Raw genomic sequence first — 57,339 nt, 5'->3', positions numbered from 1 at the left:
TCGCGAAGAGGGCGACCAGGGAGATCAGCGCCATCATCGCGTTCTGCCCCTGCTCGGCCCAGTCGTGGATCATCAGCACGAGGTAGAGGAGGTTGAGGAGCAGCCCGCCGACCAGGGCGATCGGGGTCAGGAAGCCCACGACCAGGCCGAGCCCGAGGGCGAGTTCCGCGTACACGACGACGTACGCCATCGTGCGCGGCCGCGGCGCGACCACGACCTCGAAGCCGCTGCGCACGGTGTTCCACCGGTGCTTGGCCGCGACGTCCGACGCCCACGCGATCCCGGTCCCACGCTCGAACCAGCCCTTCTTGTCCTTGTGCCGCCAGCTCTCCAGCCACCACAGCCCGAGGCCGATACGGAGCACGGCGACCCATTCCGCCCCGGTGAGCCAGATCGTGTCCATGAACTCCCCTGCCGCCGAACGGGATCTGACGGTACGTCAGTTCAGCGTACGGACGACGTACGCGCAAGAGCCGTACGCCACTGATCCGCCGGCAGGATCTAGAACAGCACTCCGGTGGGCATCGCCCGCCCGTACAGCTCGTCGAGGCCGACAAGCAGTACGCCACCTCGCGCGGCTTCGACGCGCAGCGCGTCGGTGAAGCCTGCGGCGCTGAAGCACGCCAGCCCGCAGCGCGTGGTGTCCATCCCCCGACCGGCGAGCAGTTCCCTGGCCCGGCCGAGCCGCTCAAGATGACCGACCCCCATGACGGTCCCCCATTTCACCTCGCCGAGCAGAGCAACCGACGGCCTGCTCCCCCCCGACCCCGGTTCGACCACCGCCACGTCGATCTGAATCTGCCGACGCTCCTTGGGGTCGGTCACTACACCGCCGCCCACTTCGCCGAGAGACGTACTCAGCAGGGACCGCCCAGGTCCGAGCACATACTCACGGCACATCGCCTCGAAGTGAGGCCCGGCCACCTGCGCGGCAAAACGCTCCGCCGCCTGCCCCCACACCTCCGTGGCCTGACCGCTTTCCAGTCGCGCCCAGGAGGGACGCATGACTGCCTCATAGAAGTTGATCAGCGGTTCGGTGATGCGGTACTGCGACTTCCCGGCACGAAAGACATCCAGCTCCCGCATCAGTAGGTGGCTGTCCTCCAAGACGTTGAGCGGATGCGAGATGTCGACCGATTTGCGGCCGATGTAACCCGCGATGCCGCCGCGCGTCGTATTGCCCTGCGCCACGGCGGCCAGGACCGAGTGGTACAGCGCCGTGTCGCGGATGTCTGCTTCCTCGGCAAGCAAGTACCGCGCTTCACGGAAAAGAGGGCTGAACGGAGAGAGAACCGTGCGACAGATCCAGTCGTCGAAGTCGCGGAGGCTCTCGGGAACATCGTCCGCCAGGAACTGGCGACGGTATGCGGGGGTACCTCCGACAACAGCATGCAGCCGGGCGGCGAGCGCCGGGTCGGTAACGCTCCAGAAGTCCATGGCCGCCCGATACCCGAAGGGCCGCACGACGAGTTCCAGCTGCGCCCGGCCTCGCAGGGGCGCGGTACTGGCCAAGAGACCACCCATGACGGACATCGCCGAACCACACAGGAGCAGCCTCATGCGGCTCTCCTCCACCTGGAAGCGGTCGATCTCGCGCTGGATGAGCGACGGGAGCTCCGGAGCGACCTTGGCCAGGTACGGGAACTCGTCGATGACCACGAGGAACGGGGCGTCCGGCGCCGACCCCGCCGAGGCGCCGCTCTTTCCGCGGGCGGCCTGCCCGAAGAGATAGGAGACCGCGTCGTCCCAGGTGGCGAAGGAGAAAGCCACCGGGGAACCCACGTGTTCGGCCAGGGCGGCACTGAACTGACGAAGGGACTCCGCCTCGGTTCCCGCCGTGGCGCCGAAGTAGAAGCCTCCACACTGCTCGACGAGAGCCCGCAGGAGATAGGTCTTACCCATGCGCCGCCTACCGCTGACGATGCCGAGCATGGCGTGCGGCAGGGGGCGGCCCACAAACGCGGTGAGCCCGTCCCATTCGGCGCCGCGATCGTAGACGCGCGACGGCTTGCCGGGCATTGCCTGATGCTGCACTTCAACTCCTTAGGAATGAACCCCTAAGGAGTGTACCCCTAGGGAGGAGGTGAGCCATCAGGACAAGACAGTCACGATCGCAAGCCCAAGAGTCGCCGCTCCCAGGAAAGCCGTTCCTCCCGCCGCGAGCGCGCGCGCCGCCCCCTGACCCAGCACCCAGAACACGCCGGCGGCCGCACCGCCGACGACAACGGCACCAAGCATGATGATCGCCACCCACACCCCCCTGAGCCCACCACCATCGCCCCCCATGAGTCACTCCCTCCCTCGAAGACCAACCGTCCATCATCGAGAAGGAGCGTAGGGGAGAGCTTCAACACTCTCAAGCTTTTACGACACTCTCGCGGTGATAACCTCGGGTCGAATCACCATTGGTGAATCGACCGTGCTGGTTTGCCGACCGGGAGGGGCGCATGTCCGCCAACAATGTCCTGGCCGAGGACCTGCGACGACTGGCCGACGGCATCGAGCAGGATCTGCACGCGCGGGTCCCCGCCTTCTCGGCCGCCGAGGAACTGCGCGCCGAGTACGAGACGGCGAGGGACCACGGCCTCACGTCCGAGACCTGGCAGGGATGGCTGGACGCCCAGGTTTGCCGGACCGCGACCGCATGGGTGCTCGCGACCGCGATGATCCGGTTCTGCGAGGACAACAGGCTGCTCGACCTGTCCTTCGCCACTGTTTCGGCGGACAGCGCGGACGAAGCCTTCTACGCAGCCCGTCCCCACGCGTCGGCCGGCGACCTGATCGCCCACGCCGTCGACCGGCTCCGCGCACACCCCACCATGGCATTGGTGTTCGACAGGACCAGTCATCCCCTGTGGCGGATGCGGCCCAGCCACGATGCGTGCGAGGCGCTGCTCTCCTTCTGGCGCCGCCGGACTCCGGACGGCACCCTCGTACACGACTTCACCGACACCGCACGTTCCACCGAGTTCCTGGCGGATCTGCACTCGGCGATCGACGAGCGTGCGCGCAAGGCGTACGCCCAAGTCCCCACCCCCTCCTTCGTCGTCAGCCTGATCCACGACCTCACGCTCGATCCGGCCATGGCCGAACACGCCTCCGACGCGGCAGGGCTGGCCGGCTTCCGGATCATCGACCCGGCCTGCGGGTCGGGCGCGTTCCTGCTCGACGCGTACGAGCGGCTGTTCCGGCGGTGGTCCGAGACCAGACCGGAGATGAGCCCGTGGCAGCGGGCGGCGAGAGCTCTGCGGTCCCTGCACGGCTGCGACATCGACCCGTGCGCCGTGAGCGTGACACGCTTCCGCCTGCTGCTGGCCGCGATGGACAGCACCGGAGAGCGGCGACTCGACAACGTTCCGGACCTGCCGCTGATAGTCGCGACGGGTGACTCTCTCCTGCACGGCCGTCCCGGCATACACACCGGGCCGGCGCCGAGGAAACCCGGTGGGACGACCGACGTCGACGAATACGCCGATCGTCATGGGCTCCTCCGCCCTGCCTCCTACCACGCGGTGACGACCAACCCGCCGTACATCACCGTCAAGGACAAGGCGACGTTCACGGCCTACCGGGACCTGTACGAGAGCTGCAGCGGGCCCTACACCCTCTCCGTCCCGTTCACCGAACTCGCCTTCGGCCTCGCACTGCCGGGCGAGACGGCGGGCCATGTCGGCCTTCTGGCGTCCAACTCCTTCATGAAGCGCGAATTCGGCCGGAACCTCATCGAACGCGTCCTGCCGAGGGTGCAGATCTCACACGTCATCGACACGTCCGGGGCGTACATCCCGGGACACGGCACGCCGACCGCCGTCCTTGTGGGGCGGAACCGTGTACCTGATTCCAGCGTGCCCGTTCACGTGGTCGTGGGCCGTCGGGGCGAACCCTCGGTACCGATGGTGCCTGGCGAGGGGCATGTCTGGCGGTCGCTGCGGGACCTGGCGTTCCAGGCCGGGGCCATGAGTGAGTGGGCGGAGTCCTATCTTCAGGACCGCGAGCAGCTGCACGTCTTCCCCTGGAGTCTTACGCCGTCGGCAGCCCGAGCCGTGCTGCGCCGCATGGAGTCGGGAGAACTGCTCGGTGAACGCGTCGTCCGCATCGGATACGCCGCCAACACCGGATCCGATGACCTTTTCTGCGCCACCGCCCACTCCCTCCGACGCCTCGGAACCGAGGAATCCGCCACTGTCCCGGTGCTGACCGGTTCCGAGGTGCGGGACTGGTCGGCACACCCGGAGCTCAAGGCGTTCTTCCCCCGTGCCGAGGACATCCGGGAACCGGTCGATCTGCGGCAGCTGCCCGGACACCACCGGCGCCTGTGGCCGTACCGGACGGTACTGCGGGAGATGCGTCGGAAACGGGGCGCGAAGAAGGAGTCACCGTGGTACGACTGGCACCAGATCACGTCCGGTTGGGACATGCATCCGTGGTCCATCGTCTTTCCCTGGGTGGCCACACACCCTCACTTCAGCCTTCTCCGGGATCCCGTCGTCCCGCTCAACTCGGCGCCGGTGATCAAGCTGCCGCCGAGCGACACGCAGGACTCCCACCTCGAACTCCTCGGTGCCCTCAACAGTTCGGCCGTGTGTTTCTGGCTCAAGCAGATGAGCCAGAGCAAGGGACAGCCCCGTATCGATCAGCTCCGAGGCGGTGAGGCCTGGGAGAAAATCTACGAGTTCACCTCCACCCGGCTCCTCGACCTGCCGCTTCCCACCGCGTTCCCTGTCGTTGAGGCGAGGGAACTGGATCGCCTGGCGGCCGAGTCCAGCCACGTCCTGTGGGAGCTCGCAGACACGAACACCCGGATCACCGATCAGCTCCTCGCCTCGGCCAAGCGCCGGTGGCTCTCACTCAGGTCACGAATGATCGCGATCCAGGAGGAACTCGACTGGAAGACGTACACCCTCTACGGCCTGATCTCCGACAGCGAACACCTGACCGCTGCCCCGTCGGAGGACGTGCCCGAGGCCGCTCTCGGCGAGCGGGCCTTCGAAATCGTGCTGGCCAGGAGAGTCGAGGCAGGCGAGGCCCGGACGGCGTGGTTCGACCGCCACGCGACGGCACCTGTGACCGACATCCCCGAGCACTGGCCCCGGGCATACCGAGACCTGGTGGAACGCCGCGTGAACGCCATCCAGGAGAACACCTCCCTGGCGTTGCTGGAGCAGCCCGAGTACAAGCGCCGCTGGTCCACTCCACCCTGGGACGCCGTGGTCCTCGACATCCTGCACGAACGCCTGCTCGACCACTGCGAGTCGTCCCGGCTGTGGTGTGAGACCTCCCCTCGGGGACGACACCCCGTCGCCCGGACGGTTCGGGAACTGGCCGAACTCCTGGAAAAGGACAAGGGCTTCACCGAACTGGCGGCGCTCTACGCCCCCGGGGCAGGCACAGCCGAGGTCCTTCTGGAACTCCTCGCCGACGAGCACGTGCCTCAAGCAGCACCCCTCCGGTACAAGACATCGGGCCTGCGCAAACGACAGCAGTGGGAGGAACTGTGGGAGGCCCAGCGCCAGGACGACAGAAAAGGGCTCACCGACTCCGACGTACGCCACCCGATCCCGCCGCGCTTCACGCCCGGTGACTTCTTCAGGCCGTCGTACTGGAAGCGGCGCGGCAAGTTCGACGTCCCCAACGAGCGTTTCATCTCGTTCGGGGCGTCCGTCTCGCCCTTGTCACCCACAACGCCGATCGGCTGGGCGGGCTGGAATGCCCACGAGCGAGCACTCGTGATCTGCGACCTGCTCGAAGCCGACTCCCACGCGCACGCGCATCGCCCGGAGTCCGCCCTGCCGTTGCTCACGGCGTTCGCCGAGGTCCTCCCGTGGGCCGCCGCCCCCGCCCGCGAATTCGCGCCCACCACGCCATCGGACGACGAAGCTCTTCGGCGTACCTACGAGAAGCACCTCACCCGGTTGGGCCTGTCGGCCAAGGAAGTGAGCTCCTGGCGCCCTCCCGCACCAAGACGAGGCAGGCCACGCAAGGGCGCATAGCGTCGCGCGCCCCCCTGAGCGCGCCTCCCCAACCTCGCACGTTCCGTGGCGCCTACGCCACGAGTCCCACACACCCCTCCTACAGCCGTGATCAATCCGCAACCAATTCCGGGCTTGACCGAGACCCATCAAGTGACTAGATGAATACGCTCTGGCACATGGCCGACTCCACAGCGTCCGCGGACCCCGCGGCACAACCCCTCGCCGACCGCCCCGTGTACGTCATCGGTGGCGGCCCGGGCGGTCTCGCGGTGGCGCACGCGCTGCGCGCGCAGGGCGTACGCGCCGTCGTGCTCGAGAAGTCCGAGCGCGTCGGGGCGTCCTGGCGACGGCACTACGACCGGCTCCATCTGCACACCACGCGACGGCTGTCCGGGCTGCCGGGGCTGCCGATGCCGCGCTCGTTCGGGCGGTGGGTGTCGCGCGACAACGTGGTGCGGTACCTGGAGAAGTACGCCGAGTACCACCAGCTGGAGATCGTCACGGGCGTCGAGGTCTCCCGCGTGGAGCGCTCCGCCGACGGCACCGGCTGGCTGCTGCACGCCACCGGCGGGCGCGAGCTGACCGGCAGCGCGGTCGTCGTCGCCACCGGCTACAACCACACACCGCATGTGCCGGACTGGCCGGGGCGGGACGCGTACAAGGGCGAACTCCTGCACGCGGGCGAGTACCGCAACCCCGCCCCCTACGCCGGACGTGACGTCCTCGTCGTCGGGGTCGGCAACACCGGTGCCGAGATCGCCGTCGACCTCGTCGAGGGCGGCGCCTCGCGCGTACGGCTCTCGGTGCGGACCGCGCCGCACATCGTGCGCCGGTCGACGGCCGGCTGGGCGGCCCAGTTCACCGGGATCCTCTGCCGGCGGCTGCCGGTCGGCCTGGTGGACCGGATGGCCGGACCGCTGGCCAAGGTCAGCGTGCCCGACCTGTCGGCGCAGGGGCTGCCGCGGCCCGACACCGGGCTGTACTCCCGTGTGAACGAGGGGGCCATCCCCGTGCAGGACGTCGGCCTCATCGATGCCGTCCGCAAGGGGCGCGTCGAGGTCGTCTCCGCGGTCGACGGCTTCGAGGACGGCAAGGTCGTCCTCGCGAACGGCGACCGGATCGCCCCGGACGCCGTAATCGCCGCGACCGGCTACCGACGCTCCCTGGAGGGCGTGGTCGGCCACCTCGACGTCCTGGACACCCGGGGCCGCCCGGTCGTCCACGGCCCCCGCACCCCGAAGAACGCCCCCGGCCTCTACTTCACCGGCTTCACCAACCCCATCAGCGGCATGCTCCGAGAACTCTCCATAGACGCCGAAAAAATCGCCAAGACGATCACCCGGGATAGGGACCAAAGGCTCCCATCCCGCATCACACACTGACCCGCGCCCCTTTTAGGGGCGCGGGGAACCGCGCAGTCTTTTGGTTTTTTCGGGGGCGCGGGGAACGGCGCAACCCTTTCGCTTTTAGGGGCGCGGGGAACTGCGCAATCCCTTCGCTTTTAGGGGCGCGGGGAACTGCGCGCTCAGCCACGATGCACCCGCGCTTACAAACCGGCCTCAGGCCCCCCTTCAAGGGGCGCGGGGAACTGCGCAATCCCTTCGCTTTTAGGGGCGCGGGGAACTGCGCGACCGGCCCCCACCGGCCCGCAGCCAAAGAACAACCCCTCCCCGCCCCCGCGGAGCGCCTAGTTCACAACCAGGCTTGCCGAGTTGTTAGCACCATCCGGATCGAACGGAAAACCATCACCCCGCTCCGGGCGAACCGTCACCGCCCCACTCGCCCCGGCCACCACAGAGTCCACCCGCAGCCTGAACGAATACGTACGCTCCGCACTCTCCGAAACCCAGTACGGCAGGTTGCACACATAACGCGGGGCCCCCGTGGACCCCGGGTAGTAACCACCGTCCAGCGTCCGCGGGAAGCAACCGGACGGCACTCCGGTCACCGTCGTGCCCTGCGGAACGCGCAGGTCGACACTGGCCACCGGGTCACCGGAACCGAGGTTGCCGACCCAGGCCGGCCCGTTGTTCCGGAAGGCGATCGAGGCCGTCACCGTTTCGCCGACGGCGCCGGAGACCGCGGCACCGCGCACCGCGAAGTCCGCCGTGTTGGCGGCCCCGATCTGCAGCGCCACGTAGTTGTCGTCGTTCCAGAGGTCGGTGGCACCGCCACCGGGCTCGACGCTCAGGTCCAGCCGCTCGTTGAACGCGTGCTCCGCGATCGCCACCTTCAGCGGCTCGGGCAGCTCGAACGACTCACCGGGCGCGAGGACTTCGTCGAACGTGCAGGTTGCGTGCGCGACCGGAACGACGTCGGTGTACTCGCACTCGGGGTACGTCGACACGAAGTCGAGCCCGTAGGACGCGTACATCGTCAGCGTGAAGCCGTTCGACGCCTCGTTGCCCTTGTTGGACAGCGCGAACGGGATCGTCTCGGTCGTCCCCGGCTCGGTCTCGCCGATAGGCGGCTCGTCACGGATCGAGAGGTCGGGGCCCGACGCCACCGTGAGCGTCGTGTCGAAGCTGTCCTGCGGCGCCACGAGGGTGCCGTCAGGACCGCCGGTCGCGGTCGCCTCGTACGTGATCCGCCCCTGCGCACCGCCCGCGGCGCCGTCGGCCGCCCGGACCTGCAGATGGATCTGGTGGTTGTCGCCCTCCCCGACGACGGGCACGTCCGGTACGACGCACACGGCGGTCGTACCGCTCGGCGTGCAGTTGTCCGGCCAGGTCACTTCAGCGACCCCGGCGAGCCCCGAGATGTCCACGGTGAGCCTGCCGTCGGTCACGGTGAAGTTGCTGTTGTCGTGGTACAGGCCCAGGTCGAGCGTCCGGTTCGGTGGCTCACCGCCGTCCGTGCCGAGCGGCAGGCTCTGCTCGTACGGTGAGTTGATCCACAGCTGGTCGGTCTCCGGTTCGTCGGCGGCTGCGGGCAGGGCCAGGCCCACTGTCAGCAGGCCGGCCATCGCACCGGCACAGGCTCCGAGGCGCAGGGTGCGCCGGACGGAGTCGGGTCTCATGTCTCCCCCAAGGGACTCGGTCAAGGACTCGGTCAAGGGACTTGGTCGGTGTCTCCTTCGACATGTGCAACATCTAGACCAGCGTGGGTGGTTGAAGGTTGCGCCCGGACTGTGCGGAACCTGTGCGCCCCGTCCAGGACCGGATACACCGGACCGGATGTGCCGGACCGGGCGCGTTCCCGGGCAGGCCCCGCCGGGTACAAACCCTGTGCTCGCCACAAGTTCTTTGCGTGCAGACCAGTTCCTGACATGGCGTCAGTTAAGTAATCTGACACTGCGTCAGTTAATGGCAGCCACACAGGAGCGGGCGGACCGATGCTTGGATCAACCCACGGCACCCTCACCACCGACTCCCGCCGGGCCCGCGTCATCGCCTGCGGCGAGCAACCGGCCCCTGCCGTGCACGGCAGGCCCGCCGCCACCGACGACCTCGACGTCAGCGGCCGGCCGCTGTACGCCGGCGTACCCGATCTGGACCGCTTCTTCCGCCCCGAGTGCGTGGCCGTCGTGGGCGCCTCGGACGCCGAGGGGCGGCCCAACACCGGCATCACGCGTCAACTGCTCACCTGGGCCGAGCGGGTCGGCGCGCGGCTGTATCCGGTGCATCCGACGCGTGAGTCGGTCTTCGGCATTCCGTGCGTCGCCGCCGTCGGGGATCTGCCCGAACAGGTCGATCTGGCCGTGCTGTTGGTGTCCGACCCGCTGCCCGTGATCGAGGAACTCGCCGAGACCAAGGTGAAGTTCGCGGTCGCGTTCGCCTCCGGGTTCGCCGAGACGGGTGCGGACGGAGCCGCCGCGCAGGCCCGGCTGGCCGCCGCCGTGGAACGCTCCGGGCTGCGGCTGCTCGGGCCGAACACCAACCTCAATGCCTTTGAGAGGTTCCGCGATGATCTGGACGGCCCCGCGATCGCGCTGATCACCCAGTCAGGACACCAGGGGCGTCCCGTCTTCACCATGCAGGAGCTGGGCGTACGGCTCTCGCACTGGGCCCCCACCGGCAACGAGGCCGATCTGGAGAGCGCCGACTTCATCTCCTACTTCGCCGAGCAGCCCGAGGTCGGGGCCATCGCCTGCTACGTCGAGGGGCTGAAGGACGGGCGGTCCTTCCTGCTCGCCGCGGACCGGGCGGCGCGGCGTGGAGTGCCGGTGGTTGCGGTGAAGGTCGGCCGCACCGAGACCGGCGCCCGTACGGCCGCCTCGCACACCGGCAAACTGACCGGCGCCGACGCGGTGGTGGACGCGGCGATGCGGCAGTACGGGGTGATCCGGGTCGACGGGCTCGACGAACTCCAGGACACGGCCGCGTTGTTGGCGCGTGCCCGTCCCCCGTCCGCCGACGGTGTGGTCGTCTACTCCATCTCGGGCGGCACCGGTGCGCACTTCTCGGACCTGGCGTCGGAGGCGGGGCTGTCGCTCCCCAGGTTGTCGCCCGGCAAGCAGGCCGAGCTGCACGAGTGGATCCCCGAGTACCTGGACGTGTCCAACCCCGTCGACAACGGCGGGCATCCGGTGGGCGACTGGCGCGGCCGGAAGATCATCGACGCGATTCTGGCGGACCCGGCGGTGGGGGTGCTGATCTGTCCGATCACGGGCCCGTTCCCGCCGATGAGCGACAAGCTGGCGCGGGATCTGGTGGAGGCGGCGGAGGAGACGGACAAGCTGGTGTGTGTGGTGTGGGGTTCGCCGGTCGGCACGGAGGCCGCGTACCGGGAGACGCTGCTCGGGTCGTCCCGCGTGGCCACCTTCCGTACGTTCGCGAACTGCATCACTGCGGTACGGGCCCATCTGGAGCACGCGCGGTTCTCCTCGTTCTACCGCTCGCCGTTCGACGAGGCGCCGCGTACGTCGTCGCCCTCGTTCCGCAAGGCGCAGGCGCTGATGCGGCCGGGGCAGCAGTTGAGCGAGCACGCGGCGAAGCAGTTGCTTCGGGCGTACGGGATACGCGTGCCGCGGGAGCAGTTGGTGACGAGTGCCGCGGCGTCCGTGCGGGCGGCCGGGCTCGTCGGCTATCCCGTGGTGATGAAGGCGTCCGGTGCGCAGCTCGCCCACAAGACCGAACTCGGGCTGGTGAAGATCGGGTTGACCTCGGCGAGTCAGGTCCGGGACGCGTATCGCGACCTGACGGACATCGCGCGGTACGAGGATGTGCCGCTCGACGGGGTGCTCGTGTGCCAGATGGTCGAGCCCGGTGTCGAGATGGTCGTGGGGGTCACGCAGGACGCGCTGTTCGGGCCTACGGTGACGGTGGGGTTGGGCGGGGTGCTCGTGGAGGTGCTGCGGGATACGGCTGTGGGGGTGCCGCCGTTCGGGGAGGATCAGGCGCGGTCGATGCTTTCTGAGCTCCGCGGGCGGGCGCTTCTGGACGGTGTCCGCGGGCGCCCTCCGGCGGACCTCGACGCGCTCGTCGAGGTCGTCCTCCGCGTCCAGCGCATGGCGCTCGAACTGGACGGGGAGCTGTCCGAGCTGGACATCAACCCGCTGATGGTGCTGCCTCGGGGGCAGGGGGCGGTGGCGTTGGACGCGCTGGCGGTATGCCGCTGAGGGGTGGCTTGCGGTGGTGTGTCGTCTGCGGGTGGGTGGGGGCTGATCGCGCAGTTCCCCGCGCCCCTAAAAGCCGCGCCAGCCGCCCGCCGCCGAGTCGGGCCCGCGCCGGGGCATCCGATCGCAGCTGTGTCATCCCGAACCATCAACTCACCCACAGGAGGTCGTGCTGCGATCGGAAACCCCAACACGCCCCCTGCGGCCGGAGGGCGACCGCCGCTGAGTGGGGCCACTGGAGAGAGGGGCCTACGCCCCTGCTTTTTTAGGGGCGCGGGGAACTGCGCGCTAAGCCACGACGCACCCGCACGTACGCACCCGGCCTCAGGCACGCTGATCAGGGGCGCGGGGAACGGCGCAATCTTTTCGCCTTTCAGGGGCGCGGGGAACTGCGCAGTCTTTTGGCTTTTAGGGGCGCGGGGAACGGCGCAATCTTTTGGCTTTTAGGGGCGCGGGGAACTGCGCGACCAGCCACACGCAACCCGCACTCACCCACAACCGGATCGGACACCCCTTGATACTCCACACCACCACCAACCACGTCTCATGGATCACCCTCAACCGCCCAGAAGCCATGAACGCCCTCACCCCCGACCAACGCGACCACCTGATCCGGCTGTTCGAGGAAGCCTCCGCGGACCCGGACGTACGGGCGATCGTCCTCACGGCCACAGGCCGTGGATTCTGCGCGGGCGCAGACCTCCGCGGCGGCGGCCCACGAACGGACCGAGTGGCCGGAGACGTGGCCCGAGTCATCAGGCAGGGAGCCCAACGCCTGATCACCGCGATCCTGGACTGCGAGAAACCGGTGATCGCGGCGGTGAACGGCACCGCGGCCGGCATAGGCGCCCACCTCGCCTACGCCTGCGACCTGGTCATAGCCGCAGAATCGGCAAGGTTCATAGAGGTGTTCGTACGCCGCGGCCTAGTCCCGGACGGCGCCGGCGCCTACCTCCTCCCCCGCCTGATAGGCCCCCAGCGGGCAAAGGAGCTGATGTTCTTCGGCGACGCCCTGACCGCCGCGGACGCGGAACGTCTGGGGCTGGTCAACCGAGTCGTACCGGATGAGGAGTTGGAGAAGGCGGCCCGCACCTGGGCCGAACGCCTCGCCGCCGGACCCACCCGCTCGATCGCCCTGACCAAGCAGTTGGTGAACGCGTCCCTGGACACCGACCGCTCGACCGCCCTCACCGCCGAGGCCACCGCACAGGAGATCAACATGACGACGGCGGACGCGGGGGAAGGGGTGGCGTCGTTCATGGAGCGCAGGGGACCGGAGTTCCACGGCCGCTGAGCCCCGCCGGGGCCGAGCGCGCTCGTGAGAAGCCCTTCCAATCTGACACCCCGTCAGCTTCAATGGACAATGTGATGGGACACGCAGGAATGGCGGCCGCGGCCGTCCGCTATCTCAGGTCGGCCGGAGCCCCGAACACCACGGGCCGGGTCGAACCGCTCCCACGCCCGGACCTGCGCGCGGTCGGCGACGACGAACGCGCACCGATCGACCCGGCCGAATTCCGCCGCGTACTGGGCAACTTCGCCACGGGCGTGACCGTCGTGACCGCACCTGCGGGCGGCGCCGAAGACGACCCCGCGGGGCCGGCCGGCTTCGCCTGTCAGTCGTTCTCCGCCCTGTCCCTCGACCCGCCGCTGATCGCGTTCATGGTCGCGCGTACGTCGACGACCTGGCCGCGTATCGCCCGCGCGGGCGTCTTCTGCGTCAACATCCTGGGCGCCCACCAGGGCGACCTGTGCCGCGGCTTCGCGGTGAGCGGCGCCGACAAGTTCGCCGGAGTTGCACATGACCCGGCTCCGGTCTCCGGCTCGCCGCGCCTCGTCGGCGCCCCCGCCTGGATCGACTGCACGATCCACGCCGTTCACACGGGCGGCGACCACCTGATCGTGGTCGGCAGGGTGGACGCCCTGGGCACGGCGGACGGCGACGGCTCGCCCCTGCTGTTCCACCGCGGCCGGTTCGGCCGCCTCACGGATTGAGGGCTCTCGCCCGCCTCGTACGCGTACGTAGTCAGGCGAGAGCCGGGCTCGCCGCCGGCGGGCGCCTCCGGATCACCAACGCCATCAGCGCCGCCGCGGCGCACAGCGCGCCCGAGGCGTACCACATGACGTCGTACGAGCCGAAGGTGTCGCGGGCCACGCCGCCGAGGAAGGCTACGAGGGCGGCGCCGACCTGGTGGGAGGCGAGGACCCAGCCGAAGACAATGGCGCTGTCGTCGCCGTAGTGCTCGCGGCACAGGGCGATGGTGGGCGGGACCGTGGCGACCCAGTCGAGGCCGTAGAAGATGATGAAAAAGATCATCGGCGGGTGGACCGAGGGGGCCAGCAGAAGGGGGAGGAAGAGGAGGGAGATGCCTCGCAGGGCGTAGTAGACGGCGAGTAGGCGGCGCGGGTCGAAGCGGTCCGTGAACCAGCCCGAGGCGATCGTGCCGACGACGTCGAAGACGCCGATGACCGCGAGGAGCGACGCGGCCGCCGTGATCGGCATACCGTGGTCGTGGGCGGCGGGCACGAAGTGTGTCTGGATCAGGCCGTTGGTCGAGGCCCCGCAGATCGCGAAGGTGCCGGCGAGCAGCCAGAACGGGCCGGTGCGCGCGGCCGAGAAGAGGACCTTCACGGTGCGTCGTGCCGCGCCGGGCACGGGCGGCGGCTTCTCGACGAACTCCGTTGCCCCGTACGGCTTCAGGCCCACGTCCGCCGGGTGGTCGCGCAGCAGCAGCCATACGAAGGGGACGACCGCGAGGGCCGCCAGGGCGACGGTGACGGCCGCCGGACGCCAGTCGTGCTCCGAGACGATCCAGGACAGCACCGGCAGGAAGATCAGCTGGCCGGAGGCGGAGGCGGCGGTGAGGATGCCCGTGACCAGGCCGCGCTTCTCGGTGAACCAGCGGTTCGTGACGGTGGCGGCGAAGGCAAGGGCCATCGAGCCGGAGCCGAGCCCGACCAGCAGGCCCCAGCACAGCAGCAGCTGCCACGCGGTCGTCATCCACACCGTCGCGCCGGAGCCGACCGCGATCACGATCAGGGCGGCGGCGACCACCCGGCGGATGCCGAACCGGTCCATCAGCGCCGCGGCGAAGGGTGCTGTCAGCCCGTACAGCGCGAGGTTGACGGAGACCGCGAGCCCGATCGTGCCGCGCGACCAGTGGAACTCCTGGTGCAGCGGGTCGATCAGCAGCCCCGGCAGCGAACGGAATGCCGCGGCCCCGATGATCGTCACGAACGTCACGGCGGCGACGAACCAGGCCCGGTGTATTCGACGCCGGTGGCGCTGACCGACCACGGACTCCTGTTCGGCTGCGGATCCGTCCGCGACTGCGTCTGCGTCTGCGTCTGCGGCATCGGTTGTCTGTGTCACGTCATAGAGCTTCCGGCCTGCGAACTCTTCTAACGAGTGGCCGGAAGGACAGCATTAGATAGAATCGGGCCATGGCTCCGTTCCAGCCCCATCGTGTTGTCGTCCTCGCCCTGGACGGGCTCCTCCCCTTCGAGCTGGGGATCCCGCAGCGGATCTTCGGCCGTGCCAAGGACTCCGAGGGCCGCCACCTGTACGAGGTGGTGACCTGCTCGATCCGGCCGCCGGGCCGGGTCGAGGCGGAGGCGGACTTCTCGATCCTCGTGGAGAACGGCCCGGAGGCCCTCGCCACCGCCGACACCGTCGTCGTTCCGGCCTCGTACGAACTCGGCCCGGTGCACGACGAGGGCGTCCTCACGGACGAACTGGCGGCGGCCCTGGCGCTGATCCGGCCGGGCACGCGGCTCGTCTCCATCTGCACGGGCGGGTACGTGCTCGCCGCCGCCGGATATCTCGACGGCCGCCCGGCGACCACGCACTGGGCGTCCGCCGAGCACTTCCAGCGGATCTTCCCGAAGGTGCGGGTGGACGCGGACGTGCTGTTCATCGACGACGGTGACGTGCTGACGTCCGCCGGCGTCGCGGCCGGGATCGACCTGTGCATCCACATCGTGCGCCGCGATCACGGGACGGCGGTCGCCAACGAGGTGGCCCGCCGTACGGTCGTGCCGCCGCACCGGGACGGCGGGCAGGCGCAGTACATCCAACGCCCTGTTCCCGAGCCCCAGTTGGCATCCACGACCGCTGCCCGTGCCTGGGCGCTGGCGCGTCTGCACGAGCCGATCCAGTTGCGTGACATGGCCGAGCAGGAGTCCATGTCGGTGCGCACCTTCACCCGCCGCTTCCGCGAGGAGGCAGGCATCAGCGCCGGCCAGTGGCTCACCCAGCAACGCGTCGAACGAGCCCGCCACCTCCTGGAATCCACCGACCTCTCCATCGACCAAATCGCCCACGCCGCAGGCTTCGGCACCCCCCAATCAATGCGCCAACACCTCCAATCAACCCTGGGCGTAACCCCCACGACTTATCGCCGAACATTCCGCTGACCGACCGACTTCCTTCGCCCCCGCCGCCCCTACCCATTCCCGTCCCTACTCGGGGGCGCTGCCCCCGAACCCCCGCTCCTCAAACGCCGGAGAGGCTGAACTACCCAAGGGCCGAGATACCCAAGGGGCGCGGGGAACTGCGCGACCAGCCACAGCCGGACCCGCACGTTCGTCTCAGCCCGTCCGGCGTTTGAGGACGAGCGCGTTCAGCGCGATACGGGGGTTCGGGGGCGGAGCCCCTGAGGAAGTGACGGGAATGGGTAGGGGCGGCGGGGGCGAAATTCCTCCGGGGATCCCCGCGCGTGGCTCAGAACGTAAGAACGGCGCGGGCCACCCGCCCGGCCCCCGCATCGGCCGCAGCCTTCTCGAAGTCCTCCACCGGATACGTCTCCGTCACCAACTCGTCCAGCAACAACCGCCCCTCCAGATACAGCTGCGCATACAGCGCAATATCCCGCTGAGGCCGAGAAGACCCATACCGACACCCAAGAATCGACTTGTCCAAATACATCGACGAGACAAGAAAGGACGCCTCGGCCGTAGCCGCCGGAACCCCGAGCAGAACCGCCTGCCCATGCCGATCGAGAAGGTCAACGGCCTGCCGGACCAGCTCCACCCGCCCCACACACTCGAAGGCATGATCGGCGCCCGTGGGAAGAATCTCCCGCACCCCCTCCGTCGAAGACAGGAAGTGCGTCGCCCCGAACCGCCGGGCCACCCCCTCCTTCGCCGGATTCGAGTCCACCGCCACCACGGTCAGCGCCCCGGCGATCCGCGCCCCCTGAATCACATTGAGCCCGATCCCACCGGTACCGATGACGACGACGCTGTCCCCGCGATCCACCCGCGCCCGGTTGAGCACGGCCCCGACCCCCGTCAGCACCCCGCACCCGATGAGGGCGGCGGAGGTCATCGGAATGTCCTCGGGGATCCGTACGGCCTGCACGGCCTTCACCAACGTCCGTTCCGCGAAGGCGGAGTTGGACGCGAACTGGTACAACGGCTGCCCGGCCCGGGTGAACGGCCGCTGCGGCATCCCGATGGCCTTGCGGCACATGGTGGGCCGCCCCCGGTCGCACTCCGCGCACGTACCGCAGTTCGCGAGTGTGGACAGGGAGACATGGTCTCCGGGCCGGACATGGGTGACGCCCGCACCCACCGCCTCCACGACCCCCGCACCCTCATGGCCGAGGACCACGGGTACGGGGAAGGGTATGGTCCCGTCCACCACGGAGAGATCGCTGTGGCACAGCCCCGCCGCGGAGATCGCCACCAGCACCTCACCGGGCCCCGGCTCCCGTATCTCCAGGTCGTCGACCACCTGGGTCTGCTTCCCATCGAAGATCACACCCCGCATGGCGCCCACCTCAACCCTTCGGTTCCCTGGGAAGGCCGAGCACCCGCTCGGCGATGATCGTGCGCTGAACCTCGTCCGAACCGCCGTAGATCGTGTCGGCCCGGCTGAACAGGAACAGGTGCTGCAGCGCGTCCAGTTCATAAGGCGCCGAGGCCGACCAGTCCGCGGGCCCCACCGCCGCCCCCGCGCCCCGCACCCGCACCGCCAGCTCCCCGAGCCGCTGATGCCACCGCCCCCACAGCAGCTTGGCCACACTGGGCGCGCCCTGGACCTGGACCTGGTCCGCCGAACTCCCCAGCGTCCGCAGCGCGTTCCACCGCATGACACGCAACTCGGCCCACTGGCGCACGAGACAGTCCCGTACGACGGGATCGTCCACCGCGCCCGTCGAGACGGCCGCCTCCACGACCCGCCCCAACTCCTGGGCGAAGCCGATCTGCTGGGCGAGCGTGGAGACGCCCCGCTCGAAGCCGAGCAGACTCATCGCGACCTGCCACCCGTTGCCCTCGCCCCCGACGACGTGCTCCACGCGCGCGTGCGCCCCGTCGAAGAAGACCTCGTTGAACTCGCTCGTCCCCGTCATCTGACGAATCGGCCGCACCTCAATCCGCCCCGGCTGGTCCATCGGTACGAGCAGAAAACTCAGCCCGCGATGCCGCCGCGACCCCGCCTCCGTACGCGCCAGCACGAAACACCAGTCCGCCTCGTGGGCGAGCGAGGTCCAGATCTTCTGCCCGGTGACCCGGTACACGCCCGCGTCACCGTTCCGCACGGCCTCTGTACGAATGCCCGCGAGGTCCGACCCGGCCCCCGGCTCGCTGTACCCCTGACACCAGAGCTCGTCACCGGACGCGATCGCGGGCAGAAACCGGGACTTCTGCTCCTCGCTGCCATGAGCGATGAGGGTGGGGGCAAGAAGGTTCTCCCCGATGTGCCCAGAGCGCGGAGGGGCCGCCGACCGCGCGTACTCCTCGGCCCACACAACCTGCCGACCGAGCCCGGCCGGCCGATTCCCATACCCACCCTCCCCCCACCCGAGCCCAATCCACCCGGCTTCACCGAGCGTCCGTTCCCACGCTCCGCGTTCCCCGGCTCCGGTTCCGGTTCCGGCTACGTGCTCGGCCAGCCAGGCACGCGCTTCGGCCCGAAACGCCGCGTCCTCCAACGTGAACCCGAATTCCAAGGTGCCCTCCCACCGCCCCTCAAGGGGCGCGGGGAACTGCGCGACCAGCCACAGCCAACCCGCACCCGCCGACCACCCCAGCCCCTACGGCGCCTTCTTCGCGGAGCGAGCCGCGCGAGCCATCTCCTCCACCTGCTCAAGCAACGGCATCGGATCCACCCCCACCGTCCCCGGCAGAAAGTCCGCGATCCGCTCCGGCGTCCACGCCGCCCCCTCCGCATACCCCGAACGGAGTTCCCTCGGCTGCGCCCACACCGCGATCTTCGGCCCGGCGATCGTGTAGACCTGCCCGGTGATCCGCTCCTCCCGAGCCCGCTCGGACAGCAGGTACACCACGAGCGCGGCAACGTCCTCGGGCTCGCCGATCTCCTTCAACTCCATCGGCACGTTCGCGGACATGCGCGTACGCGCGACGGGCGCGACCGCGTTCGCGGTGACCCCGTACTTGTGGAGCCCCAGCGCGGCGCTCCGCACGAGCGAGATGATCCCGCCCTTCGCGGCGCTGTAGTTGGCCTGGGAGACGGACCCCTGGTGGTTGCCGCTGGTGAACCCGATGAGCGTCCCGGAACCCTGCCGCCGCATGATGGCGGAGGCGGCCCGGAAGACGGTGAACGTGCCCTTCAGATGCGTGGCGATGACCGGATCCCACTCCTCCTCGGACATGTTGAAGAGCATCCGCTCGCGGAGGATCCCGGCCACGCACACGACTCCGTCGATCCGCCCGTACGTCTCCAGTGCCGTGTCGACGACACGTTGTCCGCCCGTCATCGTCGAGATGTCGTCGGCGACGGCGATCGCGTCCCCGCCGGCCGCCTCGATCTCCTTGACGACGGCCTCGGCTATCTCGCTGGTCGGCTCGGCGCCCTCGATGGACACCCCGTAGTCGTTGACGACGACCCGTGCGCCCTCGGCCGCGGCGGCCAGCGCCACCGCGCGCCCGATGCCCCGTCCCGCCCCGGTCACGGCGACGACCTTGCCTGCCAAGAAGTTCCCCACGCCCCGGCCCCTTCCCGCAGTTTCTGACGGTCCGTTAGATTCGACTCAGATTCTACGACCCGTCAGATACCTGGAGACAAGCCCCGGGGAGCACTCATGTCGATGCCGGCCGAGTTCCACGAGATCGCCAAGCGCGTGAACAACTGGGGGCGTTGGGGCGCCGACGACGAGATCGGCACGCTGAACCTGATCACCGACGAGGTCGTGCGCGAGGCCGCCACGACCGTGCGCACGGGCCGCCGCGTCCCGCTCGCGCTCCCGCTCCGGGAGGACGGCGTGCAGACCGGCATGATCCCGGGCCGGGTCAACCCGCTGCACGCGATGGTGCAGATCAACCAGGAGCTGTTCGGACCCGGCACGGTCGCGTGCAGCGACGACGCCGTGACCATGGGCCTCCAGGCGGCCACCCACTGGGACGCCCTGACCCATGTCTCACACTCGGGGAAGATCTACAACGGCCGCCCCGCGACCACCGTCACGGCCCACGGCGGCGCCGAGTTCAGCGGCATCGACAAGCCCCGCCACATCGTCTCGCGCGGCATCCTCCTGGACGTGGCCCGCGCACTCGGCAAGGACCGCCTCGACGGCGGCCACGCGGTGACCCCGGAAGACCTGGAAGCGGCCGAGGAACTGGCCGGGACGAAGGTCCGCGCGGGCGACATCGTTCTCGTACGCACCGGTCAGATCCAGCTCTATCTGGCCGGCGACAAGCACGCGTACGCGTTCCCGTCGCCCGGCCTGTCCGTCCGCACCCCGGAGTGGTTCCACGCACGCGATGTGGCCGCCGTCGCGAACGACACCCTCACCTTTGAGATATTTCCGCCCGAAATAGAGGACTTGTGGCTTCCCGTGCACGCCCTCGACCTGGTCGAAATGGGCATGCTCCAAGGTCAGAACTGGAATCTCGAAGAGTTGTCCACAGCCTGTGGAGAACTTCGCCGGCATACGTTCCTGCTGTCGGCGATGCCCGAACCGTTCGTCGGCGCCACTGGAACACCCGTGGCACCCGTCGCGATCCTGTGAGGCACCCCGCCGGCCCTGCCTGTTGAGGGTCGGCTGGCGGCGCGCCTCCCCCACAGTCGGCCGCGCCCGGGCGAGGGACCCCACCTCACCCCTGGCACGACACCGCGCGCCGCCATCCGGCTCCGGCGTACCCGCCCTGCTCCCGACCCTGGAGGAGCCGACGCCGATCGCGACCCACGCTCGCCAAGGGCTCCCGTCACCGGAACCCTCGCCGTCCCCTCACGGCGAATCGCTGACCACAAGCGTGATCAAACGGACACGAATCGTCAACACCTGTTCGGGGATTCACGGCTTACGCCCCTCTTTGTACCGCGACGGGCGGAAGCACGGTACGGCGCATCGGGCAGCACGGGACGGATGGGGCGCGGGCCCCGTGCTTCTGTGCTCCGCCTGGGGGTCCGGGTGCCATGTGCGGGTCACGGGTGGCTGATCGCGCAGTTCCCCGCGCCCCTAAGGGGCGCGGCTGATCGAGCACAGAAGCCGACCACGCGGGTAAATGACCCGCTCGCCCCCGAAGGGACAACGCCCCGCTCAGACCACCTCGAACGCCAGGTCCCCGTACACGGCCGGAGCCGAGTCGCACGTCACCGTGGACGCCGCTGTCGCCGAACAGCGGTCCACCTCGCACCAGATGCGCTTGCCCGCGCCCTCGCTGCTCCAGCCCCAGCGGTCGGCGAGGCCGTCGACGAGTGCCAGGCCGCGGCCGTTGGTCTCGTCGCCGTCCGCGCACCGGGGGCGGGGCGGCCGGGCGCTGGCGTCGAGCACCTCCAGGCGGACGGTCGCCACAGCTTCCGCCACGGCACGCTCTCCGGCCGTGGGGCCCGTCGCGAGACTCGGCAGCGACAGGCGCAGCACGGCCGGACGGCCGGTGTGCACCACCGCGTTGGTGACCAGCTCGGAGACGAGCAGGATCAGGGTCTCGGCAAGCGGCTCATCGGCCTCTATCCCGGACCCCGCGAGCCGCGAACGGGCCCACCTCCGGGCCCGCCCCACCTCTGCGGGGTCGGGCCGGATCTCCAGCTGCACTTGAAGCACCTGCACCGCTCACACCATCCGAACCGGCGGACACATCGCCTCGCGCCTCGCAAGGGCCACGATCGTGGTCAGAAAAGGGTTCACGGAACGTGATTCCCTTAGGAGACAGCATGGTTGACGTACAGTCACCCCAACAAGCGCTTCGGGCATATTCCAGCGCGAAGGAGTACGCGTGCGGCATACTGTGCGACGCTCGTCACGGGGAGTCGAACAGGCAGGAACGGTCCTGCTTCCTGCCTCGCGAGCGGTACGCATCGCCGGATCCGGAGCTGCCTCAGGGGCAACACCGTGATGGCCCGGCCTCAGAACCACTCGCATCCCACACAAGGTACCGGAGCACGGCTCCGACTCCAGGCCGTGACGAGTCACGCATAGGACACAACCCGATATCAACGCTCGGTAATTCCGGTATGCCACGTTCAGTGACATCCGTCCGTTCGGGCCCGTTCCGTCATGCCACGATCGACGGCAATGATCGTGCACAGTTCATGTCCGGGGCCCTGGTGCGGCCGCCGCCAGATCCTCCGCGAGCGCTTCCTCGGCCTCGGCCGCACTCTGCCCGCGACGGGCCCGCAGCCAGGCACGTTTGAGGTGAAGGTGCACGTCGGACTCCCATGTGAAGCCCATGCCGCCGTGCACCTGGAGACAGTCGCGGGCGCCGCGCTCGGCGGCCTCGTCGGCCAGCAGTCCGGCCGCCGCGATATCGAGCGGATCGGCCGTGACAGCGGCCGCGTAGACCGCACCACGCGCCACCTCCACGCGCACCAGCATCTCGGAGCACAGGTGTTTCACCGCCTGGAAGGCCCCGATCGGCTGCCCGAACTGCTCACGGGTCCGGGCGTGTTGCACGGCCAGTTCGCAGGTGCGGGCAGCGGAGCCCAACTGCTCGGCGGCGGTCAGCAGCGCGGCCACCTGGTCGGGCGGCGCGGGGCGGGGCACCCGGTGCAGCGGAGTGAGCGGGTCCGCCGAGCGCATCGCGACGGCTCCGGTCACGTCTCCGCGTACGACGTCGGCCTCGTCCAGCCATTCGACGAGCGTGCCGTCGACGGCCGCGACCACGCTTTCGCCGGTGGCCGCTCCGGGCACCTCGCCGGCCGCGAGGTGCGTGGCCACGAGCGGTCCGGGCAGCAGCGCCCGGCCGGCCTCCTCGAAGGCGAGGACCGCCTCGGGGAGTCCCAGTCCGACCCCGCCCTCCGCCTCCGGCAGCCGCAGCGCGAAGAAGCCCGCCTCGCCCAACTCCCGCCAGAGCGCACGGTCGAGCCCCGGGGCGTCCACGGCGGCCCGCAACTGCTCCCGCCCGAAGCGCCGGGCGAGCAGTTCGCGTACCCCCGCCCGCAACGCCCGTTGATCATCAGTGAGTTGGAAATCCATACGGTCATCGCCCCTTCGGGAGGCCCAGGATCCGTTCGGCCACGATGTTCCGCTGGATCTGCGAAGTGCCGGCCGCGATGGTGTACGAGAGGGAGGACAGCCGGTCCAGCGTCCACCGGCTGTCGAGATCGAGCGCCTCGGGACCGAGCACGTCCGCGGCCGCGTCGTACAGATCCTGCCGCGCGCGCGAGTACCTCAGTTTGAAAACCGAACCCCCGACGCCCGGCACTCCGCCCGACCTCTCCGACTCGCTCACGTTCCACTGCGTGAGCCGCCACAGCGCACGGAACTCCGCGTTCAGACGACCGAGCCTTCGACGCAGCACCACGTCGTCCCAGCGGCCGTTCCTCCGCGCCTCGCGCGCGAGTTCGCCCAGGACGCGCCGGCAGGCCACCACCTCGCCCACGAAGGCCGTCCCGCGCTCGAAGGACAGCGTCACCATGGTCACGCGCCAGCCGTCGTTCTCCTCGCCGACCCGGTTGGCGACGGGCACCCGCACATCGTCGAGGAACACCTCGGCGAACTCGGTCGAACCCGCGAGCGTACGCAGTGGACGTACCGTGATTCCCGGCGCGTCCATCGGCATCGCGAGCCACGAAATCCCTCGATGCTTGGGCGCCTTCGCGTCCGTGCGCACCAACAGCTCGCACCAGTCGGCGACTTCCGCGTGGGAGGTCCAGATCTTGGAGCCGCTCACCACGTAGTCGTCGCCGTCGCGCCGCGCGCGCGTGCGCAGTGCCGCGAGGTCCGAGCCGGCGTCCGGCTCGCTGAACCCCTGGCACCACACCTCCTCGCCGCGCAGCACGGGCGGCAGCCAGCGCGCCCGCTGCTCGGCACTCCCCTCGGCCGCGATGGTGGGCCCGGCGTGCAGCAGCCCGACGAAATTGGCCCCTACGTAGGGCGCGCCCGCCTTCTCCGTCTCCTCCAGGAAGATCAGGTGCTGCGTGGGCGTGGCCCCGCGGCCCCCGGCGTCGACGGGCCAGTGGAGCCCCGCGTACCCGGCGTCGTACAGCATGCGCTGCCAGCCGAGGTCGTACGCGCGCCTGCCGGGCCAGTCGTCCGGCGAGGGCTTCGGGGGCAGCCCGGGGAGGACCTTCGCGAGCCACTCCCCCAGCCGCGCCCGGAACTCCTCCTCCTCGGGCGTGTAGGAGAGGTCCATTACTTGTCGAGGTCCAGGCCGAGCATGCGGATGGCGTTGCCGCGCATCAGCTTGTAGATCGTCTCGTCGTCGAGGCCCTTCACATGGTCGAGGGCGACCTCCTTGGTGTGCGGGAAGGTCGAGTCGACGTGCGGATAGTCGGTCTCGAAGGTCGCGTTGTCCCGCCCCACCACGTCCAGCGACGCGATGCCGTGCTTGTCGCGGAAGAAGCAGCAGAAGATCTGCCGGTAGTAGTAGGTGGAGGGCGGCTCGGGGATCAGGTCCCTGACCCCGCCCCAGGCCCGGTGCTCCTCCCACACGTCGTCGGCCCGCTCCAGGGCGTACGGGATCCAGCCCATCTGCCCTTCGGAGTAGGCGAGTTTGAGCTGCGGGAACTTCACCAGCACCCCGCTGAACAGGAAGTCCATCATCGAGGCCATGGCGTTGTTGAAGCTGAGCGAGGCCTGGACGGCGGGCGGGGCGTCCGGGGACGCGGCGGGCATCTGGGAGCTGCTGCCGATATGCATGTTGACGACCGTGCCGGTCTCCTGGCAAACCGCGAAGAACGGGTCCCAGTAGCCGGAGTGGATGGACGGCAGCCCGAGGTGGGTCGGGATCTCGGAGAAGGTCACGGCCCGCACGCCCCGGGCGGCGTTGTGCCGGATCTCGGCAACGGCAAGGTCGATGTCCCAGAGCGGAATGATGCACAACGGAATCAGCCGCCCCCCACTGTCCCCGCACCACTCCTCGACCATGAAGTCGTTGTACGCGCGCACGCAGGCCAGCGCGACCTCCTTGTCGTGCGCCTCGGCGAAGGTCTGCCCGCAGAACCGCGGGAAGGTCGGGAAGCACAGCGAGCCCTCGACATGGTTGGCGTCCATGTCCTTGAGCCGCTCGGCGGGATCCCAGCACCCCGGCCGCATCTCCGCACGCGTGATGCCCTCAAGGGTCATCTCGTCGCGGTCGAAGCCGACGGCGGCGATGTTGCGCTTGTACGGGAACTTGAGGTCCTCGTAGATCCACCAGTCGGTCGGCGGCCCGTCCGGGTCCATCGTGATCCGGTACTTGCCCGCCACATAGGCGAGTTCGCCGATCCCGGCCGTGAGCGGCTTGGGGCCGCGGTCCTGGTACTTCTTCGGCAGCCAGGTCTCGAAGAGGTTCGCGGGCTCGATCACATGGTCGTCGACGCTGATGATGCGGGGCAGTTCGGTCATGAGTCCCCTCCGCCTAGGCCAATCTCAATTATCTGACGGACCGTCAGTTGTTGCTCCCCTAGAAGGCTAGCCCCGCACCCCTGGACCGACAAGGCACCGAGCCCTACGCTCTCCAGCCAATCTGACTACCCGTCAGCTGTGAGGAGTACGGGCCATGACGACGGACACCGCACACGCACTGGGCTCCTCCCGCACCTTCTGGGAACTCGTCGAGCGTCGCGCCGCGCTCACCCCCGACCGCCCCGTCCTCCTCCAGGACGACCGCACGCTCACCTTCGAGGAGCTGCGCTCGGGCGCGGAGCGGACCGCGGCAGGCCTCCATGACCTGGGCGTACGCCCCGGCACGGTGGTCGCCTGGCAGCTGCCGACCCGCATCGAGACGGTCGTACTGGCGATGGCCCTGGCCAGGCTGGGGGCGGTCCAGTCCCCGGTGATCCCCTTCTACCGGGACCGCGAAGTCGCCTTCGCCGTAAGGGAGTCGGGGGCCGCCCATTTCGCCGTACCGGGCGAGTGGCGAGGCTTCGACCACACGGCGATGGCCGAACGCATCGGCGCACGCGGCATCTTCGAGGCGTACGACTCCCTCCCCGAGGGGAACCCGTCGGTCCTACCCCCGCCCCCCACCACGGGCACGGACGTGCGCTGGATCTACTGGACCTCGGGAACGACGTCCGACCCCAAGGGCGTACTGCACACGGACCGTTCACTGATCGCAGGCGGCTCCTGCCTCGCCCACGCGCTGCACCTGTCGGCCGACGACATCGGCTCGATCGCGTTCCCCTTCGCGCACATAGGGGGCCCCGACTACCTGGTCATGCTGCTGCTGTACGGCTTCCCGGCGGTCCTCTTCGAGAAGTTCGCGCTGCCGGACGCCCTGGAGGGCTACCGCAAGCACGGCGTGACGGTGGCGGGCGGCTCGACGGCGTTCTACTCGATGTTCCTGACCGAGCAGCGCAAACAGCCGGACACCAAACTCATCCCCACCCTGCGCCTCCTGGCGGGCGGCGGGGCACCGAAGCCACCGGAGGTGCACCACGCCGTCGTACGGGAGATGGGCGTCCGACTGACCCATGGATACGGCATGACCGAGGTCCCGATGATCACGATGGGCTCGCCGGACGACTCGGAGGAAAACCTCGCGACAACGGAGGGAAGGCCCCCGGAGGGCATGGAGATCCGGATCGTGGACGGGGAGGTGAGACTGCGAGGAGAGGCAGTCTGCACGGGCTACCTGAACCCCGCACAGACCACAGAGACCTTCGACGAGGACGGCTTCCTGATCACAGGAGACCTCGGACACCTCACACCCTCCGGCCACCTCGTCCTGACGGGCCGCCTGAAGGACGTCATCATCCGCAAGGGAGAGAACATCTCGGCGAAGGAGATAGAGGACCTGCTGCACCGCCACCCGGCGGTAGGAGACGTGGCGGTGATCGGCCTGCCGGACCCGGAACGCGGCGAACGCGTATGCGCGGTGATCGAACAACCGGAGAAGACCCCGCAGTTGACGCTCTCCGCCATCGCCGACTACCTACGCGCGGAAGGACTGTCCGTGCACAAACTGCCGGAGCAGCTGGAGCTGGTGGACGCCCTTCCGCGCAACGAGACCCTGCGGAAGGTGCTCAAGTACAAGCTCAGGGAGCGCTATTCGGGCACCGTGAAGTAGCGGGCGAAGGCGCTCACGATCTCCGGCTCGGTGACCCGGCCGTCGGAGTCCGCGTCGAGCGCGCCGGCCGCGGCGGTGGCGACGGCCTCGGGCGCGCCGAGGGCCTTGAGGGCCCGCGCGATCTCGTCGACGGTCGCCGCCGAGTCCCCGTCGCCGTCCGCGATGGCGAGCGCCGCGTCCAGGAAGGGGCGGGCGATCTCGGCGAACCGGTCGGGGTTGTCCCGCAGCCGCTTCACGGCGCCGCCCACGAACTCCTCGCGGGTGATCCGCTGGTCGCCGTCCCGGTCCGCGATTCCGGCCATGCCCTGCCAGAAGGCCTCCGCGCCGATGTAGAGGGCCTGGCCCTTGTCGGACCGGGCCGCCGTGCCGAACTCGGCGAGCAGCGCCTTGGTCGCCGCGTTGAAGTCCTCGCGGTCGATATAGCCGTTGCCGTCCTGATCGAAGGTGGCGAACCGGGCGGCGATCTTTCGCTCGTACTCGGTGCTGACCATGTCTTTTCGGGCCGCCTTACATCACGTGGGTACGTCTGGCAGGGAGCGTACGACGACGGGGGCCCTCGGGGAGCGGGAAAACGACGCTTGTGCCAAGACCGGGGGAATTCCGCGACAACCGTGTCGCGTAATCACGGGACGATCTTCCCCTCTGCGCGACCGGAACGTGACGCGAATCACGCCGAGAGGGAATCCGGCTCATCATCGATCGCAGCGCCGACATCGGGATACACGTCGAAGAGCCGGCGCACACCCAGGGCGCCCAGCACCCGGTTGACGTGGGATCCGTCCACGGCGCCCTGCGCGGGAAGGATCAAGCGGAGGCGCCCCTGGCAGGAGCGGAGCAGCCGCCGGGTCGCGATCAGCACCCCCACACCACTGGAGTCGCAGAACAGGACCCCGGAGAGATCGAGGACAAGACTGTGCCGCCCCTCGGCCACGGCGTCGTGCACGCGCTGCCGCAGCACCGGTGACGTCACCAGATCCATCTCGCCCGACACCCGGAGCACGGCCCAGCCGTGCTGCTCGCCGTCGGTCACCCTGAGCGTCACGCGACTGCCCCTCGCTCGACGTTGTTGGACCCTGACGGCCCGACGACGTCGGACCCGGAACCGGAAGTGGTCCTGTCATTTCCCTGGTGCGCGGCTGCCCCACCCTCACTCCATGAAACACCGGATGCGGAATCGAAGCGTGCCCCAGTTGGGCTGTTTCGGTCGAGAACGGTCTAGTACGGTCGATCCTGATCGGGCCAAGCCACGGCAGACACACGCACACCGTGAGGTGCCGCGCGCACAGCGTGATCGGAGCACTACCATCCGCAGCTCCGCGAGGGGCGCGCATTGCCACAAAGGGGCGTGCATTGTCAGGGGTGCCGACTACATTCGGGAGGAAGCCGGAGAGGAGAATCCGGTGGACACAGGGACAGGCGCACCGCACGACCGGGGGTGAGGGGCCGCATGACCAAGAAGGACACGCCGCCCCGCTGGGACCGCAAGATGCAACAGCGGCTCGCACGCGGGGAGGCGGCCGCACTCGGTGAGCTCTATGACCGATTCGCTTCGCTCGTGCACGGCCTCGCCCATCGCGTGCTCGGAGACGACCGGGCGGCCGACGGCGTCACCCGCGAGGTCTTCGCCCACGTCTGGGAGAACCCCGAGGCGTACGACCCCAAGCAGGGCCCCCTGCGCTCCTGGGTCGCCACACTGACCCACCGCCTCGCAGTCCAGCGCCTGCGCGCGACGGAGACCGCCGCACTCGCCCAGGACGGCTCGGGCAGCACCGAGGAACTGGAGCGCAAGGTCCGCCGCGCCTCGGTGGCGGCCCGCGCCGACTACATCGTCACGTCGATGCCGGCCCCGCTGCGCGCGGCCCTGGAGCTCGCCTACTTCCAGCGCCGCGACTACCGCCAGACCGCCGCCGACCTGGGAGTCACCGAGGACGAGGCCCGCCGCCGCCTGCGCCTGGGCCTACAGCTCCTGTCCACGGCCCACGACACGGGCCGGTCCGGAGGCGCCCGATGAGAGGCATCGAGGCACACGACGGCTACGGCGACCAGCCGGACCCGAAAGACCACAACAGCCAAGCGAACCCCCAAAACAACACCCCACCCCCGTCCAACAACCCGGGCGGACCATCAAACCCCAACCCCCCTCCCCCCAACCCCCCTGCCCCCAACACGGCCCGCACCCCCGACGAACCCCAACCCCCACGCATACCCATGCCACGCGCATCGGTAGAGGACACGGGCCTCCCTCTCCCCGAGCCGACACCGACCCCCCTCTTCCTCGAACACCGGGTTCTCAAGGCCCTGCTGGGCGCGTGGGCGCTGGCGGCCTGCTCCCCCGAGGAGACGACAGCGGTGGAGGACCATCTGGGCACGTGCGGCGCATGCGCGGACGAGGCACTGCGCCTGCGCGACGCGGTGGGCCTCCTGCACCCACCGGAGAGCCTCGACCTGGACCCCACCCTCCGCACCCGCGTCCTGGAAAGCTGCCTGGACCGCCGCCCGCCCCGCATCCCGGTCCCCGAATGGGCAACACCGTACGACGCGGAGACGGCCCGCCTGGACGCCCTCCTCCAGGACATCGGCGACGCCGAGTGGCACGCCCCCGTACGCCTGCGCTGGTTCGAGGGCGACGAACAGACCAGCCGCCGCACCACCGTCGCAGGCGTGATCGCCCATCTGCTCACCGTCGACGGCCTGGTAGCCCTGACCCTGGGCCTGGACGACCCCCTGGAAGCCCCTGCGGAGACCCCCACCCCCGCGGCCCGCACAGAGGCTTTCTGGACCACTTCACACTTCCCGCCCACCCGTTCCGTACGAACGCCCTGGCGCGAGCAGGCCCACAACCTGGTCCGCACGGTCGCCTTCGCGGGCGGCGGCTCCGGCCGCCTCCCGGTCTCGTACGGCGCCTTCGAACTCCCCCTGCGGGACTCGATGCTGGACCGCGCCTTCGAGACCTGGGTCCACGCGGGAGACATCGCCGAGGCGGTCGACTACCCCTACGAACCGCCGTCGCCCCGCCACCTGCACGCCATGATCGACCTGGGCGCCCGCATGCTCCCCACGGCCCTGGCCGCCCGCCGCCAGGCCGGCCTCGCCGCCCCCGGCCAGACCCGCCACCTGGTCCCGGCCGGCGCCCCCGGCCGCAGCCTCCGCCTGGAGATCGAGGGCCTGGGCGGCGGCGAATGGCTCATCCCCCTGGACTCCCCGGGCGCCCTGCCCTCCCCCGACCACGAGGTGGCGCACATAGCCCTGGACGGCGTCGAGTTCTGCCAACTGGCAGCAGGCCACGTACCACCGGAGGAAGCGGCAGCAGGCCAGCTCGGAGACCGAGAGGCAATCAGAGACGTCCTGTTCGCAGCAGCATCCCTGAGCCGCATGTAGCGCGCAGACCCCCGGCCCGCACCCGCCCCACACACGGGAGCGGGCCGTGCCGGTACGTCGAAAGTCCGCCGCATACGGCTCCTCCAGGCACGGTCTCCCTCGAAAGCCAACGGCCGTACACCCCGCCGCGGCGGACTCGACGTACCGGCACGGCCCGCGCCCCCACAACAACGCAGGGTGCGACACACCTCAGTCGAAAACGACGGTCCGCCGCCCGTTCAACAGAATCCGCCGCTCCGCATGCCACTTCACGGCACGGGCGAGCGCCTGGCACTCCACATCCCGCCCCACAGCGACAAGCTGCTCAGGCGTGACCTGGTGCCCCACCCGCTCGACCTCCTGCTCGATGATCGGCCCCTCATCAAGGTCGGCAGTCACATAGTGCGCGGTGGCACCAATCAGCTTCACACCACGAACGTGCGCCTGGTGATACGGCTTCGCACCCTTGAAGCTAGGCAGGAACGAGTGATGGATATTAATAATCCGCCCACTCAACTGCTTACACAGATCATCGGAGAGCACCTGCATATACCGCGCCAGCACAACCAGCTCGACACCCTGCTCCCGCACCAACTCCAACAACTGCGCCTCAGCCTGCGCCTTATTGTCCTTGGTGACCGGAATGTGATGGAAAGGCACGTCATACGAAGCCACAAGCTCAGCAAACTCGGTGTGATTCGACACCACAGCCGCGATCTCAACAGGAAGCGCCCCGGTCCGAGCCCGGAACAGCAGATCGTTCAGGCAATGCCCGAACTTGCTGACCATCAGCACGACCCGCATCTTGTCCTCGGCCCGGTGGATCTGCCACTCCATATGGAAGGAGTCACCGATCGCCGCGAAGCTGGCCCGCAGCTTCTCCACCGTCACCGGCGACTCCGCCGAGAAGTGGACCCGCATGAAGAACAGCCCCGTGTCATGGTCACCGAACTGCTGACTGTCCTCGATGTTGCACCCGGTCATGAAGAGATAACTCGACACGGCGTGCACGATGCCCTGCTTGTCAGGACAGGAAAGCGTAAGGACGTACTGCTCGGTCACGGGCTCATTCATGCCCGCCAGGGTCCCATAAGTCGAGCCGAGCCAGACCACACGTCCCGCTACCCGGACTGGGGCTGGGCCCCATCAGGGGCGCGGGGAACTGCGCGACAAGCCCCCACCGCGCGGCACGCACAACCGGACCTCAGCCAGGCCAGACCTCAGCCATCCCAGCCCTCAGGCGGACCGAGTCATGATCCGCAGAACCTCAAGCGTCCGAGGCGGCACATCGGGATCCTCCCCGTCACTCACCGCCATCCGAACGTGCGCATCCCGAGCAGCCCGCACAGCCTCAGGCCACCCCTGATGTTCGAGATACACGGAGACAGCGGCATCAGGCCCCACCTGATGCATGATCCGCAGCACCCGAAGCACCGCGGAATCGACGAGCGCCGCCTCCTGCGAGTCCCGGAAGATCGTCCCCACGTATTTCTCGGCGGACCAGTTGTCCAGCCAGGTGTCCTCGACGAGGCGATAGACGGCGTCGGTCACATCCCCGTACCCGTCGACCCCCGCGAGCCAGACCCCTCGCTGGAACTCGGTGTCGGAAAGCATGTGCAGCGCGGAGCGCACATTGCTGCGCCAGCGCCACCACGGCATGTCGTTCAGTGGCATGCCGCCCATGGTGGATGAGCGACGCCCGCGACGGGAAGAGTTCTCCGAACCTTGCACGGTCACCGATCGTACGTTCTCGCCGATTCGTCCCACACCGCACCCCGGAGTTCACCTTCTCGTCACCAAGCGTTGACCATGGGTCACACCGGCCGTAGCGGTGTGACGGAATCGTGCGTGTCCATGACCGGCAGGCGACGCACCCGCACCCTCCTCCCCGCCCACCTTCGTCCCGCCAAGGCCAGAGTGCTTTCCGCGGGCGCGTTGGCGGCGTGTGCGTCCATAGCCGTCGGATGCGGTGTCGTCCCCGGTACCACGGGGGGTTCCGGGGACGAACCGATCAAGGTCATGACGTGGGCGCCCGAGGAAACGAAGGCGACCAACAAGCCGGGTATGCCCGCCATGGCCCTGGCGTACGCGCGCTGGGTCAACTCCAAGGGTGGCATCAACGGCCGCAAGCTCAAGGTCCTCACCTGCAACGACCACAACGACACGGTGGGCGCCGCCAACTGCGCCCGCCGCGCGGTGGCCGAGAACGTCGTCGCGGTCGTCGGCTCGTACAGCCAGCACGCCCGCTCCTTCTTCTCCCCGCTGGAGGGGACCGGCATCCCGTATCTCGGCGGGTACGGCGTCACCGACGACGAGTTCACCAGCCCGCTCTCCTACCCGGTCAACGGCGGCCAGCCCGCCCTCCTGGCCGGCCTCGGACAGCAGCTCGCCAAGAACTGCGGCCCCGTCACCCTCGTACGCCCCGACACGATCGCCGGCGACGAACTGCCCGTGCTGCTCGACTCCGGTCTGAGCGCCGGGGGACATTCGGCCGCCGTCGACCAGCGGGCCGCCGAGGACGCCACGGAGTACTCGAACCACGCGGACCAGGCGCTGCGGCGGGTCACGGCGGATCCGACGGAGGAGGGATGTGTGGTGCCCGCGCTCGGGGACCGCACGGACACCTTCATGGACTCGTTCCGGCGTGCCCGCGAGGACTACCCGAAGGTACGGACGGCGTCCGTGCTGGGCAGCGTCGACCAGTCGGTGATCGACGCGACGGGCAACGCGTACGAGGGCTCGTACGTCACCGGCTGGTACCCGGCGTCGCGCGACAAGCGGTGGAAGCCGATGCGCGCGGTCATCCGCGAGGAGGCCTTCGGCGACAACCGGATCGACGAGTCGGACCCCGGGGTGCAGACGACCTGGGTCGCCTACACCGTGCTGAAGAAGGCCGTCGAGTCGCTGGGCGACGGCGAGGTGTCCTCGCGGACGCTGCGGCGGACGCTCGACGACGGCCTGAAGATCAACACGGGCGGGCTGACGCCGACGCTCAGCTGGAGCTTCGACGATCTGACCGCGGCGACGGGCTTCCCCCGGCTGGTCAACTCGGACGTGTCGTTCCAGGTGGTCCGCAAGGGTCAACTGGTATCGGCGCGCAAGGGGTTCGTGAACGTGTCGAAGGTGCTGGAGAACACGGAAGCGTCGTAAAGCAGGCCGGTACCGACCAGGTACCGGCCCCCGCCAAGGCCGTAGTCCGACCCCGCCGGTCCGCCGTAGTCCGACCCCGCCGGTCACAGCTGGCCGGGCTGGCGCTCCGTCAGTCCGTAGGTCTGGGCGATGGAGTTCCAGAGCTTCGCGGCCTTGGCCTTCTGCGTGGTCGCGGTGCCGCTCTCCCGGTTGCCCGCCGCGGTCTGGCCCGTGTTGCGGGCCTGGCCCTTGCGGCAGCCCTTCTTGTCCGCGGTCTGGTCGGCCCAGGCCGCGTAGTGGGTGTCCGCCGCGGAGGAGGCCTTCCAGGCGCTGTTGAGCGCGGCGGTCAGCTGCGCGTGGTTCGGCAGCTTGTCGACGGAGAGGTCCGCGAGGCTGGTGACCAGTCCGTCGCGCTGCTTGGCCGCGTTGCGCAGATCGGTGGCCGCCTGGCCGAGGGCGGCGCACTTGCGTACGTTGCCGACGGCCTTGACCACCGAGTCGCGGCTGTCGCCGCTGTCCGCCAGGAGCTTGTCCAGGGCCACGGCCTGCTCCTTGGCCGGGTCGGCGGAGGCGGAGGCCGAGTCGTCCGTGGCGGGCGCGGTCGCCGCCACCGTCTTGTTGTCGTCGCCGTCGTCGCCCCCGCCGCCGCTGAGGAGGGCGCCCGCGCCGATGCCGAGTACGGCGATGCCGACGCCGACCGCGGCGATCACGGGCACGCGTGAACGGGTGCGGCCGCCACGGCCGTTGTCACCGTCCCCCGCGCCTCGGCGTGCGCCGCGGCCTGCGGGACCCTCGGGTGCGCCAGGGCCGCCGGGGGTACCGGGACGGTTCGGGCTGCCGAAGCCGGCCGGGGCGCCCTGTCTCCCCCGCAGCTGGTCGACTCGGGGCAACTGCTGCGTGGAGCCTCCGGCGTCGGCCCGGAAGAGGTTGTCGAACTCGGCAGGCGGCTGCTGCCGGTCCTCGGGCCCGCCCGGGCGCAGTCCGTACTGCGCCGCGCCGGGCTGGGCCGGTACGGGCGCGATGAACTGGGTGGGCTGGGCGTCGGGGTCGACGGCGGGAGGCAGGGGTCCGGCGCCGTTGCCTCCGGACGCCGGTCCCGGCCCGTCCGGCCGGACCCGGCCGAGGTACCGCGTGGACTCGGAGGACATCGCCGCGGGGGCGGCCCCCGCGGGAGGCATCTCGGGCGGCAACGCGCCGGGGCCCACCGGGGGCAGGAGCTGCGTGGCGCCCTCGTCGACGGCCGGCGCGGCGGGGACCGGCGGCAGGAACTGCGTCGCACCCTCGTCCATGGCGGCAACGGGCGGCAAGGCACCGGCGCCAACGGGCGGCAGCGGTGCGGCAGTCTGACCACCGGGACCCTGCGGGTAGCCGTAGCCACCAGCACCCCTCGACTCGGCGGAGCCGCCCTGCTGCGGTGCCGCGTGGCCCGCGGGAGGCTGGGGCGCCGCCTGGCCGCCGTGGGCCTGCGGGTAGCCGTAAGCACCCGGAGCCTGCGCCCCGGCGGGGCCCTGTGCGTGTGTCTGTGCTTGGGCCTGTATGTGGGCCTGTGCGTTCTCGGGTGCGTACGGGCCCGGAGTCTGCGGGGCGCCGTACCCGTTCGTCGGTGCGCCCTCGTGCGGGAGAGGTGTCCCGCCGCCCGGCTGCTGCTGGGGCACGGAGCCCGCTGCGGCGGTCTGCGGCGGAAGCTGGCCGCCGCCGTTCGGCGCCTGCGGGCCGCCCCACGGGCCGCCCGCCGTGCCCTGCGCCCCGTACTGGGCCGTCGGCTCGGCGTACTGCGACGGCTGGCCGCCGTATCCGCCCTGCGCACCGGCACCGGAGCCGTGAGCCGAGCCGTCCCAGCCCGGAACCGGGGCTCCCGGGCCTCCCTGGCCCTGCGCCTGGCCTTCCGGTCCCGAAGCGGTCGTGCCCCAGCCCGGCGGCTGTGCTCCCGCGTCCGGAGCCTGGGCCTGGGCGGTCCAGCTAGAGATCTGCGGGGGCGCGTCCTGGGCCGGAGCGGCCCCGCCCTGGTCCGTGTGCTGCGTGCCCCAGCCGGGCGCCTGCGCACCCTGGCCCTGGCCCGCATTACCCCATTCGCCGGTCGGCGTCCAACCCTGTCCGGGCTCCGGAGAGGCCCCCGGAGCGGGTCCCGGACCCCACGGCTGGTCCCAGGCCTGACCGCCCGCCGGGATGGCGCGGTCGCCCGTCTGGCCCGGCAGGAGGGGTTCGCCGCCGTCGGACGGCAGCACGATGCCTTCGTGCGCGGGCCGCGCCGAGGGCTCGTCGCCCTGTCCGTTGTGCGTCACCGGGACTCCTACGAATGGGGGACCTTCGGAATCGTCGGTTCACGCTACCGGGTCCCCACAACCCGATGCCACGCAGCACAGGCCGTGACAGCCGTCTCCGGGGGCGGCAGTAACGAATCCGCCCCCCAAGACGCTGGTTATGCCTCCTTTCGTCTCACAGCCCTCCATTCACCCGGCGTTCACTCCCGCGTAGACCTCAGGCCTGTCCGACGGATCAGGCGGAATCAGGCCGCCGCCTGCAACTCCATGCGCGCCCCGAACTCCCGTACCACCGGCTCGTCCCGGTAGGGATCCAGGCGCTGTTGGAAGTCGTCCAGATACTCCGCCCCGCGGTTGGACCGCAGCGTGCCGAGCAGTTCGACGGCACGCAGGCCCGTGTTGCAGGCCTGCTCGACCTCGCGCTGCTGGACCTGCGCGGTGGCGAGCAGTACGTACCCGATGGCGCGGCGCCTCGCGCGCGTCTCGGGGTGCCCGGCGAGGGACTCCTGGGCGCATCGCGCGGCCGCCTCCGACTGCCCGAGGTCACGGTGACAATGCGCCAACTCGTCGGCCAGATACGCCTCGTCGAAGTGCGCGATCCACCGCGGGTCGTCGCCGGAATCCGGATCGGCCTGCTCCAGCGCCGCCACGGCCCGCCCGGACGCCGCCTGTGCCGAGCGCGCGTCGCCCATCAACGCGTGCCCCCGTGCCTCCGCGGCGTGGAACATCGACTCCGCGCGCGGTGTGACCCGCCCGCGCGCCCCCTCCTGCGCCGCACGCGCCAACTGGGCGATCTCGCGCGGATTCCCGAGCTGCGCGGCCAGGTGGCTCATGGACGCGGCGAGCACGTACCCGCCGTACCCGCGGTCGCCCGCCGCCTGTGCGAGCCGCAGCGCCTGGATGTAGTACCGCTGCGCGAGCCCCGGCTGTCCGGTGTCGACCGCCATGTAGCCGGCCAGCTCCGTCAACCGCGCGACCGCCGCGAAGAGTTCACGCCCGACCGCTTCCCGGTACGAGCCCGCCAGCAGCCCGGAGACGACACTGTTCAGGTAGTGCACGACGACCGGGCGCACATGCCCGCTGCCGTACTGGTGGTCGAGGTCGACCAGCGCCTGCGTCATCGCGGTCACCGCCGCCACGTCGGACTGCCCGACCCGCGGCCCGGCCGCCCGCGACACCTGCGCGTCCGGCGAGGAGATCAGCCAGTCCCGGCTCGGCTCGACGAGGGCTGAGGCCGCGACGGACGAGCCGGACAGGAAGTCCCGCCGCCCCACGTCGCTGCGCCACAGCTCGCAGACCTGCTCGATCGCCCCTAGGACGGTCGGTGAGAACTGCAGCCCCACCCCGGAGGCGAGGTTCTTGCCGTTCGCCATGCCGATCTCGTCGATCGTGACGGTCCGGCCCAGCTTGCGGCCGAGCGCCTCGGCGATGATCGCGGGCGCCCGCCCGCGCGGCTGCTGTCCTCGCAGCCAGCGCGCCACGGACGTCTTGTCGTAACGCAGATCGAGACCGTGCTCCGCGCCGCACATGTTGACCCGGCGGGCCAGCCCGGCATTGGAACAGCCCGCTTCCTGGATGAGCGCCTGCAGTCGTTCGTTCGGCTGCCGCGCGACGAGAGGCCTTGCGGCCATTGGCGTACCCCCTGTGGCTGCGGTGCCTGCCCACGCACCGAGTTGACGAGTCCTCAGTGACCGGGACCTCCCGCACCCCTGCGGGGCGAAAAGATCCGGCCTCGAAGATCAATGCCCCGCGGACATACCGAAGATGCGAGACATGTGAGGATTGCCGGGGTAAAGGCTGCTGCCCGCCCCTCCGGTGGCTACCCACCCCCCGCTGCCGCCTCCCATGCGCGCCCCCACAGATGCATCCATGCGCCCCACGTGTGGAATCGGTGCTCCTCCCCCGCGCGCGTGTGAGCCGTAACCCCTGGTGGGTGCGGGAGTTGAGTTCAGCGTGGAAGAGACGATCGCAGGCACCGAGACCGCCCAGATCCCGAAGCAGCGAGGCGAGTCGCTGCAGGACATCGCCGTGCGCTATGCCGAAGAGCGCCATTGGGACGTGTTCCCAGGCACTTGGCTGGAAGCCGCCGACGGGGTGCAGCGCTGCTCGTGCGGCGAGCCCTCGTGCGCCGTGCCCGGCGCGCATCCGGCGCGTGAGGACTGGGCGACGCAGGCCACGGGCAGTGCGACCGTCGCGCGGCGGCTGTGGGCGAAGCAGCCGTCGGCGTCGATCCTGCTGCCCACGGGGCGGACGTTCGACGCGATCGACGTCCCTGAGACCTCGGGGTTTCTCGCGCTCGCCCGGATGAGGCGGATGGAGCTGACGCTCGGGCCGGTGACGTGTACGCCGGATCGGCGGATGCAGTTCTTCGTGTTGCCGGGTGCCGCTGTGAAGGTGCCTGATCTTGTGCGCAAGCTCGGGTGGCCGCTTGCTTCTCTTGATCTGAATGTGCTGGGCGAAGGTACGTATGTGGCTGCGCCGCCTACGCGGTTCGGGGCTCGGGGGGCTGTGCAGTGGGCCTGTCGGCCTACTCCTGCGAATCGGTGGCTGCCGGATGCGGAGGAGTTGATCTCGCCCTTGGCTTACGCCTGCGGGCGGGACGCTCGACGGTGAGGCGCCGTTCGGGTTTGGTGTGATCTGCCGTCTGCGGGTTGTCGTGGGCTGGTCGCGCAGTTCCCCGCGCCCCTGAAGGGGCACCCCCTGTCGGACCCGACCCGTATCGTGCCCTGCATGGTGGAGGGAGTGCGGGTGGATGATGCGGTGGCCGTGCGGGTGCGGGGGCTTTGGAAGCGGTTCGGGGAGCAGGTTGCCGTTGCGGGGATCGATCTGGAGTTGCCCGCGGGGCAGTTCATCGGGCTGGTCGGGCCCAACGGGGCGGGGAAGACCACGACGCTGTCGATGGTGACCGGGCTGCTGCGGCCCGATCAGGGGTCCGTGGAGGTCGTCGGGCACGATGTGTGGCGCGACCCCACGGAGGTCAAGGCCCGGATCGGGGTCCTGCCCGAGGGGCTGCGGCTCTTCGAGCGGCTCTCGGGGCGGGAACTCCTCGCGTACACGGGGCGGCTGCGCGGACTGCCCGGTGTGGAGGTCGACAAGCGGGTCACCCAGCTGCTCGATGTGCTCGACCTCGCCGGCGCCCAGCACAAACTCGTCGTCGACTACTCGACCGGCATGCGCAAGAAGATCGGGCTCGCGGCCGCTCTGCTGCACAACCCGGAAGTGCTGTTCCTGGACGAGCCGTTCGAGGGGGTCGACCCGGTCTCCGCGCAGACGATCCGCGGTGTCCTGGAGCGCTACACCGCCTCCGGCGCGACCGTCGTCTTCTCCTCCCATGTGATGGAGCTCGTCGAGTCGCTGTGCGACTGGGTCGCCGTGATGGCCGCGGGCCGCATCCGCGCCCACGGCCCGCTCACCGAGGTGCGCGGCGAGGCGCCCTCCCTCCAGCATGCCTTCCTGGAACTCGTCGGGGCGAACGCCCGCGACACCGGCTCCGACCTCGACTGGCTGGGCGGCGGCGCCCGATGACCGCCGCGACCGCCACGAAGGCCGCCACCACCTCGACCGCCTCCCTCACCCCCGTCGTCGTACGACTGAAGCTGTCGCTGCTGCGCAACGGGCTGCGGCAGTCGTCGGGGCGGCGGGCCGTGTACGTGGCGTCGCTCGTCATCGTGCTGCTGTTCGCCGCGCTCCAGCTCATCGGGCTGATCGCGCTGCGCGGCAACACCTACGCGATGACCGTGACGGTGCTGCTCACCGCCGTACTGGCGCTCGGCTGGGCCGTGATGCCGCTCTTCTTCTCCGGCGGCGACGAGACCCTCGACCCGACCCGCCTGGTGATGCTGCCACTGCGCCCGCAGCCGCTCGTACGCGCGTTGCTGGTGGCCTCGCTGGTCGGCATAGGCCCGCTGTTCACGCTGTGCCTGCTCGTCGGTTCGGTCATCGCGATGGCGCACGGGGCGGCGGCGTACGTCACCGGGGTCGTCGCGGTCGTCCTCGCGCTCCTGGTGTGCGTGGCCCTCGCGCGGACCATTGCGACCGCCAACACCCGGCTGCTGACCAGCCGCAAGGGCCGCGACCTGGCCGTCCTGAGCGGTCTGGTGATCGCGGTGGGCGCGCAGGTCGTCAACTTCGGGGCGCAGAAGCTCAATTCGTCGGGCATGTCCACGCTGGACCCGGCGGCCGACGTGGTGCGCTGGGTGCCGCCCGCGTCGGCGCTCGGCGCGGTGGACTCCGTCAGCGAGGGTTCGTACGCCGTCGGCCTCGCCCAGCTCGCTCTGAGCGGGGTGGCGCTTGCGGTGCTGCTGGCCTTCTGGCAGCGGAGTCTGACCCGGCTGATGACCTCGCCGGACGGCTCGACGCTGCAGGCCGCCGAGCCCTCCCGGGACAAGGCGGGCCGTTCCTCCGGGCTCGGCCGGCTGCTGCCCGCGGGGCGCACGGGCACGGTCATGGAGCGCAGCCTGCGGTACGTGTGGCGGGACCCGAAGACCAAGGCCGCGTGGGTGACCTCGCTCGCGATCGGTCTGATCGTGCCGGTGTTCAACGCGCTGCAGGGCACCGGCTCGATCTACTTCGCGTGCTTCGCGGCGGGCATGCTCGGCATCCAGATGTACAACCAGTTCGGGCAGGACACGTCCGCGTTCTGGATGGTCGCGATGACGATCTCGTCGACCAGGGACGCGTATGTCGAGCTGCGGGCACGGGCGTTGGCGCTCCTGGTGATCACCCTTCCGTACGCGGCCCTCGTGTGCGTCCTCACGACGGCGCTGCTCGGCGACTGGGCCGCGCTGCCCGAGGTGTTCGGCCTGTCGTTCGCGCTGCTCGGCGCGATGCTGGCGACCGGGGCCTGGTCCTCCGCCCGCTTTCCGTACTCGATCCCGCAGGAGAGCTACAAGAACGTGGCTCCCGGCCAGGCGAGCCTCGCCGGATTCTCGATCTTCGGCGGCATGATCGCGGCGGCCCTGCTGTGCGCCCCCGTCATCACCCTCACCATCTGGCTGAACGTCTCGTCGAACGGCGAGGACTGGACCTGGCTCATCCTCCCGATCGGCACCGCCTACGGCGCGGCGATCGCCCTGGCAGGCCTCCACCTCGCCGCACCACGAACAGCCCGACAACTACCGGAAATCCTGACGGCGGTAAGCAAGGGCTGACCGCCCGACATGGGCCCGCGCCCTGTTTTTCCAGGGGCGCGGGGAACTGCGCAGTCTTTTACTTTCAGGGGCACGGGGACCTGCCCAGTCTTTTGTTCTTGGGGGCGCGGGGAACTGCGCAGTCTCTTGCTTTTAGGGGCGCGGGGAACTGCGCGACCAGCCCCCAGCGGGCGGCAGGCGACATACCACCCGCGGTACAACGGCTCCATCTTGCCCAGGCGCGCCTAGCGAAGCGCCTCGTCCAGGAACGGCTCAACCGCCGCCCGCCAAGCCTCCGGCTGGTCATAGTGGACAAGATGCCCCGCATCGGCCACCTCCGCATACTGCCCGTTCGGCAGAACCCGGACCATCTCCTGGGACTCGGCCCGGCCAAGCTCACCGTCGAGCCCACGCACCACGAGCGCGGGGCACCGGACCTGCGTCAACTCCTCCCAGTGCGCGTCGTACACCCAGGTCTCGCGGGACTTGAGCATCTGCTCGGGCTCGAAGACGGGACGCCAGCCGTCCGGCGACTCGGCCATCACCTCGGCGTAGAACTCACCGCGTGACGGGTTCGGGCGCTCCACCCAGGGGTCGTCCTCGCCGAACCACTTCCGTACGTCGGCGAGTGTGGCGAACGGGACCGGCCAGGCCTTGAACCAGTTCTCCCACTCGCGCTGCGAGGCGGCTCCCAGCGCCGAGGCCCGCATGTCGCAGATGACCAGGCCGCGCACGAGGTCCGGTCGCTTGGCGGCGAGCTGCCAGGCGGTCAGGGCGCCCATGGCGTGACCGATGAGGACGGCCGGGCCGAGGCCGAGCTGTTCGAGGGCGGCCTCGGCGTCCTCGACGTACGCCTCGCGGGTGTAGGAGGCCTGGGGCGGCTTGTCGCTCTGGCCGTGGCCCCGCTGATCGAGGGCGACGGCACGATGCCGCTCGGAGAGCCAGCGGGCGGTGGGCGCCCAGTGGGATGCACGGCCCATGAGGCCGTGCAGTAACAGCACGCCGGGTGCACGCCCGATCTCCCCGGGCGTGGTCCCGGTCCCGGCTTCACCGGACGGGGTGCCGGTCCCGGAGGGGTCGCCCCTCGCAGGGTCGATCTTGGGAGAGTCGGCGAACTCCCAGGCCGCGAGGCGTACGCCACCCGCACCGCTCACGTCGATGCGCCGCACCATACGTTGGCACCCCCCTTGATCCGCTCGGCCGGGTCGTCCCGCACGAACCGGCCGGCCCACTCGTACCGCTGGTCGTACCGGTGCTCCTGCTGGTTCTTCCTGCGTAATCCGTAGTGGTTCCGTCACCCATACGCTATCGAATGCGCATTCGAAGATGGGGGTCTTGGCGGCAACACCCCTCCTTCGAGTGACCTCGCTCAAGGATTGACCGCCGCCGCCGAGGGGAGATCTTCAACGGGAGGCGGGCCGCTCGGGGAAAACGGTCCGTGGGGAATGACCCTGGGAGCTCGGGGCTCCGGGTCAGCACAGGGGAGGACAGGCCCCGGCGCCTCAGGGCGCCGGGGCCCTCCTCATGTCCGCGGCACATCCTCCCGCCCCCTCCCCGACCGCGCACCGGCGCCGCTGCCGCCACGGTCAAGAGCCCTCAGGTCATATGCCTCTCGCGACAGCCTCGCACGCAAACGGTCCGGCCGCTGCGATTCCGCGCACTGAATCTTCATTTCTGAGCGAACACCGAGGTGGGACAACTGGGTTGTGTGTTACGGGAGTTGATGACGGGTTCGCGAAGTCGGCGGGGCGCACTGGAGCGCCCTTCAGGGGCGCGGGGAACTGCGCGACAAGCCCCCACCGACCCGCAGACGAAGAACCTGCAGCCAAGCGGAGCGCTACCGCTTGGCGACGAACACGTGCGACGCCACATCCGACTCCAGCTCCGCCGCCTCACCGCCACTGCCCACCAGTACCCCGCCCGCGGACTCCGTCACGCTGACGACGGACCCGGGCTGCACGCCCGCCCTCCGCAGCGTGTACATCAGCTGCGCGTCCGTCTGGATCGGCTCACCGATGCGACGCACGACGACCGTCTTGCCGTCGATACCGGGGTCGAGATCGGCCAGCGACACCATGCCCGCGTCCAGGAACGGGTCCGCGCTGTCCTTCTCGCCCAACTCCTCCAGGCCCGGGATCGGGTTCCCGTACGGCGACTCGGTGGGGTGACGCAGCAGTTCGAGCACGCGCCGCTCGACGGCCTCGCTCATCACGTGCTCCCAGCGGCAGGCCTCGGCGTGCACCTGCTCCCACTCCAGACCGATCACGTCGACGAGCAGACACTCGGCGAGGCGGTGCTTGCGCATCACGCGCGTGGCGAGCCGGCGGCCCTCGTCCGTGAGCTCCAGGTGCCGGTCGCTGGCGACGGACACCAGGCCGTCTCGCTCCATGCGTGCCACGGTCTGGCTGACCGTGGGCCCGCTCTGGTCGAGCCGCTCGGCGATCCGGGCGCGCATGGGGACCACACCTTCCTCCTCCAGCTCGAGGATGGTGCGGAGATACATCTCCGTGGTGTCGATCAGTCCGGACATACGTGCCCCTCGATTAGCTCTGCCGGAGGCTGAGTGGCTCACCGGCGTGTGCGCTGGCCCTGGCACCAATTCTGACGCATCCCACTGACAACCGTGCCGCGCAGGTGAAACCGCGTGGTGAAGAGTGCCGGCGCGAACGGCCGGACCATGAGCTCGGCCGGGCGGGAACGGGGGCCCTCAGCACCCAGTGTCGCCCCTGCCGGCCGTATTGACACGGCACTGGTCCAGACCGCAACGTGATCCGCGACACGACCGGGTGTGGACGGGGAGAGAGGGCTGCGCGCATGGGCGACAGCAAGCTGGCCGGGCAGTTCTTCGACGCCGCGATCGGCCTGCTGCAGCGGGTGCGGGACGAGGAGGCCGGGGCCGTCGAGGCGGCCGGGACGCTGATCGCCGACACGGTCGCCGACGGCGGGCGGCTCTTCGCGTTCGGCGCCGGGCACTCGTCGCTGGCCGCGCAGGACCTCGTGTACCGGGCGGGCGGCCTCGCGCTGATGAACCTGCTCGCCGTGCCGGGTGCCGTCGGGGTGGACGTCATGCCAGCGACGCTGGGCTCGGCGCTGGAGCGGGTCGACGGGCTGGCGAGCGCCGTCCTCGACTCCAGCCCGGCCCGTGCCGGCGACGTACTCGTGATCGTCTCCCTCTCCGGGCGCAACGCCCTGCCCGTGGAGATGGCGATGAACGCCCGTGCGCTGGGCCTCAAGGTCATCGGGGTCACGTCGGTCGCGTACGCCACCGAGACGAAGTCCCGGCACACCTCGGGTACGTATCTGAAGGACCACTGCGACGTCGTCCTCGACTCGAAGATCGCGATCGGCGACGCGGAGCTCACGCTCGACACGGTCCCGGCGCCCTTCGCGCCCGCCTCCACGGTCGTGACCTCCGCCCTCCTCCAGGCCGTCATGGCCACGGCGGCGGGCACCCTCGCGGACCGCGGCATCGAGCCCCCACTCCTGCGCTCCGGCAACGTGGACGGCGGCCACGAGTGGAACGGCCGCGTGTTCGAGGAGTACGGGGACCGGATCTTCTACCGCCGTTGATCCTCCGGAGGGGGCGGTACTGAACCTGCGGGCCGTCAGTGGCTGATCGCGCAGTTCCCCGCGCCCCTAAAGACCGGCTACGCCGCCTTTCCAGCCCGCCCAGCCAACTGGCCACGTGCCCTCCCCGCAATCCCCAGCCCGCCCAGCACCAACCAGCCCGTCCGGCGTTTGAGGACGAGGCCGCCAGGCCGATCTCCCACCCACCCACGGTCAACCCACCCACCCCCATCAGCCCCCACCCACCCCCTCAGCCCGTCCGGCGTTTGAGGACGAGCGCGGTAGCGCGATACGGGGGTTCGGGGGCGGAGCCCCTGAGGCAGGGACGGGAATGGGTAGGGGCGGCGGGGGCGAGGAAACCCGCTCACCCCCTCCGGTCCAGCGTCTCCGCCAGGTCCAGCGCCGTCGCGATCCGGACGGCGACATCCTCCGCGTACGTGGCATCGAGCCGCTCGAACTGCGTACGACTGGACCCACGCAGAAACGTGACGACACCCAACGTCCGCCCCCGACTGCGCAGCACCGCACACAGGGCATGGACGGAGTCCGGCGGCCACTGCCGGGCAACGGCCCACTCCCGCGCCCGCCCGGGCTCACTCGCCCCGGCCCCCGCCCGCGCAGCCCCCGCACTGGCACGCACGGACCCGATCCGCTCCACGCACTGGAGCGCCGGATGCCCGTCGGCGTACCGCACGGGCAGCCCCGCCCGCCCCGCGGGAAGGCTCGGCCCCGGTGCCCCGGAGGGCGTGGCGGCGGCCCGTACGAGCCGGACAGGACCCTCGCCGTCGGGCACGGCACCACCGGCCACCCGGTCGATCAGCGCGTGGTCGGCGAAGCCGGCCAGCGCGAAGTCCAGGTGGATACTCGCCGCCTCCGCCGGGTCCTCGCACTCGGCGGCGGCCCGCGCGGCCCGGTGCAGCTGATTGGTCCTGAACCGCAGGAGCGCCGCCTCCTGCTCGGTCTGCTTGGCCTCGGTCACATCCTGGAAGAGCCAGCCCACCCCGAGCGGAACCGGTTCTTCCGCGAGCGGCGAGGCGAGCCGCAGGAAGCCGCTGCGCCAGCACCGCCGCTGTTCGCCCTCGGCGGTCCGCACGGTCACCCACATCTCGGCGGGCGCGGGCGGAGCGCCCTCCGCGAGGACGTGCGTGAGCGCGCTCTCCAGCTCCTCCACGCCCTGCGCGAGCAGCTCACCCAGAGGGCGCCCCAGTACGGCCGTACGCCCCGCGCCGAACGCGCGCGCCGCGTGCGCGTTGACGACGGCGGGCCGCAGATCGGCGTCGACGAGCACGACACCCCAGGAGGCGTCGTCGAACAGTGCCTCGCTCAGCGCGATCGAACGCTCCAGATCGATCTGCGCGTGCACCTCGCTGAAGGCGCAGTACACCCCGGCCGGCTTCCCGTCAGGGCCTGGCACGGCGGCGGACTGGGTCCGTACGAGTACCCGGCCGCCGTCCTTGGTGAGCAGCGCGAACTCGTGGACCTGCCGTCCGGGTGCCTGCATCGCGGAGAGCAGCCGGCCCTCGACCTCCTCGGCGTCCGCGGGCCGTACGGCCCAGCCGGCGAACCCCTGCCGTCCGACCGCCTCGGCCGCGGTCCAGCCGAGGATCCGCTCCGCCTCCCGGTTCCAGTGCGTCACCACTCCGTCGGCGTCGAACGCGCACAGCGCCGCGTCCATCCCGTCGAGCAGAGCGGCGAGCAGATCGGCCCCGTCCCGCTCGGGCTCCTGCGGCCCGAGCTCGTCCGTGGTCCCACTACGCCGCGAAGCACTCACCTGGCACCCCCTGCAGGCCGTGTCGGCGTGTCCTGCGCGGTGTGCCCGCGCGTCTGATCACTCACTTCACTCACTACGAATCACTCACTAGGAATCATTCAACTCGAACGTGACGCAGCCCACATCTGGTTCCCACAAGATTGAGGAAATCGTTGTGTGGACCCCATCGGACCCAGGTCGGCGGTGCGAACGCTGTCGGCCGCTTTCGCCAAGTACGGGGTGAGACCGCCGACCGGCGGTCCGGAGACGGAGATCCCATGACACCCGGCCTGGGCGACGAGGAGCTGCTGGGCCGCACGGCACGCGACCCTGCCTCCTTCGAGCCGCTGGTGGAGCGGCATTCGGCTGCCCTGCACGGCTATTTCGCGCGCCGCGCGCCCGGGGCCGCCGACGATCTGCTCGCCGAGCTGTGGCTCCAGGCGTACGCGGCGCGACGCGGTTTCGACCCGGCCCGCGGTTCCGTAAGGGCCTGGCTGTTCGGCGTGGCCAGGAACGTGCTCTCCACCCACTGGCGGCGGCTCGCGTCGAGGCGCCCGGACCTCCCGCGGTCCACCGACGACGACCCGTGGGAGGCCGTGGACGACCGGCTCGTCGCGGAGGCCGTGGCCCCCAGACTGCGCGAGCTCCTCGCGAGGCTCCCCTCCGACGAACGCGAGCTGCTGCTCCTGGTCGCCTGGGAGCAGCTGACACCGAGCGAGGCCGCGGCCGTGGTCGGCATCCCCGCCGCGACGGCCCGCACCCGTCTGCACCGCGCCCGCAACCGTATGCGCGCGGGCGCGCCCTTCGACCTGACCGGAGACCCGAAGTGACCGATACGACGGAACGCGACGACTTTCTCGACTTCCCGGGCGCCGACGAGCTGGTCGGGGCCGGATCCGTGGCCCCGCCGTCACCCGGCAGGATCGCGGCCGTACGCGAAATACTGGCCCTCGTCGCGGATCGCGAGACCGAGCGGATGTCGGCCTCGGCGCCCGAAGGAGTGCTGTCGACCGCCGTGGCGGGGCGAAAGGGCCCGAGGGCCTCCCTCTCGCCTCCGGAGGATCCCCTGGTCGTCCTCCGGCCCGGAGACCCGTCGTGGACCGCGGCGCGCAGGAGCCGCGGCTCGCGGCGCCGACGGGTGCTGATCGCCGCCTCGGCGGTGGCCGCGATCACGGTGGGCGCGGTCGTCTATCCCGTGCTGGACGCGGGCGACAAGCCGGCGACCACCGCTTCGGCGGCGGCCACGTTCCTGAACGAGATGGCGGAGGTCTCGGCGGAGTCGTCGGCGACGGAGGCGAAGTACTGGAAGGTGCGCACGGAGGGGGACAAGGCCGGCTCGAAGTGGAAGTCGACCGTCTACTTCGACCGCGCGGGCCGCACCTGGGAGCAGCACGAGGCAACCGGCAAGCTGGATCCGCAGCGGGACAGGACCAAGTGGCACGTGGGCGACAAGTACCTCGACTGGTCCGCCCTCGACAAGCTGCCCACCGACCAGAAACGGCTCGCGGCTCTCTTCCCGAAGGACGCCTCGATGCGCTTCTACCAGGCCGCCCGGCTGCTGGGGGACTCGCCCGCGCGCCCCGAGCTGCGCGCCGCGCTGTTCCGGATCATGGCGGACAGTCCGGCGGTGACACTCACTCCCGGTGCCAAGGACCACAAGGGGCGGCAGGGCACCTCCCTCCGGTACCTGGCGAAGACGACGACGGTCTTTCCCGACGGCGGGAAGGCGACGCGCTGGGAGGTGATGCGCTACGTCGTCGACCCGAAGACCGCGCGCGTCCTGGAGGCCTCGAACGAGGCCGGCAAGGCCCCGATGTACGACCTCTGGCTCGAGGTCGGCCCGGCCGACCGCCTCGGCGGACCTGCGGTCGGCCAGGGGATGTCCCGCCGTCTGGTCACTGTCCCGAAAACCAGTTGAGGGATGCGGATCCGGTTCCTAGTGTGTGTCGCACGCCGAAAGGAGGTGATCGGGTACATGTCTGAAACCCGGACCAGCGAGGTGGCTGCGGGCTAGCGGCCCGTCACCACATTCAGTGCGGTGCCGGACCAGCGCGTGAGACGAGCGTGCAGCCGGCCCAATCTCAAGCAGTCACCCGACCCGCGAGCTCGCCGGTAAGTCCGGCCGGCTCCCTCCTCGGAGGGAACCAGAGTTCGCGGGTCGTCTGCGTCGAGGGTTGTCTGCCTCACGAGTCGTCTGCGTCACGAGTCGTCTGCGTTTCGCAGGTTTGTGAGGTGCGGCACTGGCGTATTGGGCGAGCCGGAGTAGGCTTGCGCCATGCTTCCGATGCTCGTTCGACGCCGACACGTGGACTACGTGCGCGTCACGAGCATGGGCTGTCGGCTTTCTGCCTGACCTCAGCCCCCCTTTGGCTCTTTCACCTGGCACCTGTGGCCCCCGCCCCACCCTCGGCGGCCGCCCCGGGCCCGTAACCCATGCGGACGCACACCATGACGAACCTGAACTTGGCGACGAACCCGAACGTGGCGACGAACCTGAACGTGGCGACGAACCCGGCGGATCAGCCGTATCAGCCCTACCAGCAGCTTCCGATCATCGATCTCTCCGCGGCCGACCGCGGGCCGCAGGCGCGTGCGCTGCTGCACGCGCAGTTGCACAGTGCCGCGCACGACGTGGGGTTCTTCCAGCTCGTGGGGCACGGGGTGGGGGAAGGCGAGACAGCCGCCCTGCTCGACGCCATGCACCGCTTCTTCGCGCTTCCGGAGGCGGACCGGCTCGCGATCGACAACGTCAACTCGCCCCATTTCCGCGGCTACACGCGGACCGGCGACGAGCGCACCGGCGGCAGCCGGGACTGGCGCGACCAGCTCGACATAGGAGCGGAACGGCCCGCCCGGACACCGGGCCCCGGTGAGCCCGCGTACTGGTGGCTGGAGGGGCCCAACCAGTGGCCCGCCGCGCTGCCGGAGCTGCGTACCGCCGCGCTGGCGTGGATCGACCGGCTCAGCTCCGTCGCGGCGCGGCTGCTGCGCGAACTGCTCACCGCCATCGGCGCGCCCGCCGGTTTCTACGAGCCCGTGTTCGGCGAGCGGGCCCATCCCCATCTGAAGCTGGTCCGGTATCCGGGCAGCGCCGGGGACGGTGCCGGTCAGGGGGTCGGGGCGCACAAGGACTACGGGTTCCTGACGCTGCTGTTGCAGGACCAGGTGGGCGGGTTGCAGGTGCAGCGGGAGGACGGGCTGTTCCATGACGTGCCGCCGATCCCGGGGGCGTTCGTGGTGAACCTGGGTGAGCTGCTCGAAGTGGCCACCGACGGGTATCTCGTCGCCACCAATCACCGGGTGGTGAGCCCGGCCGGTGCCACCGAGCGGTTCTCCGTTCCCTTCTTCTACAACCCCCGGCTCGACGCCCGGATCGAGCCGCTGCCCTTCCCGTACGCCTCCGCCGCGCCCGGGGTGACGAGCGACCCGGCGAACCCGCTCTTCGCGGAGTACGGACGGAACGAGCTGAAGGGCAAGCTGCGGGCTCATCCGCTGGTCGCGGCCCGTCATCACGCGGAGCTGCTGGTCCCGGCGTGACCCGCGTGAGCCGGGTGTGGCGGCTCCCCATGGAGAGCCGCCACATGGGCCGTGTGCACATAGGCCGAGCGCACATGGACCGAGCGCACATGTGCTGTGCAGACACGAGAAATCAGTGGGCGATGTCCTCGTAGCCCTGGATCTCGCGCGGGTTGCGGGTGCCCGGCCCGACATAGCGGGCGGAGGGCCGTACGAGCCGGCCCGTGCGCTTCTGTTCCAGGATGTGCGCGGACCAGCCGGCGGTGCGGGCGCAGGTGAACATCGAGGTGAACATGTGGGCCGGGACCTCGGCGAAGTCGAGGACAATGGCGGCCCAGAACTCGACGTTCGTGGCGAGGACGCGGTCCGGGCGGCGGGCGTGCAGCTCCGCCAGAGCCGCCTTCTCCAGGGCCTCGGCGACCTCGAAGCGGGGTGCGCCGAGTTCGCGGGCGGTGCGGCGCAGGACGCGTGCGCGGGGGTCCTCGGCGCGGTACACGCGGTGGCCGAAGCCCATCAGCCGCTCGCCCTTATCGAGGGCCTGGCGGACGTAGGCGTCGGCGTCGCCGGTGCGCTCGATCTCCTCGATCATGCCGAGGACGCGGGAGGGGGCGCCGCCGTGCAGCGGTCCCGACATGGCGCCGACGGCTCCCGAGAGGGCCGCCGCCACGTCGGCGCCGGTGGAGGCGATGACGCGGGCCGTGAAGGTGGACGCGTTCATGCCGTGCTCGGCGGCGGACGTCCAGTAGGCGTCGACGGCCGCGACGTGCTTGGGGTCGGGCTCGCCGCGCCAGCGGATCATGAAGCGTTCGACGACGGACCGGGCCTTGTCGATCTCGCGCTGCGGGACCATGGGCAGGCCCTGGCCGCGGGCGGACTGGGCGACGTACGAGAGGGCCATGACGGCGGCGCGGGCGAGGTCGGCGCGGGCCTGCTGCTCGTCGATGTCGAGGAGGGGCCGCAGGCCCCACACGGGCGCCAGCATGGCGAGCGCGGACTGGACGTCCACGCGGATGTCACCGGAGTGGACGGGGATCGGGAACGGCTCGGCGGGCGGCAGGCCCGGGTTGAAGGCTCCGTCGACGAGCAGCCCCCAGACGTTGCCGAAGGAGACGTGGCCGACCAGATCCTCGATGTCGACGCCCCGGTACCGCAGGGCGCCGCCCTCCTTGTCCGGTTCGGCGATCTCCGTCTCGAAAGCGACGACTCCTTCGAGCCCGGGTACGAAGTCGGACATCAGGCGGCTCCTCATGATGTGTGCGACAGATGGTTTGCGGGGTGTTCGAGGGTGCTCGTGACCATATGTCTGTGATGGGGGTGATCATCCGGTTCCGCGGTCGCCTCGTGGACTCGCGGTCCGTACGTCACCCCGGTGATGCCCCGTCCGGATGGCGGTCACCCAACCGTTTCGGAAGCAGGACGATATCCCTTGGTGTCACCTTTGGGGAGAGTACGCGGCACTGAGTGCCATGGCGTGATGAAGACCACGCCCGCCGCGAGCTCATCTGCCGCCTTTCGGAATACGGCAGGATGACCGCGTGACCGACCGTGAACCCGTCCTCGACCCGGCGTTGATGCGCAAGCACTACCGGGCCGAGGGAATCGACGAGACCGACCTGGCCGACCACCCGATGGAGCAGTTCGGGCGCTGGTTCGCCCTGGCCGCGCGGGACGGCCTGCTGTACGAGCCGAACGCCATGGTCGTCTCCACCGCGGACGCCGAGGGGCGGCCCAGCTCCCGCACGGTCCTCATGAAGCAGTACGACGAGCAGGGGTTCGTCTTCTTCACCAACTACGAGTCCCGCAAGGCGCGCGACCTCGCCGCCAACCCGCACCTCTCCCTGCTCTTCCCGTGGCACGCCATGACCCGGCAGGTCATCGTCAGCGGCACGGCCCGGCGCACGGGCCGTGACGAGACGGCCGCGTACTTCCGCACCCGTCCGCACGGCTCCCAGCTGGGCGCCTGGACCAGCACCCAGTCCGCGGTGATCTCCTCCCGCGCCGAACTGGACTCCGCGTACGCCGAACTGGCCACCCGCTACCCCGAGGGCGAGCAGGTGCCGGTCCCGCCGAACTGGGGCGGCTTCCGCGTCGCCCCACGGTCGGTCGAGTTCTGGCAGGGCCGCGAGAACCGCCTCCACGACCGCCTGCGCTATGTGGCCCGGGAGGACGGGTCGTGGCGGGTGGAGCGGCTCAGTCCGTGAGGACAGAGGACCGCCGTGCGGGTCAGAGCTTGCCCCAGACGTGGACCGTGCGGTGGCCGTCCAGCAGGCGGGATATGTCCTGGATGAAGTCCGGCCTGAGTTCCGGCCAGTTCCAGAACTCCAGGCCGAGGTGACCGAACGCGTAGTGGTCGTCCTCCCAGATCCAGTCCGTGAGGGCGACGGGACGGGCGCACGCGGGGCAGTCGACGGTCGCCGCGCCGGTCTCGTGCCAGGTCCCCATCGCGGCGGCGAAACGGGGCCAGACGCTGTTCTCCGCCTCGCCCTCGCCCTCGCCCGAGTCCGGGTCCAGGTCCGCCTCGCCCGCCGGACCTTCCCCGGAAGGCTCGTAGTCCTCGTCGTACGTCTCGCCGCTCAGTGGGGCCGTCGTCTCGCAGCGAGGGCAGGTGACGGACTCCGGGCCGCCCTGGCCGCTGTCGAAGACCGTCCGCTCCGTGTGCACGGCGAGCCCGTCCCATGGATCCCAGTCAGGGGACTCTTCCACCGCCCGCTGCCAGTTCGGCCCCGGCGGGTGTCCGAGCGGCTGTCCCAGGACGCAGTCCGTGCGCTCGCCGAGCACGATCCCCTCCGCGACCAGCCACTCCACGACCCGTGCCGCGAGCGCCCGCGCCTCGTCAGCCGTCGCGTCGACGTCCACGACCGTCTGGAAGTGGTCCCCCATGCCTCTGCCCCCGCAGTCACCGATCCGCCACCGGTCTCAAACGCTACGCGCCACCACTGACAACGCCCCTCGGCCCTCCCGGAAAGGCCCTCAGCCCAGCACCCCGTCGAGGATCTCCGACCACTGGGCGACCACTCGTTCGCGGCGGGACTTGTCGTCCGTGAGGAGGTTGGCCAGGCCGAGGCCCCGGGACATGTCGAGGAGGCCCTGGACGGTTTCCCGGGCGCCGGGGCGGGATTCGTCGGCGTTCAGGAGCTCCACGGCTATGCGATGGGTCTCGCGGCCGACACGGGCCTCCAACTCCGTTACGCGGGGCCGCAGTTGCTCCTCGTTGGAGGCGGCCACCCAGAGGTGGAGGGCGGCGCGGAAGAGCGGGCCCGTGTAGAGGTCGACGAGGGCGGCGACGACCGCGTGGCGGTCCGTGGGGCCGTCGGGGAACAGGTCGCGCAGGGCGGTGGAGCGTTCTTCGGCGACGTACTCGACGGCTGCCGTGAAGAGGTCCTCGCGGGTCGGGAAGTGGTGCTGGGCGGCGCCCCGGGAGACGCCGGCGCGTTCGGCGACGACGGAGACCGTGGAGCCGGCCCAGCCGTGTTCGGCGAGGCAGGCGACCGCGGCTTCGAGGAGACGCTGCCGGGTGGCCCGGCTGCGGTCCTGCTTGGGTACGCGCTCGACCAGCGGCGCGCCGTTCACCACGCCGCCGGTCGTCGCGCCGCCGTTCACCACACCCATGAGGGATCCCGTCGTTCGAGGAAGGCCGTCATTCCCTCGCGGGCCTGCGCGGAGGAGAACAGCCGGGCCGAGAGCGCGGTGAGGTCGGCCGCGTCCCGGTCGAAGGTGTCCAGCACCTTAGCCGTGAGCAGCCGTTTCGTCTCGGCGAGCCCCTGCGGGGAGGATCGGCGCAGTCCGTCGAGCACGGGCGCGAGTACGTCGTCGGCGTCCTCGCCCGCCGCCGTGACCAGGCCGATCCGGGCGGCTTCGGCGGCGTCGAACTTCTCCCCCGTGAGGTAGTAGCGGGCCACCGCGCGCGGGTCGAGCCGCGGCAGCAGGGGCAGCGAGATCACGGCGGGGGCGACCCCGATGCGTACCTCCGTGAAGGCGAACGTGGCCTCCCGGGAGGCGACGGCGATGTCGCAGGCGCCGAGCAGTCCGAGGCCGCCCGCGCGCACATGTCCTGTGACGCGGGCGACGACGGGTTTGGGCAGTTCGACGATCTGGCGCAACAGGGCGACCAGGACGTCGGGATCCGGTGGATCACGCAGGTCCGCGCCCGCGCTGAAGGTGTTGCCGGTGTGGGTGAGGACGACGGCGCGTACGTCACCGTCCTTGCCGCACTCCGTGAGCGCGTCGGCCAGCTCCGCCACCAGCTGGGCGGAGAGGGCGTTGCGCCGCTCGGGCGCGTCGAGCGCGAGGGTGGTGATCCCGCGCTCGTGCGCCCGCCGTACCACCGTCATGCGCGCTCCCTCAGTTCCCGTCGCAGGATCTTGCCGGAGGCCGCCCTGGGCACGCCTTCGATGAAGACGACCTGCCTGATCTTCTTGTAGGGGGCGACGCGCTCGGCGACGTACGCCATGACGTCGTCCTCGGTGAGGTCGTCGGCGGCCGGCTGGCGCACCACGTACGCGTGCGGCCGTTCGTTGTTGTCGCTGTCGTAGACCCCGATGACGGCGGCGTCGGCGATGCCGGGGTGGGTGAGCAGGAGGGCCTCCAGCTCGGCGGGGGCCACCTGGAAGCCCTTGTACTTGATGAGTTCCTTGACGCGGTCGACGACGTACAGCCAGCCGCCCGCGTCGACGTGCCCGACGTCCCCGGTGTGCAGCCAGCCGTCCTCGTCGATCATCGCGGCGGTTGCCTCGGGGCGGCCGAGGTAGCCCTTCATGACCTGCGGTCCGCGGATGACGATCTCGCCGCGCTCGTCGACGCCGACGTCCTTGCCGGGGTCGTCGAGGGAGACGATGCGCATCTGGGTGCCGGGGATGAGTTTCCCGACGCTTCCGGGCGGCGGGTTCACGCTGTCCCTGGGTACGACGTGTGTACCGGGCGAGAGTTCCGTCATGCCGTACGCCTGGCCGACGGGCGGCAGTCCCAGCCTGCGTGAACAGGCCTCCGCCAGCTCGGCGTCCAGGGGCGCGGCCGCGCTGATGATGTACTCCAGGGACGACAGGTCGTAGCCCTCGACGGCCGGGTGCTTGGCGAGGGCGAGGACGATCGGCGGGGCCACGTACAGGCCGGTGATGCGGTGTTTCTCGATGGCCGCGAGGAACGTCTCAAGGTCGAAGCGCGGCAGGACGACGACGGTGGCGCCCTGCCTGAGCGGCGCGTTCATGAGGGCGGTGAGCCCGTAGATGTGGAAGAACGGCAGGACGGCGAGGATGCGGTCGCCGGGGCCCATCGGCATGGTGGGCGACAGCTGCGCCAGGTTGGTGGCGATGTTCCGGTGGGTGAGCATCACCCCCTTGGGGACACCGGTCGTCCCGGAGGAGTACGGGAGGGCCGCCACGTCCTCCACGGGGTCGATGTCGATCTCCGGCTCGGGGGCCGTGGAGCCCAGCATGTCGAGCAGCGAGCGGTGCCCGGGTGCCTGGTCGCAGACGAAGATCTCCCGTACGCCGCCCGCGAGTTCGGCCGCCGTACGGGCCGTGTCGAGGAGCGGTGACACGGTGACGATCCACTCGGCCCTGCAGTCCCGCAGCTGCTTGGCGAACTCCTCGGGCGTGGCGAGCGGGTGCACGGTCGTGACCGATGCCCCCGCGCGCGTGGCGGCGAAGAACGCCACCGGGAAGGCGACGGTGTTGGGGCTGTGCAGCGCCAGCACGTCTCCCTTGCCGACCCCGAGGTCGGCGAGTTCGGCGGCGATCCGCCGGTGGAACGTGTCGAGTTGGGCGTAGGTGAGGGTCATCCCGTCCACACCGTCGATCAGCGCGGGCGTGTCGCCCCGGGAGGCGGCACGGCCCAGCACCGCCTCGTGGATGGGTTCTTCGACGGCGGGGACGTCTTCGTACTCGCTGCGGAACACCATGGCGGGCCCTTTCCAGTCCAGGAGCCGGAACTTGTACGGGAGATAGTGCTAGTAGGACTTCGGCAGGCCCAGGGTCTGGTGCGAGACGTAGTTGAGGATCATCTCCCTGCTGACGGGCGCGATCCGGGCCACCCTGGATGCCGTGATGAGGGACGCGAGGCCGAACTCGCCGGTCAGGCCGTTGCCGCCGAGGGTGTGTACGGACTGGTCGACCGCTTTCACACAGGCTTCGGCGGCCGCGTACTTGGCCATGTTGGCGGCCTCTCCGGCTCCCGCGTCGTCCCCGGAGTCGTACAGGAAGGCCGCCTTCTGCATCATCAGGCGGGCGAGTTCGAGTTCGATGTGGGCCTGCGCCAGAGGGTGCGCGATCGCTTGGTGGGCGCCGATCGGGTCCCTCCAGACGGTGCGTTCGCGGGCGTAGGCGATGGCCCTGGAGAGGGCGTAGCGGCCCATGCCGATCGCGAAGGCGGCGGTCATGATGCGCTCGGGGTTGAGGCCCGCGAAGAGCTGGAGCAGGCCCGCGTCCTCGTCGCCTACGAGTGCGTCGGCGGGCAGGCGTACGTCGTCGAGGGTCAGCTCGAACTGCTTCTCCGCGCCGTGCAGTTCCATGTCGATCTGCCGCCGCCCGAAGCCGGGGGTGTCGCGCGGGACGATGAACAGGCAGGGCTTGAGCTTGCCCGTACGGGCGTCCTCCGCGCGGCCGACGATGAGCGTGGCGTCCGCGATGTCCACGCCGGAGATGAAGACCTTGCGGCCCGTGAGGATCCAGTCGGTTCCGTCGGGTGCGCGGCGGGCCGTCGTGGTGATGCGGTGGCTGTTGGAGCCGGCGTCGGGTTCGGTGATGCCGAAGGCCATGGTGCGGGTTCCGTCGGCCAGGGCCGGGAGCCAGTCCTGTTTTTGGTTGTCGGTGCCGAAGCGGGCGATCACTGTGCCGCAGATGGCCGGGGAGACGACCATCATGAGGAGGGGGCAGCCTGCGGTGCCCAACTCCTCCAGGACGATGGAGAGTTCGGCGATTCCGCCGCCTCCGCCGCCGTATGCCTCCGGCAGGTTGACGCCCAGGTAGCCCAGCTTGGCTGCCTCTGACCAGAGTTCGTCGGGGTGGGCGCCCGCGGCGATGACCTTGGTGAGGTATTCGCGGCCGTAGCGGTTGCCGAGGGCTGATACGGCTGCTCGGAGGGCCTTGTGTTCGTCTGTTTCGAGGACGGGTGTCATGGGGCTCCTCAGGGGGAGGGGTGTCCTGTTGTGTGGAGGGTGCGGGTTCGTTGTGGCTGGTCGCGCAGTTCCCCGCGCCCCTAAAAGCAGCCGGTCCCGATGCGCCTGAAAGCGGCCGGGCGCGATGCGCCTGAAAGCAGCCGGTCGCGATGTGCCTGAAAGCAGCCGGTCGCGACGCCGCCTAGCGGGGTGCCTCCTGCTGGACGACCGCCAGCAGCGCGCCCACCTCTACCTGCTGCCCTGGAGTCGCGTGCAGGGCCGTCAGCGTGCCGGTTGCTGGGGCTGTGATCTTGTGTTCCATCTTCATTGCTTCCAGCCAGATGAGGGGGGCTCCGGCCTTTACGGCGGAGCCGGTCGTCAGGCCGTCGGCGATTCGGGCGACCGTGCCGGGCATGGGGGCCAGGAGGGAGCCGGGGGCCTGTTGGGCGGTGGGGTCCGGGAAGCGGGGCAGGGCGGTGAGTGCGGTGGTGTTCACGTAGACGCGGTCGCCGTGACGGGTGACGTCGAACTTGCGGCGTACGCCGTCGATTTCGAGCACGACGAGATCCGCGGCGGCGCTCAGCACGCGGACGCCGTCGGCCGTCAGGCCCT

General features: G+C 70.2%; 47 protein-coding genes (2 of these 47 cut by a window edge). 19 read left to right on the top strand and 28 right to left on the bottom strand.

The features are described 5' to 3' along the window. From ACFWXQ_RS36475 to ACFWXQ_RS36465, 3 genes are all read right to left on the bottom strand, one after another. Positions 1-403 carry the 5' portion of a DoxX family protein gene (locus ACFWXQ_RS36475; protein WP_383945725.1) on the bottom strand. The gene continues 47 nt to the left of window position 1, outside the view, so 403 of the gene's 450 nt are visible here — the first part of the coding sequence; the start codon lies at positions 401-403; its stop codon lies off the left edge, out of view. Positions 404-501: 98 nt separating this feature from the next. Then, positions 502-2,019 (bottom strand): ATP-binding protein, encoded by a 1,518-nt coding sequence (locus ACFWXQ_RS36470; RefSeq protein WP_383945722.1) that lies wholly within the window; start codon positions 2,017-2,019, stop codon positions 502-504. 72 nt (positions 2,020-2,091) lie between these two features. Then, positions 2,092-2,250: a hypothetical protein gene (locus ACFWXQ_RS36465; protein ID WP_383945719.1), complete on the bottom strand. Its 159-nt coding sequence runs from the start codon at positions 2,248-2,250 to the stop codon at positions 2,092-2,094. Between the two features lie 197 nt (positions 2,251-2,447). On the opposite strand from ACFWXQ_RS36465, the gene pglX reads away from it, so the two are divergent. Next, the gene (gene pglX / locus ACFWXQ_RS36460; RefSeq protein ID WP_383945716.1) at positions 2,448-5,990 is read left to right on the top strand and encodes a BREX-2 system adenine-specific DNA-methyltransferase PglX; all 3,543 of its coding nucleotides are present in this window, start codon (positions 2,448-2,450) and stop codon (positions 5,988-5,990) included. Positions 5,991-6,148: 158 nt separating this feature from the next. Next, on the top strand, positions 6,149-7,354 hold the full coding sequence (locus tag ACFWXQ_RS36455) for a flavin-containing monooxygenase (protein WP_383945713.1): 1,206 nt from the start codon (positions 6,149-6,151) through the stop codon (positions 7,352-7,354). A 305-nt stretch (positions 7,355-7,659) separates the two neighbouring features. Here ACFWXQ_RS36455 and ACFWXQ_RS36450 read toward each other — a convergent pair whose 3' ends face one another. After that, complete coding sequence (locus ACFWXQ_RS36450) at positions 7,660-8,991, bottom strand: hypothetical protein (protein WP_383945710.1); 1,332 nt, start codon at positions 8,989-8,991, stop codon at positions 7,660-7,662. A gap of 315 nt (positions 8,992-9,306) precedes the next feature. On the opposite strand from ACFWXQ_RS36450, the gene ACFWXQ_RS36445 reads away from it, so the two are divergent. From ACFWXQ_RS36445 to ACFWXQ_RS36435, 3 genes are all read left to right on the top strand, one after another. After that, positions 9,307-11,532, top strand: a complete 2,226-nt coding sequence (locus ACFWXQ_RS36445; RefSeq protein WP_383945707.1) for an acetate--CoA ligase family protein — start codon at positions 9,307-9,309, stop codon at positions 11,530-11,532. A gap of 571 nt (positions 11,533-12,103) precedes the next feature. Next, positions 12,104-12,823 carry an enoyl-CoA hydratase/isomerase family protein gene (locus ACFWXQ_RS36440; protein ID WP_383945738.1) on the top strand — a complete coding sequence of 240 codons (720 nt, stop codon included), beginning with the start codon at positions 12,104-12,106 and terminating at the stop codon, positions 12,821-12,823. Positions 12,824-12,897: 74 nt separating this feature from the next. Beyond that, the gene (locus tag ACFWXQ_RS36435) at positions 12,898-13,524 is read left to right on the top strand and encodes a flavin reductase family protein (RefSeq protein ID WP_383945704.1); all 627 of its coding nucleotides are present in this window, start codon (positions 12,898-12,900) and stop codon (positions 13,522-13,524) included. 31 nt (positions 13,525-13,555) lie between these two features. On the opposite strand, the gene ACFWXQ_RS36430 is transcribed toward ACFWXQ_RS36435, so the two are convergent. After that, on the bottom strand, positions 13,556-14,902 hold the full coding sequence (locus tag ACFWXQ_RS36430; RefSeq protein WP_383945701.1) for an MFS transporter: 1,347 nt from the start codon (positions 14,900-14,902) through the stop codon (positions 13,556-13,558). A 71-nt stretch (positions 14,903-14,973) separates the two neighbouring features. Between ACFWXQ_RS36430 and ACFWXQ_RS36425 the strand changes: the two genes are divergently transcribed. Further along, entirely contained in the window at positions 14,974-15,945 is a 972-nt protein-coding gene (locus tag ACFWXQ_RS36425) for a GlxA family transcriptional regulator (protein WP_383945698.1), read from the top strand. A 307-nt stretch (positions 15,946-16,252) separates the two neighbouring features. On the opposite strand, the gene ACFWXQ_RS36420 is transcribed toward ACFWXQ_RS36425, so the two are convergent. The 3 genes from ACFWXQ_RS36420 to ACFWXQ_RS36410 all read right to left on the bottom strand — a co-directional run bounded on the left by ACFWXQ_RS36420 (position 16,253) and on the right by ACFWXQ_RS36410 (position 19,481). Beyond that, the gene (locus tag ACFWXQ_RS36420; RefSeq protein ID WP_383945696.1) at positions 16,253-17,302 is read right to left on the bottom strand and encodes a Zn-dependent alcohol dehydrogenase; all 1,050 of its coding nucleotides are present in this window, start codon (positions 17,300-17,302) and stop codon (positions 16,253-16,255) included. Between the two features lie 10 nt (positions 17,303-17,312). Beyond that, positions 17,313-18,485 (bottom strand): acyl-CoA dehydrogenase family protein, encoded by a 1,173-nt coding sequence (locus ACFWXQ_RS36415; RefSeq protein ID WP_383945693.1) that lies wholly within the window; start codon positions 18,483-18,485, stop codon positions 17,313-17,315. Positions 18,486-18,569: 84 nt separating this feature from the next. Continuing rightward, positions 18,570-19,481: an SDR family NAD(P)-dependent oxidoreductase gene (locus ACFWXQ_RS36410; RefSeq protein ID WP_383945689.1), complete on the bottom strand. Its 912-nt coding sequence runs from the start codon at positions 19,479-19,481 to the stop codon at positions 18,570-18,572. Positions 19,482-19,577: 96 nt separating this feature from the next. Here ACFWXQ_RS36410 and ACFWXQ_RS36405 point away from each other — a divergent pair, with 96 nt between their 5' ends. Then, on the top strand, positions 19,578-20,504 hold the full coding sequence (locus ACFWXQ_RS36405; protein WP_383945686.1) for a cyclase family protein: 927 nt from the start codon (positions 19,578-19,580) through the stop codon (positions 20,502-20,504). A 531-nt stretch (positions 20,505-21,035) separates the two neighbouring features. Here the strand turns inward: ACFWXQ_RS36405 and ACFWXQ_RS36400 are convergent. From ACFWXQ_RS36400 to ACFWXQ_RS36385, 4 genes are all read right to left on the bottom strand, one after another. Beyond that, complete coding sequence (locus tag ACFWXQ_RS36400) at positions 21,036-21,530, bottom strand: ATP-binding protein (protein WP_383945735.1); 495 nt, start codon at positions 21,528-21,530, stop codon at positions 21,036-21,038. 495 nt (positions 21,531-22,025) lie between these two features. Further along, positions 22,026-22,910 (bottom strand): acyl-CoA dehydrogenase family protein, encoded by an 885-nt coding sequence (locus tag ACFWXQ_RS36395; protein WP_383945683.1) that lies wholly within the window; start codon positions 22,908-22,910, stop codon positions 22,026-22,028. 4 nt (positions 22,911-22,914) lie between these two features. Then, the gene (locus ACFWXQ_RS36390; protein ID WP_383945680.1) at positions 22,915-24,069 is read right to left on the bottom strand and encodes an acyl-CoA dehydrogenase; all 1,155 of its coding nucleotides are present in this window, start codon (positions 24,067-24,069) and stop codon (positions 22,915-22,917) included. After that, complete coding sequence (locus tag ACFWXQ_RS36385) at positions 24,069-25,262, bottom strand: amidohydrolase family protein (protein WP_383945677.1); 1,194 nt, start codon at positions 25,260-25,262, stop codon at positions 24,069-24,071. The genes ACFWXQ_RS36390 and ACFWXQ_RS36385 overlap by 1 nt, the downstream gene beginning before the upstream one ends. 154 nt (positions 25,263-25,416) lie before the next feature. On the opposite strand from ACFWXQ_RS36385, the gene ACFWXQ_RS36380 reads away from it, so the two are divergent. Continuing rightward, entirely contained in the window at positions 25,417-26,928 is a 1,512-nt protein-coding gene (locus ACFWXQ_RS36380) for a class I adenylate-forming enzyme family protein (protein ID WP_383945674.1), read from the top strand. On the opposite strand, the gene ACFWXQ_RS36375 is transcribed toward ACFWXQ_RS36380, so the two are convergent. Further along, positions 26,907-27,419, bottom strand: coding sequence for an EF-hand domain-containing protein (locus ACFWXQ_RS36375; protein ID WP_383945671.1), 513 nt, complete (start codon positions 27,417-27,419; stop codon positions 26,907-26,909). The two genes, ACFWXQ_RS36380 and ACFWXQ_RS36375, sit on opposite strands and share 22 nt — an antisense overlap. A 176-nt stretch (positions 27,420-27,595) precedes the next feature. Then, on the bottom strand, positions 27,596-27,970 hold the full coding sequence (locus ACFWXQ_RS36370) for an STAS domain-containing protein (protein ID WP_383945668.1): 375 nt from the start codon (positions 27,968-27,970) through the stop codon (positions 27,596-27,598). Positions 27,971-28,375: 405 nt separating this feature from the next. Between ACFWXQ_RS36370 and ACFWXQ_RS36365 the strand changes: the two genes are divergently transcribed. Both ACFWXQ_RS36365 and ACFWXQ_RS36360 read left to right on the top strand, forming a co-directional pair. Continuing rightward, positions 28,376-28,939, top strand: a complete 564-nt coding sequence (locus ACFWXQ_RS36365; protein ID WP_383945665.1) for a sigma-70 family RNA polymerase sigma factor — start codon at positions 28,376-28,378, stop codon at positions 28,937-28,939. After that, positions 28,936-30,306, top strand: a complete 1,371-nt coding sequence (locus tag ACFWXQ_RS36360) for a zf-HC2 domain-containing protein (protein WP_383945662.1) — start codon at positions 28,936-28,938, stop codon at positions 30,304-30,306. The genes ACFWXQ_RS36365 and ACFWXQ_RS36360 overlap by 4 nt, the downstream gene beginning before the upstream one ends. 189 nt (positions 30,307-30,495) lie before the next feature. Here the strand turns inward: ACFWXQ_RS36360 and purU are convergent, their stop codons facing one another. Together purU and ACFWXQ_RS36350 are read right to left on the bottom strand one after the other, a co-directional pair. Continuing rightward, entirely contained in the window at positions 30,496-31,359 is an 864-nt protein-coding gene (gene purU / locus ACFWXQ_RS36355; protein ID WP_383937528.1) for a formyltetrahydrofolate deformylase, read from the bottom strand. Between the two features lie 162 nt (positions 31,360-31,521). Continuing rightward, positions 31,522-32,022 (bottom strand): hypothetical protein, encoded by a 501-nt coding sequence (locus ACFWXQ_RS36350; RefSeq protein ID WP_307522545.1) that lies wholly within the window; start codon positions 32,020-32,022, stop codon positions 31,522-31,524. Between the two features lie 117 nt (positions 32,023-32,139). On the opposite strand from ACFWXQ_RS36350, the gene ACFWXQ_RS36345 reads away from it, so the two are divergent. Beyond that, positions 32,140-33,435 (top strand): ABC transporter substrate-binding protein, encoded by a 1,296-nt coding sequence (locus ACFWXQ_RS36345; protein ID WP_383937526.1) that lies wholly within the window; start codon positions 32,140-32,142, stop codon positions 33,433-33,435. Positions 33,436-33,518: 83 nt separating this feature from the next. Here ACFWXQ_RS36345 and ACFWXQ_RS36340 read toward each other — a convergent pair whose 3' ends face one another. Together ACFWXQ_RS36340 and ACFWXQ_RS36335 are read right to left on the bottom strand one after the other, a co-directional pair. Beyond that, entirely contained in the window at positions 33,519-35,696 is a 2,178-nt protein-coding gene (locus tag ACFWXQ_RS36340; RefSeq protein ID WP_383937524.1) for a hypothetical protein, read from the bottom strand. A gap of 224 nt (positions 35,697-35,920) precedes the next feature. Beyond that, positions 35,921-37,306, bottom strand: a complete 1,386-nt coding sequence (locus ACFWXQ_RS36335; RefSeq protein WP_200396619.1) for a transcriptional regulator — start codon at positions 37,304-37,306, stop codon at positions 35,921-35,923. Between the two features lie 322 nt (positions 37,307-37,628). Between ACFWXQ_RS36335 and ACFWXQ_RS36330 the strand changes: the two genes are divergently transcribed. The 3 genes from ACFWXQ_RS36330 to ACFWXQ_RS36320 all read left to right on the top strand — a co-directional run bounded on the left by ACFWXQ_RS36330 (position 37,629) and on the right by ACFWXQ_RS36320 (position 40,825). Beyond that, positions 37,629-38,288 carry a bifunctional DNA primase/polymerase gene (locus ACFWXQ_RS36330; protein ID WP_269649468.1) on the top strand — a complete coding sequence of 220 codons (660 nt, stop codon included), beginning with the start codon at positions 37,629-37,631 and terminating at the stop codon, positions 38,286-38,288. 117 nt (positions 38,289-38,405) lie between these two features. Then, positions 38,406-39,200, top strand: a complete 795-nt coding sequence (locus tag ACFWXQ_RS36325) for an ABC transporter ATP-binding protein (RefSeq protein WP_383937521.1) — start codon at positions 38,406-38,408, stop codon at positions 39,198-39,200. Then, the gene (locus ACFWXQ_RS36320; protein ID WP_383937519.1) at positions 39,197-40,825 is read left to right on the top strand and encodes a transporter; all 1,629 of its coding nucleotides are present in this window, start codon (positions 39,197-39,199) and stop codon (positions 40,823-40,825) included. Before ACFWXQ_RS36325 ends, ACFWXQ_RS36320 begins: the two co-directional genes overlap by 4 nt. Positions 40,826-41,049: 224 nt before the next feature. Here the strand turns inward: ACFWXQ_RS36320 and ACFWXQ_RS36315 are convergent, their stop codons facing one another. Together ACFWXQ_RS36315 and ACFWXQ_RS36310 are read right to left on the bottom strand one after the other, a co-directional pair. Beyond that, positions 41,050-41,976, bottom strand: a complete 927-nt coding sequence (locus ACFWXQ_RS36315) for an alpha/beta fold hydrolase (protein WP_383937517.1) — start codon at positions 41,974-41,976, stop codon at positions 41,050-41,052. 665 nt (positions 41,977-42,641) lie between these two features. Further along, positions 42,642-43,334 (bottom strand): metal-dependent transcriptional regulator, encoded by a 693-nt coding sequence (locus tag ACFWXQ_RS36310; RefSeq protein ID WP_383937515.1) that lies wholly within the window; start codon positions 43,332-43,334, stop codon positions 42,642-42,644. A gap of 284 nt (positions 43,335-43,618) precedes the next feature. On the opposite strand from ACFWXQ_RS36310, the gene ACFWXQ_RS36305 reads away from it, so the two are divergent. Next, positions 43,619-44,374 carry an SIS domain-containing protein gene (locus tag ACFWXQ_RS36305; protein ID WP_383937513.1) on the top strand — a complete coding sequence of 252 codons (756 nt, stop codon included), beginning with the start codon at positions 43,619-43,621 and terminating at the stop codon, positions 44,372-44,374. A gap of 361 nt (positions 44,375-44,735) precedes the next feature. Here the strand turns inward: ACFWXQ_RS36305 and ACFWXQ_RS36300 are convergent, their stop codons facing one another. Next, the gene (locus ACFWXQ_RS36300) at positions 44,736-46,142 is read right to left on the bottom strand and encodes a PAS domain-containing protein (protein WP_383937511.1); all 1,407 of its coding nucleotides are present in this window, start codon (positions 46,140-46,142) and stop codon (positions 44,736-44,738) included. A gap of 257 nt (positions 46,143-46,399) precedes the next feature. On the opposite strand from ACFWXQ_RS36300, the gene ACFWXQ_RS36295 reads away from it, so the two are divergent. From ACFWXQ_RS36295 to ACFWXQ_RS36285, 3 genes are all read left to right on the top strand, one after another. Continuing rightward, a complete protein-coding gene (locus ACFWXQ_RS36295; protein ID WP_383937509.1) occupies positions 46,400-46,951 on the top strand; it encodes an RNA polymerase sigma factor in 552 nt (183 codons plus the stop codon). Next, a complete protein-coding gene (locus ACFWXQ_RS36290; RefSeq protein WP_383937508.1) occupies positions 46,948-48,039 on the top strand; it encodes a hypothetical protein in 1,092 nt (363 codons plus the stop codon). The genes ACFWXQ_RS36295 and ACFWXQ_RS36290 overlap by 4 nt, the downstream gene beginning before the upstream one ends. A gap of 530 nt (positions 48,040-48,569) precedes the next feature. Next, positions 48,570-49,658, top strand: coding sequence for an isopenicillin N synthase family dioxygenase (locus ACFWXQ_RS36285; protein WP_383937506.1), 1,089 nt, complete (start codon positions 48,570-48,572; stop codon positions 49,656-49,658). A 112-nt stretch (positions 49,659-49,770) separates the two neighbouring features. Here ACFWXQ_RS36285 and ACFWXQ_RS36280 read toward each other — a convergent pair whose 3' ends face one another. Continuing rightward, on the bottom strand, positions 49,771-50,871 hold the full coding sequence (locus ACFWXQ_RS36280) for a citrate synthase 2 (RefSeq protein WP_383937504.1): 1,101 nt from the start codon (positions 50,869-50,871) through the stop codon (positions 49,771-49,773). A gap of 337 nt (positions 50,872-51,208) precedes the next feature. Between ACFWXQ_RS36280 and pdxH the strand changes: the two genes are divergently transcribed. Further along, positions 51,209-51,838, top strand: coding sequence for a pyridoxamine 5'-phosphate oxidase (gene pdxH, locus ACFWXQ_RS36275; RefSeq protein ID WP_383937540.1), 630 nt, complete (start codon positions 51,209-51,211; stop codon positions 51,836-51,838). A 22-nt stretch (positions 51,839-51,860) separates the two neighbouring features. Here pdxH and ACFWXQ_RS36270 read toward each other — a convergent pair whose 3' ends face one another. The 6 genes from ACFWXQ_RS36270 to ACFWXQ_RS36245 all read right to left on the bottom strand — a co-directional run. Then, positions 51,861-52,517, bottom strand: a complete 657-nt coding sequence (locus ACFWXQ_RS36270; RefSeq protein ID WP_383937502.1) for a hypothetical protein — start codon at positions 52,515-52,517, stop codon at positions 51,861-51,863. A gap of 90 nt (positions 52,518-52,607) precedes the next feature. Next, positions 52,608-53,246, bottom strand: coding sequence for a TetR/AcrR family transcriptional regulator (locus ACFWXQ_RS36265; protein WP_383937500.1), 639 nt, complete (start codon positions 53,244-53,246; stop codon positions 52,608-52,610). Further along, positions 53,234-53,968 carry an enoyl-CoA hydratase family protein gene (locus ACFWXQ_RS36260; RefSeq protein ID WP_383937498.1) on the bottom strand — a complete coding sequence of 245 codons (735 nt, stop codon included), beginning with the start codon at positions 53,966-53,968 and terminating at the stop codon, positions 53,234-53,236. The genes ACFWXQ_RS36265 and ACFWXQ_RS36260 overlap by 13 nt, the downstream gene beginning before the upstream one ends. After that, positions 53,965-55,530 (bottom strand): 4-coumarate--CoA ligase family protein, encoded by a 1,566-nt coding sequence (locus ACFWXQ_RS36255; RefSeq protein WP_383937538.1) that lies wholly within the window; start codon positions 55,528-55,530, stop codon positions 53,965-53,967. The genes ACFWXQ_RS36260 and ACFWXQ_RS36255 overlap by 4 nt, the downstream gene beginning before the upstream one ends. Positions 55,531-55,581: 51 nt before the next feature. Further along, entirely contained in the window at positions 55,582-56,748 is a 1,167-nt protein-coding gene (locus ACFWXQ_RS36250; protein ID WP_383937496.1) for an acyl-CoA dehydrogenase family protein, read from the bottom strand. A gap of 181 nt (positions 56,749-56,929) precedes the next feature. Further along, a protein-coding gene (locus ACFWXQ_RS36245) for an acetyl/propionyl/methylcrotonyl-CoA carboxylase subunit alpha (protein WP_383937494.1) crosses the window boundary here: on the bottom strand, positions 56,930-57,339 show its final stretch. The gene runs 1,462 nt beyond the window's last position; only the last 410 of its 1,872 coding nucleotides appear in the window; its start codon lies beyond the right edge, outside the window; the stop codon is at positions 56,930-56,932.

The sequence above is a fragment of the Streptomyces sp. NPDC058697 genome (assembly GCF_042715345.1).
In the GTDB taxonomy this organism is placed as follows: Bacteria; Actinomycetota; Actinomycetes; order Streptomycetales; family Streptomycetaceae; genus Streptomyces; species Streptomyces liliifuscus.
This window is presented reverse-complemented; position numbering and strand designations above follow the sequence as displayed.

Bases quoted from the DNA above. Each gene is read 5' to 3' on its own strand.
- ACFWXQ_RS36380 (WP_383945674.1), top strand. From the start codon at position 25,417: ATGACGACGGACACCGCACACGCACTGGGCTCCTCCCGCACCTTCTGG.
- ACFWXQ_RS36365 (WP_383945665.1), top strand. From the start codon at position 28,376: ATGACCAAGAAGGACACGCCGCCCCGCTGGGACCGCAAGATGCAACAG.
- ACFWXQ_RS36420 (WP_383945696.1), bottom strand. From the start codon at position 17,302: ATGCGGGGTGTGATCTTCGATGGGAAGCAGACCCAGGTGGTCGACGAC.
- ACFWXQ_RS36395 (WP_383945683.1), bottom strand. From the start codon at position 22,910: ATGGATTTCCAACTCACTGATGATCAACGGGCGTTGCGGGCGGGGGTA.
- ACFWXQ_RS36280 (WP_383937504.1), bottom strand. From the start codon at position 50,871: ATGTCCGACTTCGTACCCGGGCTCGAAGGAGTCGTCGCTTTCGAGACG.
- ACFWXQ_RS36360 (WP_383945662.1), top strand. From the start codon at position 28,936: ATGAGAGGCATCGAGGCACACGACGGCTACGGCGACCAGCCGGACCCG.
- ACFWXQ_RS36440 (WP_383945738.1), top strand. From the start codon at position 12,104: ATGAACGCCCTCACCCCCGACCAACGCGACCACCTGATCCGGCTGTTC.
- ACFWXQ_RS36250 (WP_383937496.1), bottom strand. From the start codon at position 56,748: ATGACACCCGTCCTCGAAACAGACGAACACAAGGCCCTCCGAGCAGCC.
- ACFWXQ_RS36335 (WP_200396619.1), bottom strand. From the start codon at position 37,306: ATGGCCGCAAGGCCTCTCGTCGCGCGGCAGCCGAACGAACGACTGCAG.
- ACFWXQ_RS36265 (WP_383937500.1), bottom strand. From the start codon at position 53,246: ATGGGTGTGGTGAACGGCGGCGCGACGACCGGCGGCGTGGTGAACGGC.
- ACFWXQ_RS36425 (WP_383945698.1), top strand. From the start codon at position 14,974: ATGGCTCCGTTCCAGCCCCATCGTGTTGTCGTCCTCGCCCTGGACGGG.
- pdxH (WP_383937540.1), top strand. From the start codon at position 51,209: ATGCGCAAGCACTACCGGGCCGAGGGAATCGACGAGACCGACCTGGCC.
- ACFWXQ_RS36375 (WP_383945671.1), bottom strand. From the start codon at position 27,419: ATGGTCAGCACCGAGTACGAGCGAAAGATCGCCGCCCGGTTCGCCACC.
- purU (WP_383937528.1), bottom strand. From the start codon at position 31,359: ATGAATGAGCCCGTGACCGAGCAGTACGTCCTTACGCTTTCCTGTCCT.
- ACFWXQ_RS36270 (WP_383937502.1), bottom strand. From the start codon at position 52,517: ATGGGGGACCACTTCCAGACGGTCGTGGACGTCGACGCGACGGCTGAC.
- ACFWXQ_RS36450 (WP_383945710.1), bottom strand. From the start codon at position 8,991: ATGAGACCCGACTCCGTCCGGCGCACCCTGCGCCTCGGAGCCTGTGCC.
- ACFWXQ_RS36260 (WP_383937498.1), bottom strand. From the start codon at position 53,968: ATGACGGTGGTACGGCGGGCGCACGAGCGCGGGATCACCACCCTCGCG.
- ACFWXQ_RS36305 (WP_383937513.1), top strand. From the start codon at position 43,619: ATGGGCGACAGCAAGCTGGCCGGGCAGTTCTTCGACGCCGCGATCGGC.
- pglX (WP_383945716.1), top strand. From the start codon at position 2,448: ATGTCCGCCAACAATGTCCTGGCCGAGGACCTGCGACGACTGGCCGAC.
- ACFWXQ_RS36435 (WP_383945704.1), top strand. From the start codon at position 12,898: ATGGGACACGCAGGAATGGCGGCCGCGGCCGTCCGCTATCTCAGGTCG.
- ACFWXQ_RS36345 (WP_383937526.1), top strand. From the start codon at position 32,140: ATGACCGGCAGGCGACGCACCCGCACCCTCCTCCCCGCCCACCTTCGT.
- ACFWXQ_RS36390 (WP_383945680.1), bottom strand. From the start codon at position 24,069: ATGGACCTCTCCTACACGCCCGAGGAGGAGGAGTTCCGGGCGCGGCTG.
- ACFWXQ_RS36320 (WP_383937519.1), top strand. From the start codon at position 39,197: ATGACCGCCGCGACCGCCACGAAGGCCGCCACCACCTCGACCGCCTCC.
- ACFWXQ_RS36445 (WP_383945707.1), top strand. From the start codon at position 9,307: ATGCTTGGATCAACCCACGGCACCCTCACCACCGACTCCCGCCGGGCC.
- ACFWXQ_RS36310 (WP_383937515.1), bottom strand. From the start codon at position 43,334: ATGTCCGGACTGATCGACACCACGGAGATGTATCTCCGCACCATCCTC.
- ACFWXQ_RS36315 (WP_383937517.1), bottom strand. From the start codon at position 41,976: ATGGTGCGGCGCATCGACGTGAGCGGTGCGGGTGGCGTACGCCTCGCG.
- ACFWXQ_RS36455 (WP_383945713.1), top strand. From the start codon at position 6,149: ATGGCCGACTCCACAGCGTCCGCGGACCCCGCGGCACAACCCCTCGCC.
- ACFWXQ_RS36325 (WP_383937521.1), top strand. From the start codon at position 38,406: ATGGTGGAGGGAGTGCGGGTGGATGATGCGGTGGCCGTGCGGGTGCGG.
- ACFWXQ_RS36405 (WP_383945686.1), top strand. From the start codon at position 19,578: ATGTCGATGCCGGCCGAGTTCCACGAGATCGCCAAGCGCGTGAACAAC.
- ACFWXQ_RS36285 (WP_383937506.1), top strand. From the start codon at position 48,570: ATGACGAACCTGAACTTGGCGACGAACCCGAACGTGGCGACGAACCTG.
- ACFWXQ_RS36295 (WP_383937509.1), top strand. From the start codon at position 46,400: ATGACACCCGGCCTGGGCGACGAGGAGCTGCTGGGCCGCACGGCACGC.
- ACFWXQ_RS36470 (WP_383945722.1), bottom strand. From the start codon at position 2,019: ATGCCCGGCAAGCCGTCGCGCGTCTACGATCGCGGCGCCGAATGGGAC.
- ACFWXQ_RS36385 (WP_383945677.1), bottom strand. From the start codon at position 25,262: ATGACCGAACTGCCCCGCATCATCAGCGTCGACGACCATGTGATCGAG.